This is a genomic window from Streptomyces sp. NPDC088252 (genome assembly GCF_044740965.1).
GTDB lineage: Bacteria > Actinomycetota > Actinomycetes > Streptomycetales > Streptomycetaceae > Streptomyces.
In genome coordinates, this window is record NZ_JBIURS010000008.1 from 343,519 (window position 1) to 385,907 (window position 42,389).

A 42,389-nucleotide genomic window follows, 5' to 3' on the forward strand; every position below is an offset into this window, starting at 1 on the left:
ACCTCCCGGTCCTCGCCGAGCACCGTCCGCGGTTCGGTGTCCGTGAATGCGGTCGCCCGGTAGACATGGTCGAACTCCTTGCACCCGCAGGTCGTATCGGGGCTGAGGAAGACCAGGTCGTTCCCGTCCGGCAGCCAGGCGGCCGAGCGGGTCCGCCAGTCGGTCTGGACACCGGCCAGCAGGGGACGATCGGTTCCGATGCCCTCGGTCACCCGGAGCCGGGGTCCGGTCTCGTCGTCCGTCGTGAGGGTGTACGCGACGAGAGCGCGGTGGGAGTCGTCGTCCACCGGGTTCCACACCGGCTCGGTCGCGTCGCCGGCCGGGGCGTCGCTGATCCGGGTCACCCCGCCACCGGACACGGCCCGTTCGTATATCTGCCGGCCCCGAACGGGATCGCCGTCGCCGGAGTACGCGATCCGGGAGCCGTCCGGGGAGAACGTCGGTGAGTTCTCGTCGGCGGCGGTGTCCGTCAGCCGTCGCAGGCCGGAGCCGTCGACGCCGACCGTCCACAGGTCGCGCTGGACCGAGTCGCCCGGCCCCGGCTCCGCGGAGTCGAACACCACGGTCCGTCCGTCCGGGGAGAGTTCGGGATGTGCGGCGTCCCGGTCGGTGGTGAGCCTGCGGACCGCTCCGTCCGCGTCGCGCACGTACACCTGCGGTCGCGCGTCGTCGCGCAGGCTGGTGAAGACCAGCACGTCACCGCGTACGGAGGGGTCCTGGTCGTAGTGGGCCGGTCCGGGGCCGAACAGCGGGGCACTGGTCTGCGGGTCGGACACCCGGCCGAGGCTGCGGTGTTCGGTACCGGCGAAGGCGATGCGTCCGGCGTCCGCCGGCACGTCGTCCGCCGCGGCTGCGAGTCTCGGCGCATCCTGCGGGGCGGCAGCGGAGCCCGCCACCAGCAGCGGCGCCAACAGCACCACGACGCCTGTCAGCCGTCGCAGCCGCGTATGCCTCGCCGGGCCAGCAGTGCCGGTCACGGCCCCACCTCACAGTCTGGTTGGTGACTCCCTCTCACTAGCATTGCGTGCGCGGGGAACCAAGAACAGGCCCGGAGGACCCGGAGCGGGGGAAGTGGCCGCTGCCCTTTGCGGCGGCCTCTCCCCCGGCCTTTCTTCCCGGACACCTGCCGGGCTCCCGCGCGGCGACGTTCGTACGTCTTCGCGCGGGAGCCCGCGACGGGACCGGGGCCTCGTGTTTGGACCACGCCGGGCTCGCGTGCCCCGGTGTCGCGCCTCGCCTGTCGATCCGGGCTGATCCGAACGAAAGACCCTAGATGAGTCCGTGGCGCATGGCGTAGCCGACGGCGTGGGCCCGGTTGCGCAGTTCGAGCCGTGTCGCCACCTCGTGCAGGACGTTCTTGACGGTGCGTTCGGAGTACGAGGTCTTCTGTGCGATCTCCGCGGTGCCGAATCCCTCGGACACCAGCCTGATCATCTCCGCCTCCCGTGTCGTGAGGGTGGAGAGCGAGAGTCCCCGGGGGTCGAGGACCGTGCGCTGGAGGCTGCTGACGTGGTCGAGGAGCTTTCCGAGCAGGTCGCCCGGCAGCACGCCTTCACCGTTCGCTATCGCCGTCACCAGGTGGACGAGACGGTCCTGGTCGGCCTCTCCGCGCCTCAGCACGGCCGCGACGCCGCACTCGATCATGGTCTGGAGCGCACCCGATTCGAAGAATCCGACGACGAGACCGGTGCGGGTCGTGGTGTTGCGCTGGAGACGCAGCAGGAGCTGGATGGTGGGCTCGTCCACCATGTCCACCACCACTAAGGAGACTTGGGCCCGTTCGGCCTCGGACTCCGCCAGCAGTTCCATCTCCGGCCGTGGGCGCAACTGGTGCACCATGCCGGTCTGGAGGATCAGGTCCTCCGCGTACACGGCCACGGAGACCCTGCCCTCGGCAGTCCTCCCGGCGCCGCCCTCCGCAGAGCGCTCGTGTGCAGCGGGCCTGCGGTACTGACCGCGTTCCGCCGCTCTGTTCTTCGTGTCTGTCGTCGTCATCGTTCCGTGCTCGTCTTCCTCAAGTGCTTCCGCCCGATGTGCCTGTCGCCGTTCTCACCCACGCCGGACATCGGCAGGGGGACCGGGCCCGGGGAGGGGTCGCGGGGACACCGTGCCGTTGGGCCATTGGGGCACCACCCCTGCCCGCTCGTTGCCCTCGCGTCTCTGCTGCACGACCGCCGAGGCGGATTAACGTCGCATCGTGACCACATCTGCCGAACTCGAAATGTCCACGGTGACGGTGTCGCCCGGCGCCGAGGCGACGACGACCCTGACCGTGCGCAACGACGGCGACATCGTCGAGGCCTACACGCTCGAAGTGGTCGGCGACTGCGCCGCGTGGAGCACCGTGGAGCCGGCGCGTGTGTCCCTCTACCCGGGCACCTCCGAGGTGGTGACCGTACGCCTCGCGCCGCCCCGGTCCCACGAGGTCCGGGCGGGCGAGATACCCCTGGGTGTCCGCGTTCTGCCCACGGAGCGCCCCGAGTCGGTCGCGGTCCCCGAGGCCACGGTGGTCGTCGAGCCCTTTCACGAGCTCCGGGCGGAGCTGGACCCGCGGCGACGCCGCGGCTGGCTGGGCGCCCGGTTCCGTACCTCGGTACAGAACATGGGGAACACCTCGGTCGATGTCGCCTTCACCGGCAAGCAGGCCGGCGAGGATCTCCGCCTGGCGTTCGTGCCCGGCCAACGGCGTCTGGAACCGGGCGAGTCCGCCGAGGTGCGCCTGCGGGTACGGGCCCGGAAGCTGATCTGGTTCGGCGAGCCGGTCTCCTGGCCGTTCGAGGTCGAGGCGGCCGAAGGTGGCGAGGTGGACACCGGCGGCGAAAGGACCGGACGGACCGAGACGCTGTCGGGCGAGTTCGCTCAACTGCCGGTACTGCCCAAATGGTTGCTGATCGTCCTGGCCGCGCTGCTCGCGCTGCTCATCGCATGGTTCGCACTGGTCCGGCCCGCGGTGCGGAGCACGGCGAAGCAGGCGGGCACCGAGGCCGCGCAGAAGGAGAGGGCCCGCGACGAACAGCCGGGGGCGACCCCTTCGGGCGGCACGGGCAACCCGGCCGGTGGCCAGGGGCAAGGGGCCGGTCCGGGCGAGTCCACCGCGCCGGGAGGCTCCGGTACGGGCGGTTCCGGTTCGACGACGGGCGCGGGCGGCGGGAACACTCAGCAGAGCTCGGCGACGATCGACGTGCAGACCCGGGCAGGGGCCGGGAAGGAGGGGACGTACCGGGTTCCGGAAGGGAAGACGTTCGGCGTCACGGACATCGTGGTGGCCAACTTCCAGGGGGACGAAGGGGTGCTGACCATCTCCTTCGGAGAGCGGAAGATCACCACCATCGCTCTGGAGACCTTTCGCAATCAGGACTATCACTGGGTCACCCCCATCCAGATTCCGGAGAACGCGACGGTCACCGCTTCCGTGACCTGTGCCAAACCTGGCACTCCGGCGACCGGAACTCAGGCTTCCAGGTGCCATCAGGTACTCAATGTCAGCGGCATACTGAGCGATCTCGCACGGTAGGAACAACAGCACCGAACCTCCCGATTCCCCTGCGGGACGAGAACAGCAGAAATCCCGACCGGGGGGAACCCGGCTTGCCGGTCTTTGGCGGATCCCTTCCCCCGCGCACCCTGCAAGGCCGGGCCTCCAAATTCCCCGCAGCGCCGCCGACAGGCGAGGAAGGCAGGCTGCCCGGGCACGGACCGATCCCCCGGAGCCTTCCCCGACGCCTTCGGGCGGAACGCGGGGAGATCCGGTCGGGGCGGCCCCGGGCGGTCCGACCGCGGGCAACCCGGCCGCGCAGTCAACCGCGTGGCGAATTCTGGCTGAAATTCATCGCCGAGGTATCGATTCCCCGACCACTGCGATCATTGACAGCCGCTCCGGGAATCCCGGGGAACGGGGAGATCACACACGCCGGCATTCACCGGAGCCGGGCATCCGCCGGTCCGGCGAATCGCTCGTCGCCGGACCGGCCAACGCCTTCCGTGTATCCGGATTCCATCTCGCCCTCGTACGACCGAACCGGGAAATGCGTCGAGCCGAGGACTGCGACGCCTGCCGCGACCGGTCCGCCCGGGGAAGCGTTCCCTGCCGTCGGGGTGCCTGGAAAGGCAGCGTCCTTGCCCCGTGCCCAGGACTTTGGGGCCTACTGTCCGCCGCGGCCGCGGGGCAAGACTGAACGGCGACCGAATGACCACCCGAAGGAGCGAGCATGCCGTCGTACCTCACCCCCGGTGTATACGTGGAGGAGGTGCAGTCCGGAGCGCGGCCCATCGAGGGAGTCGGCACCGCGGTCGCAGCCTTCGTCGGTTTCGCGGAGACCGGCCCCTTCCACCGGCCGACACTGGTGACGAGCTGGGACCAGTACGTGCAGACCTTCGGCACCTTCGTCGCCGACACGTACCTGACGCTCGCGGTCCACGGCTACTTCGCCAACGGCGGCGGCGCGGCCTACGTCGTGCGCATCGGCGGCGCCGCGCAGGAGTCGGCGCAGGGATCCGCGCCCGGAGCGGCCCCGTCCGTCGCCCTCGGAGGTTTCCTGGTCTCCGCGCGGCCCGGTACGGGTGGGGACCTCTCCGTGGAGATCGCCGACGCCGAGGGCGAGAACCCTCCGGAGGACCGGTTCCGGCTGCTGGTGCGGCAGGGCGGCAAGGTGGTGGAGACCTTCGACGTCTCCACCCGCAAGAGCGTCAAGGGCTACCTGGTCACGCAGGCCCGCCAGTCCAAGCTCATCGAGGTCACCGAGCGGCCCGGGGAGGCCCAGAGCCGCCCCGGGAACCAGAGCCTCTCCCTCGCGCCCGCCGCTGCCGCCCCGGGAACCGGAGTCGCACGGATCGACCCGGCCGAGTACGTCGGTGACGCCGCGGCCCGCACCGGGCTCGCGGGCCTCGAAGCGATCGACGAGATCACCATGGTCGCCGTTCCGGACCTGATGAGCGCCCACCAGCGCGGGGACATCGACGCCGAGGGCGTCAAAACCGTGCAGCTGGCGGTGATTTCACACTGTGAGCAGATGGGCGACCGGGTGGCCGTCCTGGACGCTCCCCCGGGCATGAGCGCCCAGCAGGTCCGCACCTGGCGCAACGACGACGCCGGGTTCGACTCGCGCTACGCGACCGTGTACTACCCGTGGCTCAAGGTCCTCGACCCGGCGACCGGCCACAACTCCCTGGTGCCGCCGAGCGGTCACGTCGCCGGCGTCTGGGCGCGCAGCGACGGTGAGCGCGGGGTGCACAAGGCCCCCGCCAACGAGGTCATCCGCGGTGCGCTGGACCTGGAGCTCAGGCTCAGCAAGGGCGAGCAGGACCTGCTGAACCCGATCGGCGTCAACTGTGTGCGCGCCTTCCCCGGGCGCGGCATCCGGATCTGGGGCGCGCGCACGCTCTCGTCCGACCCGGCCTGGCGCTACCTCAACGTACGCCGCCTCTTCAACTACCTGGAGGAGTCGATCCTCCTGGGCACCCAATGGGTGGTGTTCGAACCGAACGACGACCGCCTGTGGTCGAGCATCCGGCGCAACGTCACCGCCTTCCTCACGGAGGAATGGCGCCGGGGCGCCCTCTTCGGCCGCACGGCCGAGGAGGCGTTCTACGTCAAGTGCGACCGCGACAACAATCCGCAGGAGTCGATCGACCTCGGCCAGGTCGTGTGCGAGATCGGCGTGGCGCCGGTGAAGCCCGCGGAGTTCGTGGTCTTCCGTCTCGCACAGTTCTCCGACAGCACCAGCCTCGTCAACGAGTGACCCGGCAGGGTCCGCAAACGGAACAGGTGACACAGAGTCATGGCAGAGGGCGACGCTCTTTCCACCCACGTCTTCGGCGTGCAGCTCGGCGGCTACCTCGTCGAGTCGATCCAAGAGGTCAGCGGTCTGACCGTCGAGGAGGAAGTCGTCGAGGTCCGTCAAGTGACCGCCGAGGGCAAGCAGATCATCCGCAAGCAGCCCGGCGCGCGCCAGGCGGGCGAGGTGACGATCACCCGCGGAATCGACCAGAGCAGCGAGTTCACCAACTGGATCAAGGAGACGCTCAACAAGGGGGCCGTCGACACCGCGCGCCAGAACCTGACCATCGAGATCAAGGACTCGAAGGGTGACACGGTCCGGCGCATCCAGCTGATGCAGGGGTGGGCCAGCAAGTGGGAGGGCCCCTCGCTGAAGGCCGGCGAGTCCAGCGCGGCCACCGAGACGGTCACCATCACCTTCGAGGAGATCGTGGTCGAATGAGGCGCAGGACCGTTACGTCGGGTGGGCTCGACGACGTCCTCGACGGACTCGTGCCCACCTCGCCCGCCGCACACGAGGAGGCTCCCGCGCCGTCTCCGTCCAAGGCGCGGGACCGGGAGGAACTGCGTACGGAGTTCGATTTCGAGCTTCCGCGCGGATACGTCGACGACGAGGGCCAGGTGCACCGGCACGGCTCGATGCGTCTGGCGACGGCACGGGACGAGCTGCGTCCGCAGATCGACCTGCGGGTGAAGGAGAACCCGGCGTACCTGTCCGTGGTGCTGCTGAGTCAGGTCATCACCCGGCTCGGCACCATCACCGATGTGCACGCCGGGGTGGTCGAGCGGATGTACGCCACGGATGTGGCGTTCCTCCAGGACTTCTACCGCCGGATCAACAGCGAGGGCCACACGCACGCCGCGGTGACGTGTCCGCTGTGCCACGGATCGTTCGAGGTGGACCTCTCGGGTGGGCGCCTGGGGGAATCGTGACGTACGCGGTTCCCCGCTTGCGGGAGGAGATCGCGTACGTCGCCTACCACTTCCATTGGCAGCGTGAGGACATTCTCGACCTCACGCACGGCGAGCGTCAGCAGTGGGTGCGGGAGATAGCGCGGATCAACACCCGCGTCAACGAAGGCGGGTGATCGTGTGGGGTTCGGGGACTGGTTCCGCCGAGGGGACCGGCAGCGGTCCGGAACGGCCTACTCCGGCGGGGCCGAGGCCGGTGGCGGAAGCAGTCCGGTGCCGGAGACCGGCAGGGACGACAGCGCGACCGGTCGACGCGACGACGGCTGGGACGGCGGCTGGCGGCAGGTCGCGCCGCCGACGGTGACCGTCGCCCGCTCCTCGATCGGGGTGAGCGACGGACTGCGGTTCAGGTCGGGGCTCGCCTCCTGGCAGAACGTCGCGTTCGGCGGCGAACTCGGCCATGCCGTACTGCCGTCCGCGCCGGTGGGCCTCATCCATGGCGTCACCCGTCCGGGCGGCGCGCGTGCCGGCTCTCCCGGTGGGCAACTGCTGCTGCGTGCCGCCCGGACGGGCGCGGACAGGGAGGCGGAGGCTGCGACGGACCTGACACCTGCCTCGGCAGGCGGCACGACGCGCAGCGGCGCAACCGCCGGGAAGCCGGTTCCTGCAACCGTCCAGCGGTCGAGCGCCACGGCGTCCCCCGGCACTGCCGGGGGCGGCGCAACCGCTCCGGAAGCCACTGCGAGGACGGCCCCCGCAAAGGGGACGTCGGCCAGAGGCCCGGCCGCCACGCCGACGCCACCGGACCCGGCACGCACCGGACCTGCACCGGCCGCGCCACAGCAGGCCGGACCCTCGGCCGTACGCCCACGACGGACCGCCCCGCCCCTGATCGTCGCGCGGCGTCCGGCAATGGCCCTCCGGCACATCGCCGGGATCGCGCCGACCACGGCCTCCGCGCCCGCCACCCCGGTCACCGCCACCGACGTGCGGCAGACCGCACCGGATCGGCCGGGTGGCTCCGGCCGGTCGGTTCCCGCTGCCCCACCGGGCGCCGCACCACCGCCGGACCGCACCACCGGCCTCCCCGCCACCACGACGACGCGCCCCGCCCTGGGCAATCCCCTGCGGGAACTGCCCGCCGGGGCCACACCCGCCGGCCCGGCGGGGCAACGCGGGGTGGTGCCCACCGAGCCGGCCGGGCAGCAGGAAGCGGGCATGCCCGTGCTTCAACGGCAGGCGTCGGATACGGCAGCCCCCGCGGTGACCACGCCGACGCCCGGGGCGACGAAGCCGTCGGCGCGTCAGCAGCCGTCGCCGGAGACGCACTCCTTGAAGGCGGCCCCGCCGCCTCTGCCGAACCGGTCGGCACCGGATCCGGGACAGGCATCAAGGTCCGGGCCGGAAGGGGCGCACCGCCCCGGCGGGCACAAGCCGTCGAAGCCTTCGGGTCGCCCGGGGTCACGGCAGTCACCGCAGTCGCCGCAGCCCGACGGGGCCGGCTCACCGGCTCGTACCCGTGCCGGGATCGGCAGTCCCCTCCCGTCCCTTCCGCCGACGGCCAGGCTCCGGGGCGACGCCCCGCTGCTCGGTGACCGCCGTCGGACACAGCCGGGAACCACGGGATCCCGGCCGGGCACGACTTCGGCGGGAGGGCCCGCAGCGCCCCTTGCCTCCGCACCGGCCGGTCCCGCACAGCCGTCGGCACCGCTGAACACTCCTCCCGGGATGCCGGTCCGCTCGTCTCCCGTGCCCGCCCCGTCCACCGCTTCCGTAACGGAATCCGCGACTGTCCGGCGCACGGTGGACACCATGCGTACGGGCAGCCCTGCCACCGCCCCTGAGCCTTCGGCTCCCGCCGCGCCGGTACGTGTCCGGAGGATCGCACCGCAGCGGGAGGGAGGACAGCCATCCGGCCCCGCCGCCGGGACCGGGGGGCAGTCGCCCACCGTCCAGCGGTCGCGGGCCCTGTTGGCGGGCAGGGACCTGAAGGTGAGCACCGGCACCGGTGAGGGCTTCTCGGCGCCGACGGCGGGCAGTACGGCACGGCCCGTGGTGACAGCCACCTGGCGTCGTGACGTACGGCAGTCGGGGTCCGATGCGCCGACACCGGGACACGGGACTTCGGGAACCGGGGAACACCGGACGCCGTCGGGCGCGGCACCCCGGCGGACAGCCCCTCCCCCGCGCACTCGTCCCGTCGAGTCCGCGTCGCCGCGCCGGACCCGTGCGACCGGCTCGGCACCGGCGTCCCAGGGACCGGCTCCCGGCGACACCGTCCAGCGTTCCGTGCCCGGCAACCCGACGCCCGGCACTGCCCGGAGCGCGGCGCCCTCGGGCCGGACGGCCGTCGGCGATCCCGGTCGCGCTCCGGTGTCCGGCGCCGGCCCGAAGGGCCGCCGACCGTCGGCCGACGGCTCGTTCCTGCGACTCGTGCGGCGTTCGGCACCCGGTGGCGCGACGGCGCCTCCGGCGCGGCTCGGCGCGCACCGGCCGGAGCGGGAGCCGGCGGAGCCACGCTCCGCCCGCCTCCCCGGACCACCGTCCCCGGCGCCACGACCCGCACCACCCACCCCGTACACGTCCCCCTCCGCGGCATCCCTGCCGTCGGTCGCCCAGCCGGTTCCGGTCGTGCGCCCGCATCCGCCGGCACCGGCCCGGCCGGGAGCGGCCACCGCACCGGTTCAACGGACGGCGATGCCGGTGGTGCCGGAGTCCGCCGGACCCACGACCACCGGGCCGGTGGCCGGTGACGGTGCTCCACTCGCCGGACCGCCGGGCCTGTCGGTACGGGTTCCGCGACGCGCACCCGCCGCGGCGGCCGGAGCCGTCGAACCCGGAACGACGGCTCAGACGCTTCAGCGTCGCGCGGCGGACGCCGGAATCACCGGTGTTCCGGTGAGGGCGGCCCCGGTGAAGCCCATCGAGCCGTCGCGAAGCGGATCGGCCGACACGGACGCTCCGGCCGCGAACCGGATCACCGGGACGGACATCGAGGAACTGGCCCGTCGTCTGCTCGACCCGGTGAGCCGGCTGATCCGCGCGGATCTGCGCAGAGGACGGGAGCGTGCCGGACGGTTGTACGACGGTCGCCGCTGACGACGGCCCCGCACGGCACGGCACTCGGGAATCGGCAGAGAAGAAGAGAAGCACATGACGGACAACATCTTCGCGACGAGCGTGTTCTTCAAGCTCGTGATCGGAGGCAGTGACCTGGGCGCCTTCCACACCTGCTCGGGGCTGGGCGCCGAGGTGGAGCTGGAGCAGTACGCCGAGGGCGGGAACAACGACTTCACCTGGCAGTTGCCGGGGCGGATCACCTGGACCAACATCACGCTGACCCGCCCGGTCACCGCCGACACGCTCAAGATCGCGCGGTGGCTCAACGAGACGATCCAGCGGGTCGAGCGCAAGGACGGCGAGATCGTCGCGCTGCGTCCGGACCTCAGTCGCATCATCAGCTGGCAGGTGCACGGCATCGTGCCGGTGCGCTGGCAGGGACCGTCCTTCGATCCCGCCAGCTCCCAGGCGGCGGTCGAAACGCTGGAGATCGCGCACGAAGGCCTGGAACCGTCCTGATGCATCGTCAATTCCACTGCCGCGCAACAGACAAGAGAGAAGACCGGGAAGGAGGAGCGCAATGTCACCCGCTGTCCGTACGAGCCGTGCTCGCGCCCAGCTGACCATCATGGAACCGCCGTCGGCCGTCGGCGCCAGGCCGGGCGGGAACCTCGCCCGGCTCACGTTGCAGTTCAATCCGGCGAAGCTGTCGCTGAGCAAGAGCACCGAGTGGCGCCGTACGCCGTCCCGGATGGCCGGGCAGTCCGCGCTGCCCGAATTCGTGGGCAGCGGGCCCCGGGCGTTGTCCCTGGAGGTCTTCCTGGATGCCACGGCCACCCATGACAACTCGGTGGAGAAGGCGGTGGAACAGCTGATGCTGGCCTGTGTGCCCACCCCGAGCAGCCTGGCCCGCAAGACGCCCGCCAGCCCCTGGGTGCGCTTCGACTGGGGCACGTCGAAGACGACCTCGTTCGACGGCGTGCTGTCCAACCTCTCCGTCTCGTACACACTGTTCGACGTCGACGGGAAGCCGCTGCGCGCCACCTGCTCGCTGTCGATCGAGGAGGCGAGCGTCGACCCGGCCGGCCAGAACCCCTCGTCGGGCTCACGGGAGGCACGGCGTACCCACCGGGTCGTCGTCGGTGACAGCCTGCCGCTGCTCGCGTGGCGGGAGTACGGCGATGCCACCGCGTGGCGCACGATCGCGGACGCCAACGACATCGACGACCCGATGCAGTTGATCCCCGGCAGGGAGCTGGTCGTGCCAGGACTGGAAGATCACACCCCGGAGGGCGGCCGGTGACCGCCCCGGGACGCTCCTTCGCCGCCGACCCGATCGTCGAGGCCCCTGGTGAGCTGCCGACGGCCTGGGCGGCCCAGCTCGTCAGCTGCGTGGTCGACGAGAACGTCGGCCTGCCGGACACCGCCGTGCTGATGTATCGGGACCCCGATCACAAGCTGCTCACCGCCACCGGTCTCACCATAGGCACGCCGCTGAAGATATCCGTGGTCACCGTGCAGGAGCGGGTGCGCGAGCGGCTGTTCACCGGTGAGGTCACGGCGGTCGAGCTGGACAGCGACACCACCGGTTCGTTCACGGTCGTCCGGGCGTTCTCCAAGGCCCACCGACTCCAGCGCGGACGGAAGGTGGTGGCCTACCGCAACATGAAGACCGCGGACATCGTCCGCAAGGTCGCCGCGGGCGCCGGGCTCGCCTGCGGAAGGATCGAGGCCGCGCCCATCACGTACAAGCAGCTGACCCAGCCCAATGTCTCCGACTGGGAGTTCCTCCAGTACCTCGCGGGCGAGAGCGGCGCACACGTGCGGGTGGACGACAAGGGCCTGTTGCAGTTCGTGAAGGCGAAGCCCGCCTCGTCGGCGCCCTCGCCCGCCACTTCCGCCACGCGGCATCCGATGGTCCTGGAGTACGGACGCAACCTCCTGGCCCTGCGGGCCGTGCTGACGGGCGCGGACGGGGCGGACAGTGTGGAGGTGCGCGGCTGGAACGTCGACACCAAGACACGGCTGGTGGCCCGCGAGCAGTCCGTCCGCAGCGACACCGTGTCCCCCGGGATGAGCCCGTCGCTGGCGGCCGGGGCATTCGGCGCGAACGCCCGGATGACGGTCACCGACACCCCGTACCGGACCCAGGCCGAGACCACTGCCGTGGCCGGTGCGGTGGCCGCGTCCGTGAGCTCCGGGTTCGGCGAGATCGAGGCGGTCGCCGAGGGCAACCCGCGACTGCGGGCGGGCGAGCCGGTGGCCCTCGGCAACGTCGGGCCCGCGTTCGCCGGGCGCTACACGGCGACCGCCGCGCATCACGTCCTCGAACCGAACGGCGGCTACCGCACGACCGTGGTGGTGAGCGCGGCGCCCGACCGCTCGCTGGCGGGACTGACCAGCGGTGCGAACGCACCCTCACGCGGCCCACGCATGCTGGGCCTCGCGATCGGCGTGGTCACCGACATCCGCGAGGGGAAGGCCGAACGGGGCTGGGTCCGGCTGAAGTTCCCCTGGCTCGACGACACCTACGTGACCGACTGGGTCCGTACGGTGCAGTGGGGCGGCCAGGGCGGCGGCGGGGTGTTCAGCCCCGAGGTCAACGACGAGGTACTGGTCGGGTTCGAGCAGGGGCTGCTGGACAGCCCCTACGTGCTGGGCGGCCTCTACAACGGGGTCGACAAGCCGTCGCCGCACGACGTGCCGCTGGTCGATCCGACCAGCGGCAAGGTCAACCGCCGTTCGCTGGCCTCCCGTTCCGGCAACCGGCTCGAACTGCTCGATGCCCCGCGCGGACCGTCCGGTGTCCGGCTGGCCAGTGGCGACAAGCGGCTCGACGTCACGCTGGACGAGCGGCGGAGCGAGATCGCGCTGAAGGTGTTCGCCCCCGGCGGCACCCGGGTGCTGAGCTCCGTGATCCTCTCCGCATCCGGCATCACGCTCGACGCGGGTACGGGTGAGGTGAACGTGAAGGGACGCTCGGTGACCGTCAACGGCAGAACGGGAGTCACCGTGGACGGCGGACTGCTCGCCGTCCTCAAGGCCAAGCTCATCCGTATCAACTGACACCCCCAGGCCGTCCGACAGCGGCAGAAGTACCTTTCACAGCGAGGAGAACAGCGACCATGCCCCCCGCAGCCCGCACGGGCGACACCACCGTTCACGGCGGCCTCATCGGCACCCCGCCACCGGGTGCCGCGGCCGTGGCCACCGTGTTGATCGGTGGCAGGCCGGCGGCCGTCGTCGGCAGCCTGCACGTCTGTGTGGTCCCCCCGCACGCCGCGCTCGGGCCCGGGAACGTCATCCTGCCCAACCCCGCCGCCGCGGCCACCGGTCCGGTGCTGATCGGCGGGCTGCCTGCCGCCCGCATGCGGGACAGAACCACTTGCGGCGCGCTGATCACCAGCGGCGCGCCGAACGTCCTGATCGGGGGCCCGGTGTGAGCGGCGGCTTCATCGGACGCGGCTGGGGCTTCCCCTTGCGGGTCGGCCCCACGGGCGGCATCGGCATGGTCGAGCGGGACCAGGAGATCGAGGAGGCGATCGGGCTGATCCTCGGCACGGCACCGGGCGAGCGGCCGATGCGCCCGGAGTTCGGCTGCGGCATTCACGACTACGTCTTCGCACCCGGTGACAACGCCACCGCCGGGCGCGTCGCGCACGAGGTCCGCACATCGCTGGAGCGCTGGGAGCCTCGCATCGAGGTGGCCGACGTGGTGATCGCGTTCGACGCCGTCGAGGAGGGGACCTTGTACATCGACGTGCACTACACCGTGCGCGCCACGAACGACCTGCGCAACCTCGTCTTCCCCTTCTACACCATCCCCTCCTCCGAGGGCTCCGAGGAAGCGGGAGTGCGCTGATGGCCCTGCCCTCACCCAATCTGGACGACCGGCGTTTCCAGCAACTCGTCGACGAGGCCAAGCGGTACGTCCAGCAGCGCTCTCCCGAGTGGACCGACCACAACGTGTCGGACCCCGGGGTCACGCTCATCGAGACGTTCGCGTACATGGTCGACCAGTTGCTGTACCGGCTGAACCGGGTGCCGGACAAGAACTACTCGGCCTTCCTCGACCTGCTGGGCGTCACACTGTTCCCGCCGACGGCGGCGCGGGCGGAGGTCGACTTCTGGCTGTCGGCCCCGCAACCGGAGACCGTGCTGCTCCCGGCGGGCACGGAGGTCGCCACCTCGCGCGGCGAGGCCGAGGAGGCGGTGGTCTTCTCCACCCCCGACGACCTTTCCATCGTGCCGAGTTCGCTGTCCCGGCTGGTCACCGCGCCGGTGTCGGGCGAGCAGACCGACCGCACCGCACCGCTCGGCGCGCACCAGGACATCCCGTGCTTCCAGGCCCGGCCGGAGCCGGGCGACGCCGTGCTGTTCGGACTGCCGACCGCCGTCCCCCGGTGCATCGTCGCCGTACGCCTGGACAGCCGCGTGGAGGGCGTGGGCGTCGACCCGCGGCAGCCGCCCCTGGTGTGGGAGGCGTGGGACGGTGCCCGCTGGGTCACGTGCCGGACGGGCAGCGACAGCACCGGCGGCCTGAACAGGCCCGGCGAGGTCATCGTGTTCGTTCCCGCCGGGCACACCGCGTCGGTGGCCGCGGGAACCCGGGCGGGGTGGCTGCGCTGCCGGGTCACCGCGCCGGAACCGGGCCAGCCGTTCTACTCCGAGTCGCCGACGATCCGGGAGGCCGAGGTGTTCACCGTCGGCGGCACGACGGACGTCGAGCACGCGGAGACCGTCCGCGACGTTCCGCTCGGGGTCTCCGAAGGCGTGGCCGGGCAGAGGTTCTCCGTGAGCAGGGCGCCGCTGCTGCTGGACGGGGAGGCTCCGGTCGTCCAGGTGTCCTCCGCGGAGGGCTGGCAGTCCTGGACCGCCGTGGAGCACTTCGGCGCCTCCTCCCCGGACGACCGGCACGTGCGGATCGACGCCGCCTCCGGCGAGTTCGTGTTCCCCCCGGAGGTACGCGAGCCGGACGGGACGATGCGCGCGTACGGAGCGGTGCCGGAGAAGGGCGCACAGCTGCGGGTCCCTCGCTACCGGACGGGCGGCGGGGCGGCCGGGAACGTAGCCCGGGGCGCCATCCGCGTGCTGCGCAGCTCGGTGCCGTACGTGGCGGGCGTGGACAACCGCGAGGCTGCCCGCGGCGGGGTCGACGGCGAGACGGTGGAGAACGCAAAGGTCCGGGCACCCAACATCCTCCGGGTGCAGGAGCGGGCGGTCACGGCCGAGGACCACGAGATCATCGCCCGTGAGGCCGCGCCATCCCTGCGCCGGGTCAAGTGTCTGCCCGCCGTTGCGGGTGAGGGCGGTGCGGTACGGGTCCTGGTGGTGCCCGACGCGGTCTCCGACGAGGGCGGCCGACTGCGGTTCGAGCAGCTGATCCCGCCGGACTCCGTACTCTCGACGGTCGCGGCGCGGCTCGACGAGCGGCGGCTGGTCGGCACCCGGCTGGTGGTGGAACCGCCGACGTACCAGGGCGTCACCGTGGTCGCGAGACTGGTGGCGGCCGGTGGTGACGTGGACCGGGTCCGCGCCGAGGCGCTCTCGGCGCTGTTCCGCCACATCGACCCCCTGCGGGGCGGCGTGGACGGGCGGGGATGGCCGTTCGGCAGGCCCCTGCAGTACGGCGAGGTCTTCGCCGTACTGCAGGGCGTGCGGGGGGTGGGCCTGGTGGACGAGGTACGGCTGTTTCCCGCGGACCCGATCACCGGGCGACGCGGGGCGGCGCAGGATCGGATCGACGTCGCGCCGGGCGCCCTGGTGTTCTCGCACCAGCACCAGGTCGTGGTCACCGCGGGCGGGGCCGGTGACGGCTCATGACCAGGGCTGCGGTACCAGGTCTCGCCAGCCGCTATCCGATCGGCGGACTGCTGCCCGGCTTGTACGCGGACGACGACCTGGCCCAGCGGTTCACGGCGGGCCTCGACACCGTCCTGGCGCCCGTCCTGTCCACCCTCGACAATCTCCCCGCCTACTTCGACCCGGCGCTGGCCCCGGCCGACTTCCTGCCCTGGCTGTCGTCGTGGGTGGGCGCCGGCATCGATCCCGCGTGGCCCGAGGAGCTGCGGCGGGCCGTCGTCGCCCGCGCCGTCGAACTGCACCGGTGGCGCGGCACCCGCCGCGGCCTGGTCGAACATCTCCGGCTCTGCTTCGGTGTGCACGCCGACATCCGGGACGGCGGCGGCGTCGCGTGGTCGTCCGAGCCCGGCACCGCACTTCCCCCGGCTCCGACCGGCGAACTGCTGGTCCGGGTCTGGGCGGTGGGCGGGGGGCCGGTGGACGCGAGCCGCGTCCTGGACGTCGTGGCGGCCTCGTGCCCCGTACATCTCACGTGCCGGGTGGAGATCCTGCCGGGCCCGCCAGAAGAGACAGGAGGCTGACGCGATGCGTTCGTGTCCGGCGTGCGGTTCGGCCAACCGCGAGGACGACGACTTCTGCGGCAACTGCGGTTCCTACCTGGGCTGGTCCTCCCAGGCGGCGCGAAACCCGCCGACCACGACAGACGTTGACGAGCCATCAGGTCATTCGGGATCGGTCGAACCGACGGCCGGCACCCCGGCCGGTCCCGCCACCGGCGCCACCCCGGACCCCATGGACCCCGCGGCCGGGGACCCGCCGGTGGAACCCACCCGGTCGCGCACACCGGAACCTTCCGGGCCGCCGCCCGCGGAACCCGCACCCGCCCCGCAGCCGCCCCCACGCCCGGCACAGCCCGCCCCCGTACGGCCGGAACCAGCGGCGGAGGACACGCCCGTGGTCGCGGTGCGGCCCGCCGAACCGATCGCACGGCGGCCCGTCGTCAGGCCCGTGGCGGCCGAGGAGGAGCCGGACGGGCCGCCGTGCCCGGCGTGCGGCACCCCGAATCTGCCGGGACGTCGGTTCTGTCGGCGCTGCGCCGCACCGCTGCAGACCCGGGAGCAGCCGAAGCCGCTGCCCTGGTGGCGCACGGTGTGGCCGTTCCGCCGCCGGGTGCGGACCGGATCCGGCCGGGTGCTGCGGCGGACCCTGCTGGCGCTGGCGGTCGTGGGGCTGCTGTTCGCGGGCTTCCTGCTCCTGCCGGCCGGCCGCTATGTCTACGAGGACGTGCGGGACAAGCTCGGCGGAACGGCGGAGATCAGCCCGGCCGAGGCCACGGCGAGCTCCCGGGCTCCCGGCCATCCGGCGGCCGCGGGCGTCGACGGACTGACCAACACGTACTGGGGGGCGCCCACGCTCGGCTCGTCACTGACCTGCGTCTTCGACAAGCCGTTCCGACTGGTCGGCGTCGTTGTGCACACAGGTGTGTCGAAGGAGCCCCGGGAGTTCCGGCAGGGGGCCAGGCCGACGCAAGCCGATCTGATCGTCACCACGTCGGACGGCGAGGTCCACGAGAAGGCGGTGACGTTCGCCGACAAGCCGGGCCCCCAGACGGTGCGGACCGGCATCAGCGATGTGGTCTCCGTCCGGCTCGTTCTGCGGGCCGCGGCCGGCCAGGGCGAGGGGCGGCCGATCGCGATCGGGGAGATCGAATTCTTCAAGCGGACCTGAGGTGGAACAACCCGCCTGTCGACGTACGACGACCCTCTGGTTCACCACCCGGCCGGACGGCGACGCGATCATGTCGCTGGCCGCCGTGAACGGCACGACCTCCGACACACCGGGGTCGCGGTCAAAGCTGCGGGTTCGGGCTCCGCAGCAGTTGTTGTCGGGAGCGCACGTGTCCGGTCCGGTCGGGTGCGGCGCTCGGGATCCCCGTATCGCGGACGCCTCCGAGGAGCGGTGCCGAGCCGTTCGTGTTGTGATCGATTAGGGAAGAGAAGCTCTGTCGGGAACGGGAGGAAGTCATGGCTGAGAAGCTGCGAGCGCGAGACATCATGTCCGGCGGTGTGCAGTGCGTCGGCGCGCACCAGTCGCTGTTCGACGTGGCGAAGATGATGCGCGACCTGAACGTCGGTTGCCTGCCCATCTGCGGCGACAACAACAAGCTCACAGGCCTGATCACCGACCGTGACATCATCGTCAAATGCTGTGCCGAGGGCATCGACCCGGCAACCGTGCAGGCTGGATCGCTCAATGCCAAGGTGCACTGGATCGATGCCGAAGCGGACGCCACCGATGTCCTGGCCACCATGGAGGAACACCAGATCAAGCGGTTGCCGGTGATCGACGTCCAGGGTGGCCACCGTCTGATCGGCATGATCACGGAGGCCAATCTTGCGAAGAATCTGAGCGACGAACAGATCGCCGAGTTCGCGAGCCGCGTGTACGCGGTCGCCGGGATGTCCGGTCAGTCCGCAGGCTGAAGCCGGTCGGAACCCTTCGCCGAATCCCCGGAGGAGCCCGGCCGGGTCGTCCGTGGTGGATTGCCGCCCGGCGGGACGGAGGCGCCTCTGCACGCGGCCGAGGACCCCGAACCGCAGGCCGCACCGGTCGTCGCCACTTCGCAGGGCATCGCCACCGGTCGCCGGCCCTGGCCGCGGCTCGTCCTCATGACGCCTTCCAGGCGGTCGGAGAGCTGCCGGGCCGAAGAGGCAGGCGGCGCCGGCGACGCGGTACGGTCACGCGATCCCGGCCCCGAGGATCTGGTTGCAGGACCGTTCAGCCATCGACTCTCAGGGCCTGGAGGAGCATCGGCAGCGAGGCGTGCAACTCACGCTGCCAGTACGCCCAGCCGTGGGTCCCCGGTCCGTAGAAGTGAGTGGTGACGTGCTTCGCGCCCCTGCGTCCGAGTTCGCTCGCAAGAGCCTGGTTCTGCCTGTTGAAGTCCGCCTCGAGTGCGCTCGTCGTGCCGACGCCGGCCGGATCGCCCGGCGCTCCGGCGCTCGGGTCGAGGACGAAGAACCCGGCGTTGACCGCCGCGGTCGCCCCGGCAGCGGCCGCCAGCTCGCTGGTTCTCTCGCGGTTCTCCAGATCGGGCCCGTACGACGCCGTGAGCCTGCCGCGGAACCGGTCCGGGTCGATGGTGAGCACGTCGATCCGCCACGGACCGCGGTCGTCGGGGTTTCCGTCCCAGCCCGTGTACACGACGGACCCCGTGTACCCGGCCCCTTTCAGCCGAGTGCGCTCGGCCGTACCGGCGGACTGGGAGTCGAACCGCCCGACCCGGACCCGCCATCCGAGCGTTCCACCGGCGTAGTCGGCGACCGCCGGAGTCGTGACCTCCTCGACCCTTGCGTCAAAGCCGTCCGCCCGCGCATCGGCGGCCAGCTCGTCGGCGCTCGCCCGGTCCTTCAACGCCGACGGCGGCGCGTCGGGGTCCGGCGAGGCGGCGCCGCCGGGTATGGAGACCTCGATCGTCCACGCGAGCGCCGGGGCGTCGGCACCGCGCACGATCCGAGTGAGGGTGACACCGGGCTGCAGCGTCCGCGTGCTGCGGGTCTCGGTCAGGTCGACGGCGCCCAGCGGCAGGGCACGCGTGAGCCCCTGTCGCGGCTCGGAGGAAGCGGGCGCCGGAAGGGCCCCCACCACGGCGAACAGGGCCAGGACCGTACACGCCCCGAGCAACTTGCGGTTCACGTACCCCCTTGTGAAGAACGGCCCAGCAACGGTGCGTGCGACAGCACCCGCCCGTCAAGACGTGTGCACGTCAATCTCCTCACCCGGTTCGCGCGGGCATCACGCAGCCGCCCGTGCTCGGATACGTCACGGCGCGCCGCGTCGACGCCTGCGCGCAGCGCGCGAAGCGACCCGCCGAGGTCGCGCACGGTGGTGAAGCGGGCGATACGAAGGGGCCTCGCCGTCGCTCGTCGACCGCGCCGTCCTGACATGCCACGGGCTGGAGCAATGACCGGTCCGAAGCCTCGCGGCCCAGCAGGATGGGCGTCTTGACCACCTCTTGTGTCAGGAGTTCCGCGTGTACGGGCTGTGTGAGTGGAGCCGCCGGGAGCGCCGTCCGCGCTCGGCCCGGACCGTGGCTCCGTGCTTCGACGGGGCAGCGTCCGTGCTCGCGCCGCTCGCCGCGCGCCGGAGGGCGCAGTGAGGTGGCCGGATCGCCCCGGGGCGGCGGGCGGCCCGGCGGCGCGGCCTGACAGCGAGGGACCTTCGATGCCCGCCGCGCCGACATGGATGCGCTGGCTGCCCGCCTTCTACGTCGCGGGCATCCTGGTGATCGAACCCCTCACGCCCGTGCAGTGGCCCGTGAGCTTCCTGCTCATCGCTCTCCCCGTGATCGCCGCCTTCGCCCACGGCCCCCGTGCCGTCGCTGCCATCACGGTTTTCGCGATCGTCTTCGAAGGGGTCCTGGCCGGCACCCCGTGCTGCGCGGGCCGCCCGGTGAGCTACGTGTGGGACCGCCACTACGTGACCGCCTATCTGTGCACCGCACTGGTCGGTGTCCTCGGCACCATCCTGGCCGCCCACCGTGTGCGCCGGGAGCGCACCCTCGCCACCGTGCGTTTCGTGGCCGAGATCGCGCAGCGTGTCCTGCTCAGCCCGGTCCCCCACCGCATCGGCCCCATTCAGGTGGAGACCCTGTACCTGTCCGCCGTCGCGGAAGCACGCATCGGCGGTGATCTGTACGAGGCCGTCCCCACCACGTACGGACTCCGCATCGTCATCGGCGACGTGCGGGGAAAGGGCCTCGCCGCCGTGGAGACGGCCGCCACCCTTCTCGGCGCCTTTCGCGAGGCCGCCCACGACGAACCCGACCTCGCGGGCATTGCCCGCCGGGCGGAGAGGAGCATGAACCGCAGGGCCGCCCGCCTGGCCGGAAGCGACATGGGCGAGCGCTTCGTCACCGCTGTCTTCGCGGAGATCCCTCGCCGTCACGTGGTCCGCATCGTCAACTGCGGCCACCCACCGCCCCTGCTCATCCGCGCCGACAGCGTCACCGAGCTGGAAGCGGGCGACCCCGCACCGCCCCTCAACCTGGGCATGCTCGTCACGGACACCTACCGGATCGACGAGTACCCCTTCGGTCCCGGCGACCAGTTGCTGCTCTACACCGACGGCGTCACCGAAGCACGCGACGCCGGCGGCGCCTTCTACCCCCTCCAGCAGCGTGTCCTCTCCTGGGGCCCTCTGCCGCCCCGGGAACTCCTCGACCGCCTCCACCACGATCTCCTCGACTACAGCCACAACCGCCTCCACGACGACACCGCGGCTCTCGCCGTCCTCCATCTGCCCGACTGAGGGCCCTCCCGTAGGGTCGTCGAACCGCCACTCGGTCGCGCGTGCCGGTGATGGTCCCGGGTGTCAGACAGGACCTCACAAGACCCTCGTCCCGACGGGGTGTTCCACTCGTGGTCGGAGGGTTCTACGACGCCTGGTCCGTCGACTCGACCGAGGGCTGACGGGCACGGCTCCGGCGGTCGTACGCCGCGCGGGCCGCCGCCCGCAACCGCACGTAGAAGGGGTTGTCCTGACTGGTCTGCCACATGTGCAGATAGATCAGCATCTGGTTGAGCACGGTGTCGTACTCGACCAGCGTGCCGGATGCGTCTCCGGCCGCCCTTCCCCAGCCCACCAGACGCTCCTTCTGCGCGGCGGTGATCTTGCCCGCCTTCTCGAAGGAGTCCGCGTACCGCTCCAGTTTGTGCGGCTGAGCGCCGTAGACCAGCTTTTCCTTCAGCATCTCTTGCTGGAATTCGTCGAACTCGGGGTTTCCGGCCAGCGCCGCCTTCAGATCATTGAGCGCCTGCTTGCGCTCGGCCGCCAGCGCCGCGACCTCCTCGTCGGTCGCCCCCGACTGCACCAGTTCCATCACCGGGCTGCTGCCGAACGCCTGGTGGGCCGCGACATGGGTCAGCTCGTGGGCAATGTGCCCCAGCAGGAAGGAGGTGCCGCCCCTGGCCTGGGTGTCGACGTTGAACGTGAACTCCGGGCCGCCGCCGCCGTCGGTGGCCGGGTTGAGCTTCATGCCCGGCATGCCGCCCCGCGGGTATTGCATCACGGTCACCAGGGGCACCACGGCCATCAGCTCCCCGATGACGGCGCGCGTCTCATCAGGTAGTCCCTGGTCCTCACGGAGCGCACCGAGCTTCTGGACGAAGTCGCCCATCATCGCGTGGAACCGGTCCGCAGGGACGGCCTGGGCGGCTTTCTGGGCCTCACCGGCCGGCATGCGGACGTCGAGATCCGGGTTCTTCCCCTCGCTCATCATGCTGTCGAGTTCGGTCAGCAGGCCCCGGAAGACCGCCTCGGGGTCCAGCTGTCCTTTCGCCGCCTCGGCCTGCCGGCCGAGCTGCTGTGCACCCTCGACGCGCGACCCTCCCTCGGCCTTGTGGGCCGTGTAGTCGCCGCACGCCTTGACGATGTCCTTGAGGGCGAGCAACCGGGCGCCCTGCCTGGTGTCCGGCAGGGCGTAGAAAGCCTTGAGCGCCTTGTCCACCTTGGTGATCTCGGAGCGGCCGCGCGGCCCGGAGGTCGCCGTGCTCTGCTTGAACTCGCCCTCGGTCATCATCCGGGACACCGTGATCAGCTGCGACACGGCCGTGTTGCCCATGGTGCTCTGCAGTTCCGCGAGGCCCTGAGGGCCGTCGCTGTTCCGGACGGCGGACGCGGGCAGCGTCCGGTGTGTCTGCCCAGGGCTCTCGTGGGTGCGCATGGCGACACGCTAGGTGGCCGGAGGCGCGGGCCCCAGGGACAGGAGGGCACGGTGAGGGCAGCCTCCTTTGCCCCCACGGCACTTGCGGGTCGGGGCGCCGCCACGGAGGCGGACCACGCGGTGGCCGGGAAGGCCGATTCCCCGTTCGGTGATCGGCATGTCCGTATCTGCAAGTCAGACGTCATTGCTGACGCAGCAGTTGGGCCATAGCGTTTTGAACACGTTCCATCGCACTCTTCGGGCCGCCACTCCTCACACGACGTTCGAAGGCGGTACACCCATGTCCGGAACCACGCTGCGCGAGCTCAACGGCTTCGACCAAACGCCCGCGAAACTCTCCGAGTCGACGCTGCTCCTGATCGACTTCCAGAGCACCCACACGCAGGGCGTGATGGAACTCGACGGCCGGGAGGCCTCTCTCGACGCCGCCGCGCAACCGCTGGCGCGAGCCCGCCAGGAGGGCACGAAGGTCGTGCACGTCATCAACGACGGCGGGGAGGGAACCCCTACGACATCCGCGCCGAGATCGGTCGGATCCTCCCCCGTCCGACGCCGATCGACGGTGAGCCCGTCGTCGTCAAACGGGCCCCGAACACGTTCCACGACACCGACCTCGGCACGCTCCGGACGGCCAGGTCGTCATCGCCGGCTGGATGACACACATGTGCCTCGCGTGCACCGCGCAAGGCGCCTTCCTGCGCGGGAACCACCCGACGGTCGCCGCCGACGCCACCGCGACCCGGTCGCTTCCGGTGGCCGGCGTCGACCTCGATGCCTGCCAGGTGCACTACAGCGCCCTCGCCGCCATCGCCGACCTGTACGGGGTCGTCGTTCCCTCGCAGAAGGAGATCGTCTGATGAGGCTGCTGCATCCAGCCGTCGCACTGGGTGCCGTCACCGTTCTCGCCACCAATCGCCTCTCATGAACCCCCTCCCTGCGGGGGCGCGACAAGGTCGATCAGCTTCCTGATGAGCTCGACCCCCTGTCGGGCCACGGCACGGGGGAACTCCAGACGGGCGACCTCACCGCTGTCCACTCCGATGTCGAATCGCGATGCCTTGATCAAACCGGTCGGGGGTGCCGGCTTCGTGACCCATTCGATCCGCGCGAGCGGTATGTCGTGGAGCAGCTTCGTCGGCCGCGCCGTGGGGAAGCCGCCCAGTTTGTAGACGAGCAGCCGGCCGGTCGTCAGGGCGAGGAAGTTCCGTTCCCCGACCGGCAGATCGGGGCCGGCGGTGCGGTCCAGAGCGGCGTCACGCTGCTTGTTGAGGGTCTTGGCCATGGACGCCGAGGTGATCAGACCGCCAAGATTCCCAGTGGCGCCGCCCAGGACGTCCCCGGCAGTCCTGGTCATGATCTGTTGTACTTTGCCGGCCCGGTAGGCGCCCACCACGGCCAGAACGCGCTCGTCCTCGGCACGGGTGAGCGCGAGATGCTTCCTGACATGCGCCTCGTACGACGGCTTCACCGTGGACTCGGCGTCATCCCTGCTCATCGACCCTCCTGCAACACACTCGCGGTCATTCCGCGATGCACCCTATCGACGGCCTTCCCACGAGGCAGCCGTCGCGCTCGATTCGTTTGCCGAGGCTGAACTCGTGGTGTCACAGGGGCTGATGGTTCCCGCTCCCTGCGGAATCACGGAGGCGTGCGATCCACAGGGAGTCGGGGCGACCGCCGAACGTCAGCGGTACCGCGGGAAGTCACGGCTTCCGGCGGGCGAGCAGTTCGGCCGGGCCGACACGCGGGACTCGGGACCTGCCCCACGCGGCTATTCGGCGGGGGCGAGCCCTGTCACCGCTACCTGGGCCGGTCTCAGGAGGTGGTCGCCGACCCGGTAGCCGTACCGCAACACCTCGGCACATACGTTCTGTGCCGCACCGGAGGCGTCGTAGGTGATCGCTTCGTGTGTGCGGGGATCGAAGGGGTCACCCGCCGCGCCGACAGTGCGCAGGCCCAGTGCCGCCAGCCGCGCCTCAAGCACGTCGGAGAGGACTGCCGCCGCGCCGTGGTCGTCGCCCTGCCGGTGGATCTCTTCCAGGACATCCAGGACCGGAAGCAGGCCGGTGAGGACGTTGACCACCGCGATCTCCCGTATCGCCAGTCGGTCGCGGCGTACCCGCTTGCGGTAGTTGTCGTACTCGGCCTGTACCCGCTGCAGGTCCGCGGTCAGCTCCGCGATCCGCTCGGGCAGCCGCGCGGCCTCCGCATGGTCGGTCCGGCCGGCGCCCGGAGGTGCCGTACTCGCGCCGTCCGCACCAGTCCTGGCCGAACCCGTCCCGGCCGGACCGCTCCCGGTCGGACCGGAGGCATCCTGGCATCGCCCGTCCCGGAGGGTGACCGGCGTGATCCTGCGCGGGTCGCACACCACCGCGGGCGACCGATCGCCGTGATGCTCCGAGTGAGGGTTCTTGCTCATCCGGTACCTCCCTTCCGCTCGTCGTCGACGATCTCCGCGTCGACGACCTCCTCGTCACCGGTGCCCGTGCCATCGGGCGTGCCACCGGCGGCGGTAGCGTCTCCGGCGGTTCCGCCGCCCTGGGCCTGCGCGTACAGGGCGGTACCGATCTTCTGCGCCGCGGCCGCCGCCTTCTCCGTGGCGGCACGGATCTCGGCGGTGTCCTCGCCCTTGAGCTTCTCCTTCAGCTCGGCCAGAGCCGATTCGGTCTCGGTACGCACATCCGGGGGGATCTTGTCGGCGTTGTCCCGCAGCAGTGTCTCGGTCTGGTAGACGAGGGTCTCCGCCCGGTTGCGGGTCTCGGCGGCCTCCTTGCGCCGCTGGTCCTCCTCCGCGTGCTGCTCGGCCTCGCGCACCATACGGTCGATGTCGTCCTTCGGCAGCGAGGAGCCACCGGTGACGGTCATCTTCTGCTCCTTGCCGGTGCCGAGGTCCTTGGCGGCGACGTGCATGATGCCGTTCGCGTCGATGTCGAACGCGACCTCGATCTGCGGGACACCGCGCGGGGCGGGCGGCAGGCCGGTCAGCTCGAACATCCCGAGCTTCTTGTTGTACGCCGCGATCTCACGCTCGCCCTGGAACACCTGGATCTGCACGGACGGCTGGTTGTCCTCGGCCGTCGTGAAGATCTCGGAACGCCTGGTGGGGATCGTGGTGTTGCGCTCGATGAGCTTCGTCATGATGCCGCCCTTGGTCTCGATGCCGAGGGACAGCGGGGTGACGTCGAGCAGCAGGACGTCCTTGACCTCACCCTTGAGGACACCGGCCTGGAGCGCGGCACCGATGGCGACGACCTCGTCCGGGTTCACACCCTTGTGCGGATCCTTGCCGGTCAGCTCCCTCACCAGTTCGGTCACCGCCGGCATCCGCGTCGAACCGCCGACCAGAATCACGTGGTCGATGTCCGCCACTTTGATCCCGGCATCCTTGACCGCGTTGTGGAACGGCCCCTTGCACCGCTCCAGCAGTGGTGCCGTGAGCTGCTCGAACTGTGCGCGCGTGAGTTTCTCGTCCAGATGCAGCGGACCCTCGGCCGAAGCCGAGATGTAGGGCAGGTTGATCGTGGTCTCGGTCGCGGCCGACAGCTCGATCTTCGCCTTCTCCGCGGCCTCGCGCAGACGCTGCAACGCCATCTTGTCCTTGGACAGGTCCACGCCGTAGCCGTTCTTGAACTGCTTCACCAGGTGATCGACGACCTGCTGGTCCCAGTCGTCACCACCGAGGTGCGTGTCACCGTTGGTCGCCTTCACCTCCACCAGGCCCTCGCCGATCTCCAGCAGCGAGACGTCGAACGTGCCGCCACCGAGGTCGAAGACGAGGATCGTCTGGTCGTTCTCCTTGTCCAGGCCGTAGGCCAGCGCCGCGGACGTGGGCTCGTTGATGATCCGCAGCACGTTCAGGCCCGCGATCCGGCCCGCCTCCTTGGTCGCGGTGCGCTGAGCGTCGTTGAAGTAGGCCGGGACGGTGATCACCGCGTCCGTGACGTCCTCCCCGAGATGCGCCTCGGCGTCCCGCTTCAGCTTCTGCAGCACCCGGGCGGAGATCTCCTGCGCGGTGTACCGCTTGCCGTCGATGTCGCCGGAATCGGGGAAACGCCACTGGGTGTCCCCCATGTGCCGCTTCACCGACCGCGCGGTGCGCTCGACGTTCGTCACCGCCTGCCGCTTGGCGACTTCGCCGACCAGCACCTCACCGTTCTTCGCGAAGGCGACCACCGATGGAGTGGTCCGCGTGCCCTCGGTGTTCGTGATGACCGTCGGCTCGCCGGCTTCCAGCACGGACACCACGGAGTTCGTCGTTCCCAGGTCAATGCCTACTGCCCGCGCCATCACTGCCTCCCTCATGTCTTTCACGGATGAACCTGAGCCAGCTGTTGAACGAGTGGTCTGCCTGCTGCTTCACCTCCCAGGCCCGGCCGTCGGGCGTTCCGGCCCCGATGCCCCCGGCCTGCCGCTCACTGCGCGGGGCTTTCTGTTGCTGCGCAGACTCTCGGCCTGCCGGACGATGCGGTCCACGCGCTCGGCGAGATCGCGGCGCCGCTCCAGGTACGGGCGCACCGTGGCAAGCGGCCCGACGAGACGGACGGGGTCCTTTCCGTCGAGAGCCACACCGAGTTCGGCCACGGTGCCGCGAGCCGCCTCGGGGAGATCGTGGAGGGACGTGATCTCTCCGGCCAGAATGCGCAGGTCCGCCCCGTTGCCCCGCGCCCAGGTCGAGACGGCGCGGTCGGCAGCCCGGCGATCGCGGACGGCCTGTATCCGTTGTTCCCCAGTGGTGCCCAGGTGACCTGTGCACAGTCGCAGGTATCGGCGCTCGGCGGCCTGGCGGCTGCTGACGCCCAGTGGATGAGCGATATCGGCCCAGCTGGCCCCTGCTCCACGTGCCGCTTCGATCAGCGCCGGTTCCCACACAGCCAGCCGACGGCATACGTCGCGCAACAGCCGGAGAGCGTCCAGCGCCTCTCCCGGCCCTGCCGCGTCACCGGCGATCTCCGCCCCGTCGGGTGCGCCGGCCCGACGCACGGCGGCTTCCACCGCGCCCAGCGCCTGCGTCGCGGCGGCAAAGGAGACCGGCGGACCGGGGAGGTCCGGCGTCTTCGAGGCTGTTCCGGTCACGGACAACCCACCAGGTGAAATGCGTGTCATCGTTCGCATGACATCCCACTTGTCATCCTTTGGATGACATTTTACAACCGGACCGAGATGGGATGTCCGGTCATGAGGGCCCGTCGTCGGCGCCTCGCGCCGCGCGACGGGCGGCTCACGCGTGCGCTCGGCAGTCTGCCTCGCCCCGGCCGTCCGCCGCTGGAACTGCTCGGCGCGCCGGCGACGTTCGAGGCCGAGACGCCGCTGCACCGGGCGGGCGTCCTCCGACAGCTGCTTCAGACTCTCTCACCCAGCCGGCCCGGGACTCCAGGTAGCGCTGCTCGGCGAGGCTGGCGGTGGCCTTCGCGGCGCGCCGGTAGTGCTCGTACGCCCCGGCCGAGTCGCCGGTCCTCTCCAGCAGGTGCGCCCGTACGGACAGCAGCCGGTGATGCCCGGCCATCCGCTCGTCACCGTCCAATGTGGTCAGCAGGGCCAGCCCGGCCTGCGGCCCCTCGGTCTCGGCGAGCGCGATCGCCCGGTTGAGGGTGACCATCGGGTTGGGCGCGATCCGTTCCAGGATCAGATAGAGCGCGTGCACCTGCGACCAGTCGGTCTCCTCGACGGTGGCCGCGTCGGCGTGCGTGGCGGCGATGGCGGCCTGCAGCTGGTAAGGCCCCAGCGCCGGGCCTGCCAGCGACGCCTTGACCAGCCCTGTGCCCTCGTCGATCAGCCCGCGGTCCCACTTCGTACGGTCCTGCTCGTCCAGTGGCACCAGGCCGCCGACCGCCGTCGTACGCGCCTCCCGGCGGGCGTGCGTCAGCAGCATCAGCGCGAGCAGCCCGGTCACCTCGCCGTCCTCGGGCAGTTGCGCGTGCACCATCCTGGCCAGCCGGATCGCCTCGTGCGCGAGGTCGGCACGGTGCAGTTCGCTGCCCGAGGAAGCCGTGTAGCCCTCGTTGAAGATCAGGTAGAGCACGTGCAGGACGACCCGTAGCCGCTCTTCGCGTTCCGCGCCGTCCGGCAGGCTGAACGAACTGCCTGCGGCCTTGATGCGCTGCTTGGCCCGGCTGATCCTGGCCGCCATCGTGGCCTCCGGCACCAGGAACGCGCGGGCGATCTCGGCGGTCGTCAGACCGCCGACCGCCCGCAGCGTCAGGGCGGTCTGCGAGGCCGCGGTCAGCGTCGGATGGCAGCACAGGAACAGCAGGACGAGCGTGTCGTCGGTGTCCGGTACGTCCTCGGGCACCACCTCGGCGGCCGTCGCCGACTCCCGCGCGCGGCGCGCGTGGTCACTGCGCATCTGGTCGATCAGGCGCCGGGACGCGACAGTCACCAGCCAGCCGCGCGGGTTGTTCGGCACACCCTCGGCCGGCCACTGCACGGTGGCGGCGAGGACGGCCTCCTGTACGGCGTCCTCGCACCCCTCGAACTGGCCGTGCCGACGTACCAACACACCGAGGACCTGCGGCGCGAGTTCACGCAGCAGGTCCTCTGCGGCTGGCGCTGTCATGCCTCCAATTGTCCATCAGCGAACATCACCTGTCGCACCTCGACCCCCAGACCCTCGATCGTGGCGTCCGGGATCTGCGATGCCAGCTCGATCGCCCGCTCCTTGTTCTCGCAGTCGATCAGGTAGAAACCGCCCAGATACTCCTTGGACTCCAGGAAAGGTCCGTCGGTCACCACCGGCTGGCCGTTGCGTACGGCCACCACGGCGGCCTGTGACGGATCGACCAGCGCCTGCGTGGTGATCAGCTCACCCGACTGCTTCAGCGCCTCGATGAACTCGCCGTGACCGTTGCCGATCGCCCCCTTCTCCTCGTCGGTCAACGCGTCCAGCACGGCCGGGTTCATGTGCAGACTGATCAGGAACTTCATCTCGTACTCCTTGTGGTTCGCGAGCCCCGGCGGGGCCCTTCGACCGGTTGGTCGGAGTCACCGCCGCCGTCTTGACATCCCCCACCGAAAAGTTCGCACCAGTTTTTCACCGTCGCATCGCCCGGACCGTGAGGTCGTCACTTCCGCGGGCGCCCCGCCGAGCCGGGCACGAGGAATTTCCGGCCGTACCGATGTCAAGAAGCTCTCGACCGCTCCGACCGACCGGCGAAACGTCAAGAGAACAGGGAGTTTCGGAAATGCGAGTCAACCGGGCATGGCTGGGGCTGGCCGTCCTCATGCTTCCGACACTGCTCGTCGCCATGGACGCGACGGCGTTGCTCCTGGCGCTCCCACGGCTGAGCGCCGACCTGGGGGCCGACAACGTCGAGCAGCTGTGGATCAGTGACAGCTATGGGTTCATGGTGGCCGGCCTGGTCATCACGATGGGTACGCTCGGCGACCGGATCGGTCGCCGACGGCTGCTGATGATCGGCGGAGCCGCGTTCGCGGTGCTGTCGCTCGTGGCTGCCTTCGCGGTCGATCCGCTGATGCTGATCGTCGCGCGTGCGTTGCTGGGCGTCGCCGGCGCGACCCTGGCGCCGTCCACACTCGCCTTGATCACCAACATGTTCCGCGAGGAGGGACAGCGCGGTAAGGCCATCGCGATCTGGGCGACCTGCCAGTTCACCGGCGGCGCGCTCGGACCCGTACTGGCCGGATTCCTGCTCCAGTACTTCTGGTGGGGCTCGGTGTTCCTGTTCGCCGTGCCGGCGATGGTGTTGCTGCTGCTCGCGGGGCCGGTCCTGCTGCCGGAGTTCCGCAGCGACCGGGCCGGCCGATTGGACCCGGGCAGCGTGGGCCTGTCGCTCGTGGCGGTGCTTCTGATGGTCTATGGCATCAAGCAGCTGACCGTCGAGGGCGCGCCAGTCGTGGCGATGACGGCCCTCGCCATCGGCGCCGCCTTCGGATTGCTGTTCGTACGCCGACAACTGCGGCTGGAGACCCCGCTCCTCGACCTGCGGCTGCTGCGCAACCGCCCGTTCACAGCCGTACTCGTAGCGCTGGTCTTCGCCGGCATCGCCATGGCCGGTACGGGGCTGCTGGTGACCCAGTATCTGCAGAGCGTGCTGGGCCACTCGCCGTTCGCGTCGGCGGTCCTGTTCGCACCCATGGGCCTGGGCGTGGCGGTCGGCACCATGGCCGCGCCGGCGCTGGCTCGGCGGATGAAACAGACGACCGCGATCGCCGGCGGGCTCGTGGGGTCGGCGCTGGGCAGCCTCCTGCTGGTCGGCGTCGACGGTGCGAGCGCCCTGCCGCTGGTGATGACCGGCATCGCCGTGCTGGCGCTGGGTACCGGCCCGCTGTTCGCGCTCGGCACCGGGCTGGTCGTCGGGTCCGTACCACCGGAGCGCGCCGGCTCGGCGGCGTCGATGTCGGAGACCGGCAACTACTTCGGCGGTTCGCTCGGCTTCGCGCTGCTCGGTGTGGTGGCCGCGGTGGTCTACCGCGGCCGGATGAACGGAACGTCCGACTCACTCGCCGGCGCGGTCGCCGCCAGCCGACATCTTCCCGCCGACCGGGGCGCGGAACTGCTGCGCACGGCGCGAGAGGCGTTCACCGCCGGCTTGCACGTCACCGGTGTCGTCGCCGCTGTCATCTTCGCCGGGCTGGCCGCCCTGATCCTGGCCATGCGCCCGGAGACACGAACCGCCCCGGCCGCACTCCCCGAATACGAGGCGACTCGCTCATAGAGTTCTGCCGAGCCGCGTCGTGGCTGCCCTGTCCGAACGCGGCACTCGGCACTCGGCACTCGGCACTCGGCACTCGGCACTCGGCACTCGGCACTCCATCGTCACCTGTACGCGTGACGAGCATGGCCGACACCCGACCGTTCCTGTGGCGAACAGCGGTCACGAGGCGGCCCGGACACGGAAGGCGGGCCGCCCTCGGCCGCCGTCATCCAGCGGGACGGCAGGATCCTCGCCGACGGCACCGCCCCGAGTCCCGGACGATCCTGCGGCGCCGGCCGGCTCCGGCGGCCGTCGCTCCTGGGGTGGTGCAGTCAGTGCCTTCCCGCTCGGGCGAGGGCCTTGTCGGCCTGGGCGGCCAGCGCGGCGACCAGATCGGCTGCGGGCGGCAGGTCGTCGACGAGGTCGACGCCCTCCCCGGCCCACACCGGCAGCGGAGGCACGGCGCCGCGTGCCACATCGGCCTGATAGGCCTGTCGGGCCCGGGCGTCCGCGGCGAGTTCGTCCTCCCTGCCCCGCCAGCGGTCGAGGTAGGGATGGCCGAGGGTGCGAGCCGTGTACTTCGTCGTCGACCATCGGGCTCCCCGGGCGATGTCGAGGACACTGTTGCGTTCTGTGTCCTCGCCCCGCCCACGGACGATCGTCTCGGCGATCGAAGGGTCGACCAGGGCCTCCGCCGTGGCCTGGAAGCGGGTGCCGATGAGGGCCCCGGCGGCCCCCAGGGCCAAGGCGGCGGCCACGCCACGGCCGTCGGCGATCCCACCGGCCGCCAGCACCGGCACCGGTGCCGCCAGATCCACCACAACGGGCACGAACGGCAGCGTGGCCCTCCCGTGCCGGGCCCCGTGCCCACCGCTCTCGCTGCCCTGCGCCACGATGACGTCGGCCCCCAGATCCACCGCCTGCCGGGCCTCTTCGAGATCGGTGACCTGAACGATCACCGAAGCACCGGCCGCACGGATTCGCGCGACGAACGGGGTCGGATCCCCGAATGACAGCGTCACAGCCGCGGGGCCGTACTCCAGCGCCTGCTCGACCGCGTCGACGCCGACCGCCCAGCTCAGGAACCCGACTCCCCACGGCTTCCCGCCCCCGGCCACGATCGCCAGCTCACGGTCCAGCCAGTCCCGGTCATCTCCGTACCCACCGCCCAGCAACCCCAGCCCACCGCCGCGGGAGACAGCCGCAGCCAGGGCTCCGCCGGCCGACCCGCCCATGGGCGCAGACGCAATCGGATGCTGCACACCGAACAACCTCGTGAACGCCGTCGACAATGCCATGCCGTCATCATGGCCCCTCCCGGCGGCCGGAAGAGATCAACCAGCAATACCTGTCGCAGAGCTCACCCACGGTGACCCGCAGCCGGGCATCGCCCAGCCGGCCAGTGGCCGCGAGCGGGGAATGACAGCCGCCCATCGATGGACCGCCGACATCGCCAGGAGAGGGGTACATCGCACAACCTCAACGCCTGTCCCCCGCTCCCCCACGACCCGGGTCGCTCCCCCTTCGGTCCGTCCCCGACCTGCGAACCGCGCAGCGCATTCCTGGGCGCTCCCGCCTCCACCAACTGCTCAACCCTTGAGGCCGCTGAGTCCGGGCTGAAGCAGCTCCGGTTCCGCTGAACTCCGGGCGGTCCATGGAGGGGGCCGCTTCCCGTACGGAGTGCGACGAGCACGTGCCGGCAAGCCGTCGCGAAGGGAACCGGCCCGGAGGTCATGGCCGGTCCGGGCGTTGGAGGATGCACCGGCATCCCCTGAGATCTGTCGGGGTGATCCCCCATTTTCCTCGATCAGAGGTTGTCGGCCCTACGAGCCTGCCAGCACACTGACCGCATGCCAGGCGATGTCACCAGAGCAGACGATTCTTCTTCACCTCGTCACCACGTGTCCGATCAGCGGGTATCTCATCGAGACCGGGATCAGGCCGTGGAGATCCTTCAGGTCGCGGCCGGAGACGGCCGGCTGACCATCGCCGAGCTGGACGAGCGCGTGGAAGCAGCGCTTGCCGCACGTACCGCCTCCGACCTCGCGGCGCTGACCGCCGATCTACCGCTTGAAGGGATGCCGTCGCGGGCTCGCGAGGTGATCCGGATCGACCAGCGCTTCGGAGAGGGCAAGCGCACTGGTCGCTGGCTGGTTCCACGCCGGATGGAGATCCGGCTGATGTTCAGCGACCTGAGGCTCGACTTCACCGAGGCCGTGATCACCCACGACACCCTGCACATCGAGGTCGACCTACGCATCGGCGGAAATCTGACGCTGGTGACCCCGCCGGGGATCGTGGTCGACGCCGACGACGTCACCTACAGTCGCGGCGACATCAAGCTCCGCCCGGTTGCCGGCCAGGATGCGCCGGTACGACTGCGTGTGGTGCTGAGCGGCAAGTCGACCGGTGGCGACATCGTCGCTCGGCCGCCACGGCGCACACCCGGCCAGTGGCTTCGACGCAAGCCTCGAACAGTCAACGGCCACTGACCGCCAGACGGCTGGTTGACCGTCACATGCAGGCGCCGGGCGGGGCGGGGTGACTCGACGGGGCCGAGCGGAAACGGCTGCGGCCGTCATGGTGGTCGAGCAACAGCTCGACTGGGCACGGCCCTCGGCACCATCAAGGGAGGAATCCATCGTGTCGGACCGCTGGGTCGAGTTGGAACTCGACGTGAACACCTTCGACGCGGTGCGCTTCGACAGGTACGTGAAGCGCTGCCAGGACGCCGGGATACGTTTGATCACCATGGCCGAGTTGGGTGACACCCCACAGCACCAGCGCGCACTCTATGAACTCAACAAGGAGTGCTCCGCCGACATCCCTGCCCGCGGCGAGTTCTACACCTTCGACGAGTACTTCGGGTGCAGGATCGACGTCCCCTCCTACGATCCGCGCGGAGTCGTGATCGCGCTCGACGACGACATATGGTGCGGGCTCGCCGCGACATCGGACCGGAGAGCCGCCGGCTTCGTCTTCAACGAGATGACCGGGGTCAGGTCCGCCTACCGCAGTCGCGGCCTGTCGATCGGAAGGTTCCATGTGCACGCCCGGCCTGCCGCGGGCTGTGACGTGTGATGGCCTGCGAGCGGACACCGCCGAAGCTGAACTGCGCTGAAGCAACAGCATGACGAACCTTCTCGCCAATGGACCTCCGCGACCGGAGTCCGCCGCGCGGAGGTCGGAACTCCCCCAGCACGGCTGTCCGCCGCGTGGGAACAGGGGTCCGTCCTCCCAGAGCACGGACCTCTGTTTCATGTGGCGGTGTGCCGGCTGGTCAGGCCAGGAAGAGGCCGAACCCCGCGCCGGACCCGTGGTGTCGGCCGCTGATGTGCTCCGCTTCCCGGCGGAGCACCCCTGAAGGCCGATCTCCGCACTCGGGCTCAGGCCGTTTCGGCCGCCGGGGCTGCGGTGCTGTCGCTCGGGGCGGCAGGCCATTCGCGGTGTCCTTCGTCGTGCCAGAGCGGGCGTCGGTCGACCCGTAGGCCGAGGATCTCCGGTCGCGCGTAGTGGCCGCGGGAGTCGACCCAGACCTTGACGGCGTTGATGTCGGCAAGGTCGATCTCGGCGGTGACGAGCTTCTCCTCAAGGCCGGTGTGCGGGCCGGCGAGATATTGATTGAAGGGGTGGATCACGGCCGACCAGCCGCCGCCCGCAGTGATGTGCTTCTGCGGTCCGATGGTGTGCTCCATCCACTGCAGGCACATCTCGTCCACCGGGTTTCCGGCAGAGATGACGAACGCCTGGGCCGTGAGAGCGTGGGTCTTCATCATGGCGTCGATCTGGACGTCGGCGACGGTCTCGAAGCCGGTCATGGTGGACAGACCGGGCCATGCCGCGGCGTGGATCTGCTGGCCCTGGGTGATCAGTGACTGGCGGGCCAGATTCATGGTGTGTTCCCAGCAGGCCAGGCCTCCGATCCGGCCCAGTGTGCTGTCGAAGACTCTGAGAGTGGCACCGCCGCCCTGAGCCCACACGATCCGTTCGGCGTAGGTGGGCTGGAGCTTGCGGTGAACTCCGAGAAGGGCACCGTCGGGTTCGATGAAGACCTGGCTGTTGAAGCACGTGCGGGTACCCGCGAGCCGTTCGCTCACGCCGAGAACGATGCCGACCCCGGCACGGTCACAGGCGGCTTGGACCCGGGCGATCTGCGGACCGGGCACCTCGACGGACGCCTCGGCGTAGGCGGCGTTGGCACCCTGCTGGTCGAGCGGGGCGTAGGCCTCGATCCAGTACGGGTATCCGGGCACGAAGGTCTCGGGAAACACCAGCAGGTCGATACCTTCCCGGCCGGCCTGTTCGATGAAGCCGATGACCTTGCCGACGGTCGCCTCGGTGTCCATGAACACCGGGGCTGCGTGCACCGCCGCGACAGTTCGTTTCGTGGAAGTGGGAGATGGCACGTCGGAGTCCTCCTCGGAAGTGGAGCGCACCGGCAGGAACAGGCCGTCGGGCGGTGTCCGGGGGTGCACGGTCCGGATGCGGATGAATCGGTGAGCCGGTCGCGAAGCAGCCTGCCATCGTTCGCGGCAACGTGTGCCTGTGCCGGCCAGTTCGAGCAAGGCATGTCAAGATCTGCCGACTTCGGGGTCGATATGCCGAGCCGCAGACCAACGGAGATGGCTTGCACCGTGGGAGAAGCACGATGCGTGTGCGCCAACCGGGCCATGGGATCGTCCCTGCCGTGCGCCCGGGACTGCGTCGGGGCGACGCATGCCCTCTTGCGCGTGACATCGCCTTTGTCCGGCTCGCCCGGGTGTAGTGGCAGTCGGCGGACTCCGGAGCGGAACCGATGAGCAGAGCACCGGAGTTGGCGGCGTCGACAATGGAGCGTCGTCACGCTCGCCTGTATCTCATCGGGCTCGGGCTCTCGGTGGTCGGCGATACCGCGCTCAGCCTGGTGGCCGGGATGTGGGTCAAGTCGCTCACGGGGAGCAGCGCGCTTGCCGGGTTGACGCAAACATGCATCTACATCCCGTCGCTGTTCGGGCCGCTGGCGGGACTGGTCGCGGATCGGGTCCCGCGACAACGCTTCCTCATCGTCGTGAACCTGTGCAGTTCGATCGCCGTCGCGTGCCTGCTGTTCGTTCACGGCCGGGAGCAGATATGGGCGGTCTTCGCCGTGATGACCGCATACGGCACCTCCCTGGTACTTGTCGATCCGGCCGAGACCGCCCTGTTCGCCCAATACGTTCCGGCCGCGGACCCGCCGACGGATCAACGGCTGGCGCCTGGGAGTACAGGAATCAGGGCGCCTGGTCTCGCCGTTGGTCGGGGCAGGCTTGCTCAGCCTGCTCGGCGGTGGGGCCGTTGCCGCACTCGACGCCGCCGCCTTCGTGACGGCGGCCGCTGCCACGGCATTGCTCACGCCGCCACCCGAACAACCCCGGCCGCCGCGGACCCGATGGCGCACCGAATTCCTCGCCGACGTCGCCCATATTCGCCTCACTCCGCCACTCGCGCGGATCCTCGTCGTCGCCGCACTGGTCACGGCGGTGTCGGGTATGGGCGTAGCGGCCCAATACAGCCTGGTCGCCGGGCTGCATCAGCCGCCCCGCCACCTCGGTGTGCCCACAGCGCTCCTCGGCGCCGCGTCTGTGCTGGCCAGCCTGGTCAGCCCCCCGCGTGATCGCCCGGGTCGGCTCGGACACCCTTACGCTTCTGGGTCTGGCTGCTTTCGCCGGTTCGATCCTGCGAGCCCTTCCCTGGATGCCCCTTTGACCGGGGAGCCCGAGGGCATCTCACCCCGGGCTGGTGGGGCAGCCTCGGCGCCCCGGCGTCGCAATCGCCCGAGACCGCCGACCGTCAGCGAACTCCTGTCGAGCGACGAAACCTGACGCCTGGGGCCGACCACTCGGCCGGCCCCAGGCGGCGCCCCGGCGGGCATGCGACGCGGATGCGGCCGCCCCGGGTACGCAGCCCAGAACGCGGGTCCTACCGTCCGGACTTCTTCAGCCGCTCAGCCGCCTTTGCCGCGGTCTCCTGGGCCTCACCCGTCATTTGCTCACCGCGGCCCCCTGCCTGCATGCCCTTGTCGTCCATGGCACCGCCGACGGTTTCCTTCAGCTTGCCCTTGGCCTGCTTGGCCTTCGCCTTTGCCTTACCCATGACGATTCCGTCCTTCACTGTGGGGGACTGACGCATCCACCTTGCGTCGATCACTCCGAGGCCGCAATCGGTGACGCGGCGCACTCACGAGCATCCGGAAGGAACGGCCGTGGGAACAGCACTCTTCCGTCGGTCGGGGCGGCTCGGGGACCGGACGGGGTCCGGGACCCGGCGTCCGGGGCGGCTCCGCGTCGGGCTGGGGCGCCTTTCTGAACATCACCGGGCGGATCCGGGGGCGCGATGAGGCATCTGTGGCCGCGAGGGTTACTGGCCGTGCTGGTGGGGCTGCTCGTGGCGGGCTGTTTCGCCCCACTGCCGCCGATGTTCGGCGACGGTGGGGCGGTGCCCGAGGAGGCCTCTCGTGTTCCGCTGCCGGTGCTGCCCGGCCCCGATGGCACCTGGGCGCTGAACGCCCCCGCGGCGGGGCTGCTCGGCGAGGGCCGCACGCTGGTCCGCCGGGATGGCACAGCGAACAAGGGCTGGCGGCCGGCATTGCCGGCCGAGCTCGCGTTGACCTCGCACCAGCACGGCGCGGCGCATTCCGCGCTCGTCCGTGGTGACCGGGTGGTGCTGGTCGGCGGCAGGGACGGCCGCCGGGGGCCGAGTGCGATCGCCGGGCTCGACCCGGAGCGGGGGCTCCTGACCTGGCGGCATGCCTTGCCGCCAGGCAGCCAGGTTTTCCCGTTCGAGAACAGCTTCGAGGTGCTGACGGCGGTCTGCCGCCCCGGATCCTGCCGCATGACCGGCTGGAACGCCTGGTCGGGTGAGCGCCAGTGGACGCGCGCGGTGTCCGGGGCGGTACGGGTCGTGGACGCCTGCCGGGCCGACGAGCTTGCCACCGCCGACGGCCGCCGTGGGGACGGCTGTGGGGCCTATCTGGTCACCCCCGACCGTGTCGGCACCGTCGACCGGATCATCAAGGCCAACGACCGGGTCATCATGGCTACCGCACCGGCCAAGGGCAGCTGCCGCGCCACCATCGAACGCGGGTTGCGAAGCAGACGGCCTCAAGACGTAACCCATCCACCGCGGTCACAGGCCAAAAGCGGATTGGCCCAGGGCTTGCGAGCAGTCCCGTCCACAGGATTTGACGATTACTCCGAGCACCCAGACCTGGGCCGGTAATCGGTCGATCATGCGCCCACTGGCCGACCGACGTCGACGACGAGACGGATTTCGGAGTCGACGACGACATGGTGGTGGGAGTAGTGGTAGCTCTTCGACCACAGCCCCCGGGCGAGCCACCACGACTTCACCCACCATCACGGACCAACTCGTGTGCTCCCGTAGCATGCAGGTGTGATCAAGCCCATTGAACTCGTGATATTCGACTGTGACGGCGTTCTGGTGGACAGCGAGCGCATCGCAGTACGCGTGGACGCGATGAGCCTGGCGTCGCTCGGCTGGCCGCTCAGCGAGGCCGAAATCGTCGAACGCTTTGTAGGCCGCTCGCACGCCGACATGATCACCGATGTCGAGGAGCACCTCGGCTACAAGCTTCCGGACGGGTGGGAGGCGGAGCAGCGCCATCTGTACCAGTTGGCCATGGAAGCCGAACTCACCGCTGTTGACGGCGTAGTGGAGGCCCTCGACCAGATCCAGCTGCCCGCCTGTGTGGCCTCCAGCAGCAGCCATGACGGCCTTCGCCACACCCTGGGCCTGACCGGGCTGTACTCGCGCTTCGAAGGACGCATCTACAGCGCGGCGGAAGTGGTCAACGGCAAGCCCGCGCCCGACCTCTTCCTCCACGCGGCACAGCAAATGGGATTCGCCCCCGAGGTCTGCGCCGTTGTCGAGGACAGCCGCTACGGCGTACAGGCCGCCCGCGCCGCCGGCATGCGCGCGTTCGGCTACTGCGGCGGGCTCACGCCCGCAGAATGGCTGCACGGACCGGGCACGGTGGTCTTTGACGACATGCGTGAGCTACCAGCTCTCCTCGCCGAGGTGTGACCCTCGGCTGTTGTGGGCCGTACGGGATTCGGCGCTGCACCTGGTCCTGGCTCTTGGGGCCCGAAGGACGTTTCGTGGTGCGGGATCAGCAGACGCCCGGCAGATCTGGCCGACGCAACACCCAACCGCCGAGCCACCACACCGATTTCCTTCTAGAACGAGCAGTGGGACCGTCTCCTGTGTCTCATCCTCATCTCAGCTCACGGTCGCGATGAGCCGGCCCGTGTCCTCGCTCATTTCTGGCTGAGCTTGATGCGTTCGGTCAGATCGCCGATCGCGCTGCCGAGTTTCTGCACGGGGTCGGCGAGGGTGGACAGGGCAGACTTGATGTCGACTGTGGCGGCTGTGTGGCTGCCCATACCGGCTACGTGGTCCAGCCGCGCCCACACGGCGGCTTCGGCCACCAGCGCGTCGCGCTGAGGGCTGGCGACCGGGTGATGGGATGCCTGGGTAAGCAGTTCGCGGGCCTTCTGGCCGGGGTCGCTGTCGGTCATGGACCGTATCTTGCCAGCGGCCCGCTGCTCTGGGTGGATTCGGTGGGCGGATACCATTCGAGTCCTGCTCTTTGCTGTTCAGCCTGGTCAGGATGGCGTTCGCACAGGCCGCTGAGGTCGCCGGCGCCCCTGGGCTCTCGGAGGAGGAGCGCTTGACCGATGGCGCTCCGATCAGGGAGGTGCGGGGCGGGACGAGCCCCGTCTGGGCTCGGAGCCGTAAGCGCGATCTGCCGATGTCGGGATCGAGCGGCTCGCACCTCTCACCCCGTACCTCGCCACCCACTCGCCGCCGATCCCGCTTCGACAACCCCGGGCGGCGCGCCTGGACTGGCATGGCACGACCTTCCGGGGCCGTAACTCCGGCGCCGGCTCCGACAGCCGGCGACCGCCTCCGCCACGGTTCGCCGGGGATGCCGGGTTCGTGTCAACTGTCGAACCAGGCGAGCGCGGCCACCGTCATGGCGCTGACGCCGGTGTCCAGGGTGGGCTGGATGACGGGGGCGAAGTTCGGGCTGTGGTTGACCGGGACGTCCTGGGCGATGGTTCCCTTCTTGGCGGCTTCGGCGTACAGGTCGGCGTCGATGCCTCCGATGCCCCAGTAGGTGAACGGCGCGCCGAACGCTCGGGGGAGCTCGCTCATGTCCTCGCTGGCGGTCTGCAGGTCGATGGTGTGTGCGTCGTCGCCGAAGTGGGCGGCGAACGCCTCGGCGACGCGCCGGGTGGCTTCCTCGTCGTTGACGGTGGGCGGGAAGGCGGCCGTCTTCTCGATCTCGGGTGCCCTCGGCGCCCCGGACGCCTCGCACTCGGTCCGGACGATGCGTTCGATCGCCTTCAGGACCTGATTGCGCGTGGCATCGTCGTAGGTACGGACGTTGAGCTGGATGACGGCGCTGTCGGGGATGACGTTGGGGCCGCTGCCCGCGTGGATGCTGCCCACGGTGACGACGGCGGGGGTGGTGGCGGCGAGTTCCCGGGAAACGATGGTCTGCAGGCGCACGACGATCATGGCGGCCATCACCACGGGGTCGACCGCGGCCTGAGGCATGGAGCCGTGCGCCCCTCGACCGTGGACGGTGATGCGCAGGCTGTCCGCGGCCGACAGGAAGGATCCCGGGCGGGTGCCGACGTAGCCGGCCGGATAGGGCAGGACGTGCTGGGCGAGCACCACGTCGGGCCGGGGAGCCCTTGCTGTGAGCCTGTCGTCGATCATGGCCTGGGCGCCGTCGCCGTTCTCCTCCGAGGGCTGGAAGAGCGCCACGAAGGTACCGCGCCAGGCGTCCTCGGCCTGAGCCATCAGCCGTGCGCAGCCGATCAGAGCGGTCACGTGCACATCGTGCCCGCAGGCGTGCATGACCGGCTGCTCGGTGCCGTCCGGACCGATCAGGGTCGCGCTGGAGGCGTAGGGCAGACCGGTCTGCTCGCGTACCGGGAGGGCGTCCATGTCCGCGCGGGCCATGACGGTGGGTCCGTCGCCGTTGGCCAGCACACCGATCACACCGGTGCCGCCGATGCCATCCGTGACCTCATAGCCGTAGTCCCGCAGGGCGTCGGACACCTTCTTCGCCGTGCGGTGCTCCCGCAGGCCGAGTTCGGGATGCCTGTGCAGATCCTGGTAGAGGTTCTCGAGATCTGAGCGGATCTCGGCGAGGCCGGACAGCACGGCATGGGTACGGTCCATCACGATGGCTCCTTGCGCGGGTGGGACTGCTCGTCCTTCCCGTTCCGGGTGGCGGGATCGGTGCGGCGCCGCAGCGTCGCGGCCGCCTCGGACCGGGGCTGCCAGTCCAGGCTGTTGGGCAGGTTCCAGCCGAACCGCACGGCGGTGAGCCGGAAGGCCAGGGCCAGGGCGATGCCCAGGCCGACGCCGACCCCCGGCACGCCGAGGTACACGCAGATCACCGTGACTCCGGCGACCGCAACGGCGACGGTGGCGTACAGACCGTTGCCGCCGAAGACAGCCGGCACCCGACCGAGGACGACATCGCGCAGGGCGCCGCCGCCGACGGCGGTCACGGTGCCCAGCAGGACGGCCGGCAGCCAGCCCAGGCCGACGGCCAGCGTCTTGTTCACACCGGTGATCGCCCAGAACCCGATGACCGCGGCGTCGAGGGCGGTGAACAGCCGGCCCCAGGACTCCTCACTGATCTTGATGAGAAAAACCACCACGGCTCCGGCGACGGCGGTCGGCAGGTAGGCGTAGTCGGTCAGTGCGACAGGGGTGCCGTGCTGCAGCAGCACGTCCCTGATCATGCCTCCGCCCAAGCCGGAGATGATGCCCACCACCAGGAACCCGAACAGGTCCAGGCCCGCCGTACGGGCGACGGCACCACCCAGCAGCGCGCACGAGAAGACACCGGCAAGGTCGAGGTACCGGGTCGCGACCGTGATACCGGCGGGAATCAGGGAGGCAGATGTCACGCACACGGTGGACACGATCATGAGCCTAGTGACTCACCCTCTTCGCAGCACCTGGGCCGGACACAGAGCGTGACGGCCGGTACCGGCACGCGGCTCGCCCGGCCACGCGTGGCCGGGACTCGCGCCGCCGATCGACGGACGCCCCGCTCGGCCGGCATGCCGTTGATCGTCCTGGCTGTCGGCCTCTGGGTTCGTCCTGATGGCGATCGGCCCTCTGGGCGAACCTGTCCGGTGCGGACCTGCCGGCCGGTCCGACGGCACCGGCACACGAGAGCGCCGCGGCCGGAGGCCCCATTGTCGTGAACAGCCCGCCGCCGGGGGGTGCCTCTATGTCCTTCGTCAAGTTCGCGCTGCCGGTTTTGAGGGTTTTCATCCTGGTCATGCGGCGAGGGTGACGGTGGGGGTTCGGGACTCGTAGAAGGTGCCGTCTCGGAGCATCGCGAACAGGACGCTGGTGCGTTGGCGGGCGAGGCGGAGGAGGGCTTGGGTGT

40 protein-coding genes and 1 pseudogene (1 of these 41 running past the window's edge) are annotated in these 42,389 nt (G+C 70.4%); 22 read left to right on the forward strand and 19 right to left on the reverse strand.

All coding sequences use genetic code 11. The features are described 5' to 3' along the window. Both ACIOHC_RS19375 and ACIOHC_RS19380 read right to left on the reverse strand, forming a co-directional pair. Positions 1–977, reverse strand: partial view of a hypothetical protein gene (locus ACIOHC_RS19375; protein ID WP_401843288.1) — the 5' portion only. The gene continues 2,179 nt to the left of window position 1, outside the view; only the first 977 of its 3,156 coding nucleotides appear in the window; its start codon is at positions 975–977; its stop codon lies beyond the left edge, outside the window. 292 nt (positions 978–1,269) lie between these two features. After that, a complete protein-coding gene (locus tag ACIOHC_RS19380; protein ID WP_351083589.1) occupies positions 1,270–1,995 on the reverse strand; it encodes a LuxR C-terminal-related transcriptional regulator in 726 nt (241 codons plus the stop codon). A gap of 226 nt (positions 1,996–2,221) precedes the next feature. Between ACIOHC_RS19380 and ACIOHC_RS19385 the strand changes: the two genes are divergently transcribed. The 5 genes from ACIOHC_RS19385 (at position 2,222) to ACIOHC_RS19405 (ending at position 6,864) form a co-directional block, all read left to right on the forward strand. Continuing rightward, entirely contained in the window at positions 2,222–3,514 is a 1,293-nt protein-coding gene (locus ACIOHC_RS19385) for a hydrolytic protein (protein WP_351083656.1), read from the forward strand. 694 nt (positions 3,515–4,208) lie between these two features. Then, positions 4,209–5,738, forward strand: coding sequence for a phage tail sheath family protein (locus ACIOHC_RS19390; RefSeq protein WP_401843289.1), 1,530 nt, complete (start codon positions 4,209–4,211; stop codon positions 5,736–5,738). A 39-nt stretch (positions 5,739–5,777) separates the two neighbouring features. Further along, the gene (locus ACIOHC_RS19395) at positions 5,778–6,218 is read left to right on the forward strand and encodes a phage tail protein (protein WP_351083593.1); all 441 of its coding nucleotides are present in this window, start codon (positions 5,778–5,780) and stop codon (positions 6,216–6,218) included. After that, on the forward strand, positions 6,215–6,709 hold the full coding sequence (locus ACIOHC_RS19400; protein WP_365689915.1) for a hypothetical protein: 495 nt from the start codon (positions 6,215–6,217) through the stop codon (positions 6,707–6,709). The genes ACIOHC_RS19395 and ACIOHC_RS19400 overlap by 4 nt, the downstream gene beginning before the upstream one ends. Then, positions 6,706–6,864 (forward strand): DUF6760 family protein, encoded by a 159-nt coding sequence (locus tag ACIOHC_RS19405; protein WP_178378889.1) that lies wholly within the window; start codon positions 6,706–6,708, stop codon positions 6,862–6,864. Before ACIOHC_RS19400 ends, ACIOHC_RS19405 begins: the two co-directional genes overlap by 4 nt. Before the next feature lie 57 nt (positions 6,865–6,921). On the opposite strand, the gene ACIOHC_RS19410 is transcribed toward ACIOHC_RS19405, so the two are convergent. Then, the gene (locus ACIOHC_RS19410) at positions 6,922–7,182 is read right to left on the reverse strand and encodes a hypothetical protein (RefSeq protein ID WP_351083596.1); all 261 of its coding nucleotides are present in this window, start codon (positions 7,180–7,182) and stop codon (positions 6,922–6,924) included. A 2,203-nt stretch (positions 7,183–9,385) separates the two neighbouring features. On the opposite strand from ACIOHC_RS19410, the gene ACIOHC_RS19415 reads away from it, so the two are divergent. The 10 genes from ACIOHC_RS19415 to ACIOHC_RS19460 all read left to right on the forward strand — a co-directional run bounded on the left by ACIOHC_RS19415 (position 9,386) and on the right by ACIOHC_RS19460 (position 18,033). After that, positions 9,386–9,787 (forward strand): hypothetical protein, encoded by a 402-nt coding sequence (locus ACIOHC_RS19415; protein ID WP_351083598.1) that lies wholly within the window; start codon positions 9,386–9,388, stop codon positions 9,785–9,787. Between the two features lie 54 nt (positions 9,788–9,841). Then, a complete protein-coding gene (locus ACIOHC_RS19420; protein ID WP_351083600.1) occupies positions 9,842–10,267 on the forward strand; it encodes a phage tail protein in 426 nt (141 codons plus the stop codon). Between the two features lie 61 nt (positions 10,268–10,328). Further along, complete coding sequence (locus ACIOHC_RS19425; protein WP_351083602.1) at positions 10,329–11,051, forward strand: LysM peptidoglycan-binding domain-containing protein; 723 nt, start codon at positions 10,329–10,331, stop codon at positions 11,049–11,051. Beyond that, a complete protein-coding gene (locus tag ACIOHC_RS19430; protein ID WP_401843291.1) occupies positions 11,048–12,814 on the forward strand; it encodes a VgrG-related protein in 1,767 nt (588 codons plus the stop codon). The genes ACIOHC_RS19425 and ACIOHC_RS19430 overlap by 4 nt, the downstream gene beginning before the upstream one ends. A 59-nt stretch (positions 12,815–12,873) precedes the next feature. Beyond that, on the forward strand, positions 12,874–13,191 hold the full coding sequence (locus tag ACIOHC_RS19435) for a PAAR domain-containing protein (protein WP_351083605.1): 318 nt from the start codon (positions 12,874–12,876) through the stop codon (positions 13,189–13,191). Beyond that, positions 13,188–13,610 (forward strand): GPW/gp25 family protein, encoded by a 423-nt coding sequence (locus ACIOHC_RS19440; protein ID WP_351083607.1) that lies wholly within the window; start codon positions 13,188–13,190, stop codon positions 13,608–13,610. The genes ACIOHC_RS19435 and ACIOHC_RS19440 overlap by 4 nt, the downstream gene beginning before the upstream one ends. Beyond that, on the forward strand, positions 13,610–15,571 hold the full coding sequence (locus ACIOHC_RS19445) for a putative baseplate assembly protein (protein WP_351083608.1): 1,962 nt from the start codon (positions 13,610–13,612) through the stop codon (positions 15,569–15,571). Before ACIOHC_RS19440 ends, ACIOHC_RS19445 begins: the two co-directional genes overlap by 1 nt. Then, complete coding sequence (locus tag ACIOHC_RS19450) at positions 15,568–16,131, forward strand: phage tail protein (RefSeq protein WP_351083610.1); 564 nt, start codon at positions 15,568–15,570, stop codon at positions 16,129–16,131. The genes ACIOHC_RS19445 and ACIOHC_RS19450 overlap by 4 nt, the downstream gene beginning before the upstream one ends. 4 nt (positions 16,132–16,135) lie before the next feature. Beyond that, a complete protein-coding gene (locus ACIOHC_RS19455; protein WP_351083612.1) occupies positions 16,136–17,278 on the forward strand; it encodes an NADase-type glycan-binding domain-containing protein in 1,143 nt (380 codons plus the stop codon). A gap of 296 nt (positions 17,279–17,574) precedes the next feature. Beyond that, positions 17,575–18,033: a CBS domain-containing protein gene (locus ACIOHC_RS19460; protein WP_351083614.1), complete on the forward strand. Its 459-nt coding sequence runs from the start codon at positions 17,575–17,577 to the stop codon at positions 18,031–18,033. 295 nt (positions 18,034–18,328) lie between these two features. Here ACIOHC_RS19460 and ACIOHC_RS19465 read toward each other — a convergent pair whose 3' ends face one another. Then, positions 18,329–19,246, reverse strand: coding sequence for an SPOR domain-containing protein (locus ACIOHC_RS19465; RefSeq protein WP_365689924.1), 918 nt, complete (start codon positions 19,244–19,246; stop codon positions 18,329–18,331). A gap of 528 nt (positions 19,247–19,774) precedes the next feature. On the opposite strand from ACIOHC_RS19465, the gene ACIOHC_RS19470 reads away from it, so the two are divergent. Then, positions 19,775–20,860, forward strand: coding sequence for a PP2C family protein-serine/threonine phosphatase (locus ACIOHC_RS19470; RefSeq protein WP_351083616.1), 1,086 nt, complete (start codon positions 19,775–19,777; stop codon positions 20,858–20,860). Positions 20,861–20,984: 124 nt separating this feature from the next. Here the strand turns inward: ACIOHC_RS19470 and ACIOHC_RS19475 are convergent, their stop codons facing one another. Continuing rightward, positions 20,985–22,274 (reverse strand): hypothetical protein, encoded by a 1,290-nt coding sequence (locus tag ACIOHC_RS19475; RefSeq protein ID WP_351083618.1) that lies wholly within the window; start codon positions 22,272–22,274, stop codon positions 20,985–20,987. A 280-nt stretch (positions 22,275–22,554) separates the two neighbouring features. Here ACIOHC_RS19475 and ACIOHC_RS19480 point away from each other — a divergent pair. Beyond that, positions 22,555–23,131, forward strand: a pseudogene (locus ACIOHC_RS19480) (isochorismatase family protein). Between the two features lie 62 nt (positions 23,132–23,193). Here the strand turns inward: ACIOHC_RS19480 and ACIOHC_RS19485 are convergent. From ACIOHC_RS19485 to ACIOHC_RS19510, 6 genes are all read right to left on the reverse strand, one after another. Then, positions 23,194–23,769, reverse strand: a complete 576-nt coding sequence (locus ACIOHC_RS19485) for a hypothetical protein (protein WP_365689926.1) — start codon at positions 23,767–23,769, stop codon at positions 23,194–23,196. A 276-nt stretch (positions 23,770–24,045) separates the two neighbouring features. Next, a complete protein-coding gene (gene grpE, locus ACIOHC_RS19490) occupies positions 24,046–24,693 on the reverse strand; it encodes a nucleotide exchange factor GrpE (RefSeq protein WP_401843295.1) in 648 nt (215 codons plus the stop codon). Continuing rightward, entirely contained in the window at positions 24,690–26,561 is a 1,872-nt protein-coding gene (dnaK, locus tag ACIOHC_RS19495) for a molecular chaperone DnaK (RefSeq protein WP_365689928.1), read from the reverse strand. Before dnaK ends, grpE begins: the two co-directional genes overlap by 4 nt. 69 nt (positions 26,562–26,630) lie before the next feature. Next, positions 26,631–27,386 (reverse strand): hypothetical protein, encoded by a 756-nt coding sequence (locus ACIOHC_RS19500; protein WP_401843297.1) that lies wholly within the window; start codon positions 27,384–27,386, stop codon positions 26,631–26,633. A gap of 106 nt (positions 27,387–27,492) precedes the next feature. Further along, the gene (locus ACIOHC_RS19505; protein WP_365689931.1) at positions 27,493–28,827 is read right to left on the reverse strand and encodes a DUF6596 domain-containing protein; all 1,335 of its coding nucleotides are present in this window, start codon (positions 28,825–28,827) and stop codon (positions 27,493–27,495) included. Further along, positions 28,824–29,195, reverse strand: a complete 372-nt coding sequence (locus tag ACIOHC_RS19510; protein ID WP_365689932.1) for a YciI family protein — start codon at positions 29,193–29,195, stop codon at positions 28,824–28,826. Before ACIOHC_RS19510 ends, ACIOHC_RS19505 begins: the two co-directional genes overlap by 4 nt. 257 nt (positions 29,196–29,452) lie before the next feature. Between ACIOHC_RS19510 and ACIOHC_RS19515 the strand changes: the two genes are divergently transcribed. Next, positions 29,453–30,946, forward strand: a complete 1,494-nt coding sequence (locus ACIOHC_RS19515) for an MFS transporter (protein WP_351083631.1) — start codon at positions 29,453–29,455, stop codon at positions 30,944–30,946. 311 nt (positions 30,947–31,257) lie between these two features. Here ACIOHC_RS19515 and ACIOHC_RS19520 read toward each other — a convergent pair whose 3' ends face one another. After that, a complete protein-coding gene (locus ACIOHC_RS19520; RefSeq protein WP_351083633.1) occupies positions 31,258–32,223 on the reverse strand; it encodes a nitronate monooxygenase in 966 nt (321 codons plus the stop codon). Between the two features lie 552 nt (positions 32,224–32,775). On the opposite strand from ACIOHC_RS19520, the gene ACIOHC_RS19525 reads away from it, so the two are divergent. Continuing rightward, positions 32,776–33,417 carry a DUF1707 domain-containing protein gene (locus tag ACIOHC_RS19525; RefSeq protein WP_401843301.1) on the forward strand — a complete coding sequence of 214 codons (642 nt, stop codon included), beginning with the start codon at positions 32,776–32,778 and terminating at the stop codon, positions 33,415–33,417. A 151-nt stretch (positions 33,418–33,568) separates the two neighbouring features. Then, positions 33,569–34,006: a GNAT family N-acetyltransferase gene (locus ACIOHC_RS19530; protein WP_365689936.1), complete on the forward strand. Its 438-nt coding sequence runs from the start codon at positions 33,569–33,571 to the stop codon at positions 34,004–34,006. Between the two features lie 305 nt (positions 34,007–34,311). Here the strand turns inward: ACIOHC_RS19530 and ACIOHC_RS19535 are convergent, their stop codons facing one another. From ACIOHC_RS19535 to ACIOHC_RS19545, 3 genes are all read right to left on the reverse strand, one after another. Further along, the gene (locus ACIOHC_RS19535; RefSeq protein WP_351083639.1) at positions 34,312–35,292 is read right to left on the reverse strand and encodes a carbon-nitrogen hydrolase family protein; all 981 of its coding nucleotides are present in this window, start codon (positions 35,290–35,292) and stop codon (positions 34,312–34,314) included. An 882-nt stretch (positions 35,293–36,174) separates the two neighbouring features. Further along, positions 36,175–36,579, reverse strand: coding sequence for a hypothetical protein (locus ACIOHC_RS19540; RefSeq protein WP_351083641.1), 405 nt, complete (start codon positions 36,577–36,579; stop codon positions 36,175–36,177). A 283-nt stretch (positions 36,580–36,862) separates the two neighbouring features. After that, complete coding sequence (locus tag ACIOHC_RS19545) at positions 36,863–37,036, reverse strand: CsbD family protein (protein ID WP_351083643.1); 174 nt, start codon at positions 37,034–37,036, stop codon at positions 36,863–36,865. Between the two features lie 273 nt (positions 37,037–37,309). Between ACIOHC_RS19545 and ACIOHC_RS19550 the strand changes: the two genes are divergently transcribed. Beyond that, the gene (locus tag ACIOHC_RS19550; RefSeq protein ID WP_401843305.1) at positions 37,310–38,161 is read left to right on the forward strand and encodes a hypothetical protein; all 852 of its coding nucleotides are present in this window, start codon (positions 37,310–37,312) and stop codon (positions 38,159–38,161) included. Between the two features lie 8 nt (positions 38,162–38,169). On the opposite strand, the gene ACIOHC_RS19555 is transcribed toward ACIOHC_RS19550, so the two are convergent. Beyond that, positions 38,170–38,292 (reverse strand): hypothetical protein, encoded by a 123-nt coding sequence (locus ACIOHC_RS19555; protein WP_351083647.1) that lies wholly within the window; start codon positions 38,290–38,292, stop codon positions 38,170–38,172. A gap of 43 nt (positions 38,293–38,335) precedes the next feature. On the opposite strand from ACIOHC_RS19555, the gene ACIOHC_RS19560 reads away from it, so the two are divergent. After that, positions 38,336–38,986 carry an HAD family hydrolase gene (locus ACIOHC_RS19560; protein ID WP_401843307.1) on the forward strand — a complete coding sequence of 217 codons (651 nt, stop codon included), beginning with the start codon at positions 38,336–38,338 and terminating at the stop codon, positions 38,984–38,986. 233 nt (positions 38,987–39,219) lie between these two features. Here ACIOHC_RS19560 and ACIOHC_RS19565 read toward each other — a convergent pair whose 3' ends face one another. From ACIOHC_RS19565 to ACIOHC_RS19575, 3 genes are all read right to left on the reverse strand, one after another. After that, positions 39,220–39,480, reverse strand: a complete 261-nt coding sequence (locus ACIOHC_RS19565) for a hypothetical protein (RefSeq protein WP_351083650.1) — start codon at positions 39,478–39,480, stop codon at positions 39,220–39,222. 424 nt (positions 39,481–39,904) lie between these two features. Further along, positions 39,905–41,158, reverse strand: a complete 1,254-nt coding sequence (locus ACIOHC_RS19570; RefSeq protein WP_401843308.1) for a M20 family metallopeptidase — start codon at positions 41,156–41,158, stop codon at positions 39,905–39,907. Then, entirely contained in the window at positions 41,158–41,919 is a 762-nt protein-coding gene (locus ACIOHC_RS19575; RefSeq protein ID WP_401843311.1) for a trimeric intracellular cation channel family protein, read from the reverse strand. The genes ACIOHC_RS19570 and ACIOHC_RS19575 overlap by 1 nt, the downstream gene beginning before the upstream one ends. Positions 41,920–42,389: the final 470 nt, after the last annotated feature.

Coding starts and splice junctions, on each gene's coding strand:
- ACIOHC_RS19380 (WP_351083589.1), bottom strand. CDS start 1,995: ATGACGACGACAGACACGAAGAACAGAGCGGCGGAACGCGGTCAGTAC.
- ACIOHC_RS19385 (WP_351083656.1), top strand. CDS start 2,222: ATGTCCACGGTGACGGTGTCGCCCGGCGCCGAGGCGACGACGACCCTG.
- ACIOHC_RS19390 (WP_401843289.1), top strand. CDS start 4,209: ATGCCGTCGTACCTCACCCCCGGTGTATACGTGGAGGAGGTGCAGTCC.
- ACIOHC_RS19395 (WP_351083593.1), top strand. CDS start 5,778: ATGGCAGAGGGCGACGCTCTTTCCACCCACGTCTTCGGCGTGCAGCTC.
- ACIOHC_RS19400 (WP_365689915.1), top strand. CDS start 6,215: ATGAGGCGCAGGACCGTTACGTCGGGTGGGCTCGACGACGTCCTCGAC.
- ACIOHC_RS19410 (WP_351083596.1), bottom strand. CDS start 7,182: ATGAGGCCCACCGGCGCGGACGGCAGTACGGCATGGCCGAGTTCGCCG.
- ACIOHC_RS19415 (WP_351083598.1), top strand. CDS start 9,386: ATGCCGGTGGTGCCGGAGTCCGCCGGACCCACGACCACCGGGCCGGTG.
- ACIOHC_RS19420 (WP_351083600.1), top strand. CDS start 9,842: ATGACGGACAACATCTTCGCGACGAGCGTGTTCTTCAAGCTCGTGATC.
- ACIOHC_RS19425 (WP_351083602.1), top strand. CDS start 10,329: ATGTCACCCGCTGTCCGTACGAGCCGTGCTCGCGCCCAGCTGACCATC.
- ACIOHC_RS19435 (WP_351083605.1), top strand. CDS start 12,874: ATGCCCCCCGCAGCCCGCACGGGCGACACCACCGTTCACGGCGGCCTC.
- ACIOHC_RS19445 (WP_351083608.1), top strand. CDS start 13,610: ATGGCCCTGCCCTCACCCAATCTGGACGACCGGCGTTTCCAGCAACTC.
- ACIOHC_RS19450 (WP_351083610.1), top strand. CDS start 15,568: ATGACCAGGGCTGCGGTACCAGGTCTCGCCAGCCGCTATCCGATCGGC.
- ACIOHC_RS19455 (WP_351083612.1), top strand. CDS start 16,136: ATGCGTTCGTGTCCGGCGTGCGGTTCGGCCAACCGCGAGGACGACGAC.
- ACIOHC_RS19460 (WP_351083614.1), top strand. CDS start 17,575: ATGGCTGAGAAGCTGCGAGCGCGAGACATCATGTCCGGCGGTGTGCAG.
- ACIOHC_RS19470 (WP_351083616.1), top strand. CDS start 19,775: ATGCCCGCCGCGCCGACATGGATGCGCTGGCTGCCCGCCTTCTACGTC.
- ACIOHC_RS19475 (WP_351083618.1), bottom strand. CDS start 22,274: ATGCGCACCCACGAGAGCCCTGGGCAGACACACCGGACGCTGCCCGCG.
- ACIOHC_RS19485 (WP_365689926.1), bottom strand. CDS start 23,769: ATGAGCAGGGATGACGCCGAGTCCACGGTGAAGCCGTCGTACGAGGCG.
- grpE (WP_401843295.1), bottom strand. CDS start 24,693: ATGAGCAAGAACCCTCACTCGGAGCATCACGGCGATCGGTCGCCCGCG.
- dnaK (WP_365689928.1), bottom strand. CDS start 26,561: ATGGCGCGGGCAGTAGGCATTGACCTGGGAACGACGAACTCCGTGGTG.
- ACIOHC_RS19500 (WP_401843297.1), bottom strand. CDS start 27,386: ATGCGAACGATGACACGCATTTCACCTGGTGGGTTGTCCGTGACCGGA.
- ACIOHC_RS19505 (WP_365689931.1), bottom strand. CDS start 28,827: ATGACAGCGCCAGCCGCAGAGGACCTGCTGCGTGAACTCGCGCCGCAG.
- ACIOHC_RS19510 (WP_365689932.1), bottom strand. CDS start 29,195: ATGAAGTTCCTGATCAGTCTGCACATGAACCCGGCCGTGCTGGACGCG.
- ACIOHC_RS19515 (WP_351083631.1), top strand. CDS start 29,453: ATGCGAGTCAACCGGGCATGGCTGGGGCTGGCCGTCCTCATGCTTCCG.
- ACIOHC_RS19520 (WP_351083633.1), bottom strand. CDS start 32,223: ATGGCATTGTCGACGGCGTTCACGAGGTTGTTCGGTGTGCAGCATCCG.
- ACIOHC_RS19525 (WP_401843301.1), top strand. CDS start 32,776: ATGCCAGGCGATGTCACCAGAGCAGACGATTCTTCTTCACCTCGTCAC.
- ACIOHC_RS19545 (WP_351083643.1), bottom strand. CDS start 37,036: ATGGGTAAGGCAAAGGCGAAGGCCAAGCAGGCCAAGGGCAAGCTGAAG.
- ACIOHC_RS19565 (WP_351083650.1), bottom strand. CDS start 39,480: ATGACCGACAGCGACCCCGGCCAGAAGGCCCGCGAACTGCTTACCCAG.
- ACIOHC_RS19570 (WP_401843308.1), bottom strand. CDS start 41,158: ATGGACCGTACCCATGCCGTGCTGTCCGGCCTCGCCGAGATCCGCTCA.
- ACIOHC_RS19575 (WP_401843311.1), bottom strand. CDS start 41,919: ATGATCGTGTCCACCGTGTGCGTGACATCTGCCTCCCTGATTCCCGCC.